The following is a 56,686-nucleotide window of genomic DNA, read 5'->3' as shown; positions in this document are numbered from 1 at the left end:
CACGCGCGAGAAATCGATCAGAACATCCTTTTCCCCCAGGCCGAGGAACCCGCCGACGCCGATCACGGCCCCTTCAACCGATCCGTCCATGTCGACGACGACCTCTTCGATCTCACCGATCCACTCTTGCGAGACGTCATAGACGCGCATGCCGGTCAGATCTTCGGCCGGGATGGTGCCTTGGGCAACGGGGACATAACCTTCGATGTCGATGGTGGTGGGATCGACCGCATCAGCCATCTGTCCGGCTTTTTCGCTGATGTACTGACCGGTTGCTTCGGCTGCCTGGTCGACGTCTTCCGCCGTGTTCTGCGCAGCGTTCTTGATGTCCTGCGCGGTATTCGACAGCGCATCACCGGCTGCCTCGGCTGCCTCTTCCAGGTTCTTGCCGACTTCTTCGACATTCGAGCTTTCTGCGTAGGCCGATGCCGACATCACCAGAACGATCGAAGTTGTGGTCAGAAAACGTTTCATAGCTCACTCCTTTGGTCTGTTCTGACCGCATTACCCGCGGTCTTGTTGAACAAACGAATGACGCCGCGACTTGTTCCCAAAAAATTTCAGAAATATTTGTTTTGAAATAATAAAACCGCGCAACTGCGCGGTTTGACAAGCCGTGTCCAGACCTTCAGACCGGGTGCAGCGGGTCGGAAGACCTGGATAGAACCATGTAGTGTTCGTCGTCGGGAATATTGCGTAACTCAGCGAACGGAACACTCAGGATATCGGGTCGCCCGTCGATCAGAAGAAACCGCAGTGCCTTGGTGTCAGGGTCGAACTCAATCTCCTTGAATCTGCCCAACTCACCAGTCACGTCAAACACTGGGTTGCCCTGCAACTTCGTAAACCATCGGAAGTTGCTACCGGGTGGCGTGGGTTGCGGGCGTTGGCGGAGAGCGTCATTCAGGACCGCCCCCATCACAACCGGCGCAATCGCGTTGCCGAACGGCCCTACGACCAGGGGCGGCAGGCCTTCAATGTCCACTGCAAGGGGATCTTCGCCTCCTTCGCGTTGTCGAAGATGATTCACTTGGTGTTGGGATAACGCGCACACTACCTCGCTTGCACCAAGTTCGAGCGTATCGGCGGTGAAAGCCACCGGGTCATTCCCTCCGGCCACGCTCAAATTGACCAAGACGTACTCCAACTCGGTCTGCCCAGCGCGAATGGCGATATCGGAAATGCGACCAATTGCGTGGTCGGTTCCAGCTGGGACAACGGGCGTGTTGATGAGGGAAGACAGTTTCATGGCGCTCGTGATTACCTGTTGGGGTCGATCTTGGGAGTCTGTGGGGCGCCATTGACTTGATGCCGCCCCGCGCGATGTGCGCATCCACCTTTGGGCTACATGTCCTTCATCAGGCGATCCACGATTTCCCGAACGTCTTCTTTCGAATCTCCGTATTTTTTTTGGATGATGCCTTCCAGTTGCTCGCGATCGCCGCGGGCTTGCTCGATCTCATCATCGGTCAAATCGCCGAAACGCTCGATCAGCTTGCCTTTGAATTCGGTCCAGCGTCCAAGAATTTGGTCCCAGTTCATCGTAAATTCCTTTCGATTGCTTCGTCGCTGTCAGTGAAACGCATCAAACTCGAACTGGTTCCGGGCACCGCCGATATTTCTGCGTTGGCCCGAAAAATGAGGGTTCGGGCAGATACCGAACTGTGTCCTCAGTGGCGTTCGAACTGGTCTTGGGAACAATCTCGCCTTCCATGCGTTGGAGGACCGAGACCTCAACACAGGAGATCGAACCATGCCACGTCGAACCGAGACCACGGAGAAAGCAAAAGCCCATGCCCAGGATCTGGCCGGCAAGGTCAAGGACACCGTGACCGCCGAAGCCTCGGCCCGGGCCGAATCACTGAAGGACAGCGCAGCGCAGGAGGTTGAGAGCGCCGCTCATGCAGCCGACGCAGCTGCCGATGCATTTCCCGACCAATCGGTGCAGCATCAGGTCTTGTCGAGGATTGCGGACAACATGGAAGCTGTGGCTGGGCAAGTCCGCTCTGCCGACTTGGCCAGTATGAGCCGAAAGGTGTCTGATTTCGCCCGCGAAAACCCTCTATTGTTCGTCGGATCGGCTGCCCTGGCCGGGTTTGCCGCGGCCCGTTTCCTGAGCGCGCGCAATACGGGCGCGGCCCAATCCGCATCGTTTGGGGCAGATCCTTGGGACATTGATCCATCGCTGCTGCATGGGACCTCGGTCGATACCTCGGGCCACACCAGCGCGTTGGCGCGAATGAATGGTGGCCGCGATGCATAACCCCAACGATCTGCGATCTGCACCGGGGCTTTTGGCAAACGCGCTCAAACATCTGTCGGGTTTGCTTCAGGCTGAGGTAAAGCTTGCCAAGGAGGAGTTGTCCCGAAACCTGACGCGAGCGGGCTTAGGGCTGGCCTGCCTTGGCATTGCTCTGATCCTTTTGATGATCGCACTGAACCTCATGGCGACATCCCTGGTCGCATATATCGCCGCCAATGGTTTTTCGGTGGGTATGGCCTCGTTGCTCGTTGGCGCGGGCTTGGCACTGGTTGCTGGGTGCCTGGCGCTTTTTGGCCGGTCCCGCCTGTCCGCTACCGCGCTGGTCCCCGAGCAAGCCATGAAAAACCTGCAGCGCGACATCGAAGCGATGAAGGAGTCGACCCATGTCTGACCTGACACCTCTTGAAACGCAGATCGCATACGAACGCAGTGCTCTTGCACGCTCGCTGAATGCTCTGTCGGATACGCTGGCACCGCCGCGCCTGGCAGACGAGGCGAAATCGACGCTCGAAGCCTATGGCGGGCAGATCGGTGCGCAACTCTGGTCCGCGGCTCAAAAAAACCCGGCCGCCTTTGCTCTGCTCGGTGCAGGGGCAGCCCTTTTGGTTGCGGGTCCCGGGTCTGGCGCAAAAAGAACTCAATCCCCGCCCCAGGCCGTACCTCCGCAGCGGGCCTTCGACGGGTTTGACCGGCGTGTTGCCGACGCTGACAGCCGCATGAAACAGGAGATGACCGGAATGACTGAACACAGCCAATCTGCCAGTGTGCTGTCTGCAGCCTTGGATCGTGGTCTGGACAAGCTCTCACCCCAGGCCCGTGCCCGTGTGATCGAAGCGCGCAAGGCCGCAATCGGTGCGCAGCAAGCGGTCGAGAAGCGTGCGCGGAAGGCGGCGAAGGCCTCGCAGACCTTCGTCCATGATCAGCCTCTGGCGGCCGGAGCATTGGCGCTGGGCGTAGGTATTCTGGCTGGCGCTCTGCTGCCCAACACTCGCAAGGAGGACAAGCTGCTGGGCCATCGGCGCGATCAGCTGATGCGTCACGCCCAAAAGGTTTTCAACGAAGAACTGGACAAGCTGCATGCCGCGGCCAATGCACGGCTGGATGACGCGGCTGATCGGGCCTCTGACGCTTTGCGCAGTCAGTGAAGCGCGCCCATGCCAACTGTCTTCAGCTCTCCATCGGCCTTGCGTGCAATGCTGGCGATCCTGACCGGGATCGCCATCATCACCGCTTTGTACCTGGCCCGGTCCATCGTCGCTCCGATCACCTTTGCGTTGGTTTTGGGGGTCGTGGTCGCCCCGCTTGCCGACAAGCTTGAGAAGGTCGGTTGCCCACGTGTGATATCCGCCTCGGCACTGTTGTTCGTGACCAGCACCGTCATTGTCGCGGCGTTCCTTCTGCTCGAACCATTGCTGTCCACGCTGGTCGAACAGTTGCCTGCCATCAAACGCGAGTTGCGCTCTTGGGTCGCCGCGATGTCCGAATTCATTCGGGGTATCGAAACGCTTGGACGCGAGATCGAGGAAACCGTCGGGGCCGATGGGGCAGCGGAAACGGAATCCGCCCTTCCGTCGGTGATGGATGCCTTGTGGCTGGCGCCCAATTTCGGATCAAAGATCCTGATTTTCATCGGCACGCTGTTCTTCTTCGTTTTGACCCGACCCGAACTCTATGCCGCAGCCGGCCCGTTGACGGAGCGGCTGTATCTGGCCGACCGCGCGGTCTATCGCTATTTCGCTGCCGTGACGTTGGTCAATATTGGCCTTGGGACGGTAACGGCCGTGGCCTTGGGACTGATAGGCATCAATGACGCCGTGATCTGGGGGGTGGCCGCCGGCCTTCTGAACTTTGTGCTGTATCTGGGGCCTCTGATGATCATGACCGGCCTTCTGATTGCCGGTTTGACTCAGTTCGGCGGGGCAGCGGCCCTGTTGCCCCCGCTGGTTTTCCTGGCAATCAATTTGTCCGAGGCGCAATTCGTGACACCCGCCTTCGTCGGCCAACGTCTACAGGTGAACCCGCTGGTCGTGTTCATCGCCATCATCTTCGGACTTTGGCTGTGGGGGCCGGTCGGAGCCATCGTCGCGCTGCCGATCCTGTTGTGGTTCGGCGTGTTGATGAACCCCAAGGTCATGAGTTCGATCGAAAACACCTAGACGATGTTTTCAGTAACCCCCGGCAACGGTTGCCGCATGTCGCGCGCAACGTCGGCGTCATGCGGGACGAGGAAGCCGCTGCGCGCTTCGGGGCGCCGCACGCCGTTGGCCTGAACCTCTTGCCCCCACCAGTCGAACATGGCATCGGGCTCGATCGGTTTGCGCAGATCATCCGAGAACCACCAATGGTCCACCAGGGCCTGCCGCAGAACCGCGACCCGCTGCCGGTCGGTGACCCGAAGGGCGACTTCTGTGTCCCACCGCAAAGACCGTCCGTTCAGGTTGGCGGACCCGACCAAAGCATGATGGTCATCCACCACCAGAACTTTGTTGTGAACGTGAATGATCGGAGACCCGCTCAGAACTTCAGCGCTGGCATCGGCCCCACTGGCCGAAATCGGTTGGACCGGGGTCGACACCGAAACCCGGTCTTGGAACCCCTGCTGAATGATCTCCAGGCATTTGGCCTGCAGGTCCAACCCGTATTGCGCGTCCAATCCGTCATGGCCGCCAAAGGCCACTTCCTCGGGCAAGGCTGGTAAAACAAGTACCAGTTTCAGATCCTGCTTGGAATGGCCCGCCTCAGCCAAGGCCTCGGCCAGCCGGGTTGATCTGAAATACTGGGTCTCGATGTGCAGAAGTTGCCGCGCGGCTTGAAAGGCGGCTATGTGCTCATCCTCGATCTCATGCGCGATAGTCTTTGGCGACAGCCGCCAGAATGCAAACCGGCGCGGGCTGGACAGGGTGCGGCGCAGGTGGGTTGCCTGTGGGGCCGTTTGTCCGGTTGCGATTTCATGTTCGAACCGGTCGATATGGCGCGCGGCCTCGGCGGCCTCGGGTCCGCGGACCAGCAATTGAACGTCTGACCAGGTGTTTTTGGCCAGACGATCGTGATCCGGTGTGTCAAAGCGCCTTTCGTTCAAGTCCAATCCGCCGAGGTAGCAGATCTCATTGTCGATCACGGCGACTTTCTGATGGTGCGACACGGTGTGAAGCCTGGGTAACGTGTCCGACCCCAGCCGTACTGCCTGCCGTTCGCGTCGTTCGCGGGACAGCTCCTGAATCCGCTGCGCCTTTTTCCGAAGAACCGCCGGCAACAGCGCGGCCCACGGCAATGCGCCAGCCTGTGCCGGGTGCATGGACACGCGAACGGTCAAGCGCGAGGCGATTTCTGGACCCAGGATTTCCGCCAGCGCAACCGCCTGCCGTTTCGTGCGCCAGCTCAGCTCGTGCAACTCGGTCGCGAAGATCGGGTCGAAATCGCTGATGACCAAATGAAACGTTACACCCTTGCGGATGACATGCTCGATCAGGTCAAACCAGGTATCGCCGATCTGGCGCGCCTCGTCGCTGCGCAGCCGTGTCATGAAATCGAATATCCGAAAACTTGCCTTGATCTGGTGCCGGGCCTCAAGAACCGCTTTTTCCAAGGCGGGCCAGGCTTGCGCGGCCGTAATCAGGACCTCAAAGTCATTCTGCTGCGGCACGGGCATCACCGCCTCTCTCATCCGCAATGGTCTGAGGTTCGCTATCGCCTTCTACTTCGGAGATTTCGAAGGTCACCTCATACACATAATGTGATGACGTCTCGGTTATGGTTTCGGAACCGTCCAATTGGCGGAGGAAGGCCTGCATCAGCCGTTGACCGATCCCGCCGCTGTGGAACAGATCCGCACCGTCGTCCGACTGCCCGCGCGTGTTGGAGATTTTCAGGTGCAGGGTGCTCTCGTCGGGTCGGGTCAATTCCACCGAAATTGTCGGCGGTCCGTCCTGCGGAACGCCTACGTATTTGACCGCGTTCGTTAGTGCCTCGGCCACCAGCATCGACAGCGTGACGGCCTGATCCTGCCCCAGTTCGACCGGCGCGATCCGGCAGTCAACCTCGACCACCTGACCCAGAATTGGCGGTCGATGCGCCAGTTCGGCGACCAAATGCCCGATCAGAGCCTCGGTGTTGATCGTCGTCATCTGCGAGTTCTGGTTCAGGGTCTGGTGCACCATGGCCAAGCCGCGAACCCGACGCTGCAACTGTTCCAGCAAGCGCCGGGCCTCGGGGGTTTCGGCCTTGCGCAAATGCATGTTCATGATCGAAGCGATCAGTTGTAGGTTGTTTTTGACGCGATGGTGCACCTCGCGCAACAGCAGCGTTTTCTCGACAAGGTCCCGGTCGTGTTGCGCCTCCGCCTCGCGGATCAACAAGACCATGCGGTTGAATGCAGTCTGGATCTGCTGAAACTCCTGCGGCGCGTCTTCCAGGCTTTCAATCGGATCGCGCTCACCCAGCGCAAAGCGGCGCACGGCCGAGCGCAGGCTGTCCAGGTGACGGATCACCAACCGGTGCAGGCCCCATAGCGCCACCCCCAGACCCGTTACCCACATCAGGATCGGAAAAGCAATGGTCAGGGCAGTTTGGCCGGCGCCGACCGAGGCGAGCGCCGCCTCGCGTGGCCAACTGCCAATCACGGCGACTTCGCCCGGAATGATGCTGGCAACTGCAAAAACCCGATCCTCTCCGTCGGCCGTTTTAGCCGAAAATGTTTTGCCGGAACTGGACAGAACCAACAGGTTTTCTTTCGCGGGCGGTAGGAATGGTTTGACCTCATCCAATCCTACATTTGATGACAGCACTTCTCCGGTCGCGTCGAAAATGGCAACGACTACGTCACTTCCAGTATTGCCAACACCCAAGGGAGTCCGCGCCAGCGCATGAGGTATCGAGATGGAAACGAACCCCACAAGCTCGGTCCTGTTCAGGACCGGTTGGGTCACGATGATCACCGATTGCCCGGTCGCCGCGCCGGCACGATTGACAGAAAACGTAAGCTGCGGATTTTCCGAGATCTGCCCGAAACCGGGCGCGTCCGACAAATCGATGTCCTTCTCGACGGTTGAGCAAGCCATGACCCCGTTTGGCTGGATAAATCCGGCAAATACAAACTCGGGCTGGCGTTCGACGAACCGGCGCATAAGGCCCGAGCAAGCGGCTTTGTCCATACCTCCAGTCGAAAGCGCGGCGGTAAGTCCCGAACTTGCACCAACAGCTTTTTGCAGTAGCTCCCGCTCCCGACTGGCAGCTTCGATGGTGCGCGCCAGAACCGAGGCCCGCGATCTTTCGTCGGCCTCGGTAATCACGGCGCGTGTCTGCAATACCGCAATCAGCCCCGAAGGCAGAAGCGCCAAGGTGACCAGCGCGGCAAGATAAACGGTCAGGCTGCGCGGCTTCGCATCCATGAATCGTCAGGCCGCCGGTTGCGACTGGACGATTGACGCCGTGACGGCATCGGTCAATTCGATGGGTTCGTCGTCATCCAGATCCATAAGTTCGGCCAGTTGCGCGCGGGCCCGGTTCACCCGGCTTTTGATCGTTCCAAGAGCGACGCCGCACATCTCGGCTGCTTCCTCATAGGAAAACCCTTGTGCACCGACCAGCACCAGGGCTTCGCGCTGTTCATCCGTCAGTTGGTCAAATGCAACAGCAAAATCCTTCAACGCCAGCCGTCCGTCATGGTCGGGCTTTTGCGACAGGCTTTCGGCCATCGCGCCATCCACATCCTCGACTTCACGCTTGCGCTTGCGGTGCAGCGAAAAATAGGTGTTCCGGACGATGGTGAACAACCACGCCCGCATGTTGGTGCCTTCCTGAAACGAGTCGATATTGCTCCATGCCTTGATCAATGCGTCCTGCACGATGTCATCGGCCGTGGCCCCGTTTCGGCAAAGGCTGATCGCAAAGGCACGCATCGCGCCGATATGTTCGACAAGCTCTTCTCTGGGATCAACCATCCGAGCCTCCCGTGTCACCGCTTTTGGGAACACTGGTCTGGTTGCGCAGTTTTTCGAGAAGATCGACGAACCGATCCGGAACCGGTTCGTTGGCTACCTCATCGAAAGCCCGCTTGAGGTTTTCGTCGATCCGCTTTTCTATTTCTTGCCGATGTTCTCGGCTGGGCTGTGGTTTTGTCATGGCATCATCAAAAATTTTTACTTTTGCTGGAACCATAACGCCCCAGTATGCGTTTGGTTCCCGAGTTTAGTGAAAAAAATGAGGAAAACATAGATGACCGAGCTGACCGGAGTTTCCGTCGCAGATCAAATTGGCCCGCTGCTGCCGTTTCTGCGCCGTTATGCCCGTGCCCTCACCGGCTCACAGGACAGTGGCGACGCCTACGCCGCAGCATCGCTTGAGGCGATATTGGCAGATCCCGCCCAGTTCGATGCCGATCTCGCGCCGCGGGTCGCGTTGTTTCGTGTTTTTCACGGCATATGGTCAACGTCGGGAATGCCTGTTGACGCTGATGGCGGCAGTTTTGACATCCAATCGCGCGCTCACGCCCAGCTGGCACGCCTGACGCCGAACACGCGCGAGGCCTTGCTGCTGCGCACGGTCGAAGAGTTCTCGGTCAGCGATATCGCCGCAATCATGCAGATAGAACCCGCCGAGGCTCAGAAGCTGATCGATATCGCCTACGAGGAAATGGCCCGCCACACATCCGGTCGCATTTTGATCATCGAAGACGAAGCAATCATCGCGATGGATCTTGAGACGATGGTGGCCGACCTGGGCCACCAGGTCATCGGGGTCGCACGCACCGAGACCGCCGCCATTGACCTGGCCAAGCGCGAGCCGTTCGACCTGATCCTGTCGGACATTCAGCTGGCGGACAAATCTAGCGGAATCGATGCGGTGAACCGCATCATTGCCCAGCACGGCGATTGCCCCGTCATTTTCATCACCGCATTCCCCGAGCGCCTTCTGACAGGCAAAGGCCCCGAACCCGCCTTTCTGATTTCCAAACCCTACACCGAAGAACAGGTCAAATCGGCCGTCAGCCAGGCCATGTTCTTTGCCTCTAGCGCCGTGATCGAGGTCTGACCCGGCAGGACCGCGCTGCAAGAAAAAACTCAGGCGATGAAACACGAGGAACACCATGGAAAACGAGATTGTACAGACCGCAGAGAACGTGACGAACACCGTTTGGGCCGAACTGTCGCAAGTTCTGAATACCGAGCTGTATGACGGGAAATCGCTGAGCGACCTGCTGACGCTCGAGGCCCTTCTTGGCCTTGTCGCGAACACGATCGCGGCGCTGATCCTGTTGGTGCTTGGGCTTGTGATTTCAAGATATGTCAGCCGGAAGATCCGGGGCGTCGGTGAAAACTCGGAACGCCTGGACGATACGCTGTTCAACTTTCTTGGCAATCTGGCGCGCTATACGATCCTGGCGTTTACCGGGCTGTTCATTCTGAACACGTTCGGGGTGCAGACGACGTCGATCATCGCGCTGATCGGTGCCGCCGGTTTGGCCATTGGTCTTGCGTTGCAAGGCACATTGTCCAACGTTGCAGCCGGCGTGATGATCATCCTGTTCCGGCCGCTCAAGATCGGCGATTTCGTCGACGTGAATGGGGTGCTCGGAACTGTAAAAGATATCACCCTGAACTACACCGAAATTGCGGATATGGGGAACGTCAAGGTTATCGTTCCCAACGCCGAGGTGTGGGGAAACACCATCAAGAACTATTCTGTCTACGAGACCCGTCGTGCCGAGTGGACGTTTGGCGTTGGATACGGCGTCAACTTGGCGGAGGCCGAGCGCGTCATTCGCGAGACGATCATGTCGGACGCCCGTTCGCTGGCTGACCCCGAACCGTTCATCCAGGTGAACAATCTTGGCAGCAGCAGCGTCGATTTTCTTGTCCGCGTGTGGTGCAAGTCTTCGGACTACTTCCAATACCAGGCAGACATGAAGCGCAAAGTCAAAGAGGCGTTGGACGAAGCGGATATCAATATTCCGTTTCCGACCCGCACTCTGTTGATTGAAGGCGAAAAGACTCAGCGAGAAAAAGCGATCGCGGCAGAGTAACCTTGACTGTTGACCCCAGATGCCTGAAGCCAGCACTCTTCAGACAAAATTAGGGGTTTGAGCAACGGAGGTGCGGTCATCGTGCTGAGTCGCTAAAATGATTGCCGCGACTGAAACGCCAAAATGAGTTGGCCTGATCCTCCCCCAATGAAGTGGTCGGCCATTATGCTTGGGAAAACCGAAGATCAGCATGGCAACGAAGAGACACAAGCCAGAGGAGATTGTCACGAATAGTAATCCTTGGGCTAGAACCTGAGCGGCAGTACCTGTCTTGGTAGGCCCAGCGCTGGTCAATATGATCCTAATCAGTCATTTCACGCTCAGACTCCGGCTGGCTCGAAGCTCAAACATGCAATGAAGTCCACTTGGCATCTCAGGGCAGGCAAACGGTCGTGCCAACCTTCTTACCTATCTCGATGCCTGTCTGGTCGAAGCGACGCATGAACTCAGCGCCCGACTCGTCTTGTCTCCGTTGCAAAGTGACAGTTTCCTCTGAATCCGAAACGCTCACTATGGCACGATGAACGTCCTCTTTTAGATTGGGGGGCCAGCCGTTTTCGGTCGAAATCGGGCTCCCGTGCTTGTCAAAGAACTCGCCCTGAGTGACGACGACTTTGAACTGGTTTCCTGCGTCCTTTTCCGGTTTTTCCACCCTGCTTGTGTGACGTCAGCGCCAATGGGACAGTTTAAGTCGATTTGATAAGAGAGGGTTTCTGGCACATCGTACCCACCAAGGAGTGGAGATGAGACAGAAACCCGGAACACGCAAGAGCCACGGCGAGAAGGTTGTCAATGACATCCGCCGTGCCACACGCAAACAGTATTCGGCCGAAGAGAAGACCAGGATCGTGCTGGACGGCCTCAAGGGCGAGGACCACGTCCGAAACCCGTGCCCCCACCGCCACCCGCGGTTTGACATATCTGCAAGGCTGGTTTCCGGACTTGAAAGGGGCTTGCACCCGGTTGCGACACCTTCCCGGGATCCTCGTCCCAGTGGTTGATTGTCGAATCTGACCTTCCTTACCGTTGCGGGGGCAGTGCCGGAATTCCACCGGCTTCCCAATTCTCCGCTGCCTGAGAATCAAACAGCGGCACCTCACGATGGCAGCGTACTTTTTACCCGCTTGGGCGCTGAAATGCTGGCGGCATTTCCGGTTTCAAAACAGACATGGAAACATTCCGGCAAAGTGGACAGCACCGGGATCACGGTCCTTGGCTGAGGGGCGTGGCAGGCCCGCAAGCACGGCGTTCTGCGGGTCCAATGGCCTTGCGGTGTATGCGGCCACGTCTGACATCCGCGCCGTCAAACTGACCCCCAACCGCGACGACGACGGCCTGGTTGCTCTGATCAGAAACGAAACGTTGCGCGTCGCCTGACCTTGGCTGGGAAAGAGAGTGTCAGGCCAAAGGAAAGCGGTTTGCAGCAATGCCCGTTTGGGTGACGTTGATCCGTGCGGGATGGTGCTGGCTTGCCATGAGGCAGGTAAAGACGGCGAATATCCGTCATGCGAGAGTTGCCAGCCCATCCTGTCAACGGATGGTAGAAAACCTCATTTTGTCCATAAAAAATTGTCTTTTTTCGGAAAAACCATTACGTTTTCCGACAATGGTGGAAAACACCGGAGGCAGTAAGAGAGCAGATGCCAAAACCGAAAACAGGTGTTTTGCGGGCAAGGGTTCCTGCGCGCCTCATGGGAAAACGGGATGGTCTGTTTTTCCTCTGGGGGCAGATAGAACGCGCGCGTTTGAAAATCGAATGCGGCGAACGCGCCGAGAGCGCAGCCTCGGACGGGCCAAGGGCGAACACGGCCGGAGAGGTCAAGGGATCGACGACCGCATTGGTGGACGAGTTTATTTTCTACTGACTGTTGTGATGAAACCGGGCCTGGCGGCCCTATTTCTTCTCGAAGAACAGGATGACTTCACCCAGACGGACGCCATAGCGTGAGACATACGCGCGGTTCAGCAGACGGTCGTCATCCAGCAGCCACATCCAGTCGTCGAACTTGACACGCATGGTCCCGTTCTTGATCGGCAGGTCGATCTTGTATTTCCAGTTGAACGTATCCCCGCGTTCAATCCCGCTGGCGGTGCCCAGCACGCCAGGCGCCGTACCGGTCCATGTATCCTCTCCGGTTTTGGTCAATGTCCAGATGCGTTGTTCCGTCGCGCCATCATCGTAGACGAAGTCTTCGATCAGGGTCAGGGTTTCGCCGTCCCATGTCCCGTCGATATCAACTGTGAATCTGCGGGGGATATTTCCCAGAACATCCTGAAACTGACCGTAGGCCACGGTTTTACCGTCGAAGAATTCCTCGAGGTTCAACTGTCGGTCCGACAGAAATGTTTTTGGTACTTTGGGTTTGCTGGAGCAGGCCGCCAGAAGCGCGAGACTCGTGATGGCGACGCAGGCGATGAAAGAGCGAAAGGTGATCATTGCAACGGCTTCCCTTCCGAAGTCGCGTCATACCCGTTCGAACCAATCGCGTGGATCGGTTTTGATTTCGGGTTTGCACGCATCGTGGCGACCAGTTCCGCGACCTTGATGCCGAATTTGCGCATCTCGGACCGGTTCATGATGACGCCGGTTTCTGTCAGGTACATCCAGTCGGTGACATCCAGAGTATGCCCGCCAGCGTCCTCGGGCAGGATGATGCGATAGGTGAGTTTCACGGTTGACCCCGAGATGACACCCCGACCTTCGCCCACGATATCATCCGCCATTGCCGTGAATGTGTCTCCGGTTCCCAGCGTCAGGTACCATTTGCGGGTCATCTGTTTTCCGTTGGAATACGTGAAGTACTCGGTCAGCGTGCCCGCGTTGCCTTGCCATTCGCCGGACATGCGCGCGACAAAGCTGTTCGACATTTTGCCGTTGGGGCCATAGATCAGGCCCTCGGACAAGATCTCTCCGTTCAGGTGTTTTTTCAGCGAAAAACCTGGCCCGGTGCCGCTGTAATCGGACGGCGATTGCGCGCGAAAACTCAGCAGCCTTGCGCGGATGAAGACAGTGGTCAGAAGGACCAGAAGGATGATGGTGAAAGCGTTCATTTTCTTGTGACCTCGGTAGGCAGGGTCAACACCATCCCGAACGCTCCGACTTTCAGGATGCAGGGCAGCACCGCATAGGCAAGATTGAGTGTGGTCAGTGCCTGTGCGGAATTGGTTTGACCGGGGGTGAAACCGCTGCGGTCCAGCAGTGGCAGAGTGAAAAAGGCAGCCAGGGCGAGGCCCAGTTTGCCAGCGAAGGACCAGATGCCAAACGCGGCTGATGCGTTCAGCCCGGCCCGGGTCAGCACGATCGAGAACATGGCGGGCAACACGACCATATCCGCGCCCAGCGCCGCGCCCGAGGCGAGACAGATGAGGGCGAACCCGGTAAGGTTTCCTGCACTCAGTGTGGCCGCGCCGATAAAGCCAGCGATCGAGAGCGGCATGGCGATTATCAGAGTCTGTTTCGGGCCAATTCTGTTGCTGAGCTTTGCCCAGAGCGGGACGCTCGCGCCTGCGCTCAGGAAGAACAGGATCAACAAGGGACCCGCCTTGCCCGGCAGTTGCAGCCGGTCTTCCACAAAAAACAGAAACAGGGTTGAAGTGATAGCAACCGGAAGGCTGTTTACCAAAGCCAGCGCAAGAAGGCGCAAGCCGCCGGCCTGACCCAGTCCAGAAAAAGACAAACCTGTTCCTGTTATCGGGGTCCGTCGCCAGATCGGGACAGTCAGCACCAGGGTCAGAATGGATAGCAGCCCCAGAAACATTCCGAAAGCGGGGTAGCCTTGGGATTTTGCCCCGAAAGCAACCAACAGGGCTGGTGCGCTGGCTGCGATGACCACGCCGGTCAACTGCCCGCCTTCACGATAGGCGGCCAGTGTCATCAGTTCTTTCGGGTCGGTTCGCTTTGCCAAAGTTGCGCTGCGACCATACAGAAGAATGGTTCCCAGGCTGTATGCTGAAAACAGCAAGATCAGGATTGCGACCAGTTCCGGCACGCTGGCACCCTGCGGCAGATTGAAAAGCAGGGGAAACCCGATCGCCAGCCCCAAAGCCGCCATCGCCGCAAATGCAAGCTGGCCGCCGGGCCATCGGTCGATTGCCCAACCAATCAACGGATCCTGCACCAGATCCACCAAACGGATCACCAGCAGAACGGCACCAATGACCCCAAGGCCAATACCCAGGTTCACTGCTGCAAAGCGCGGCAAGTGGATATAAAGAGGAATACCCGCCGCAGCAAGCATCAGCGCATAGAGACTGACCCGGGGATAGAGCATCATCGCCCCTGTAGCCTGCGCGTGAAGGACGCGGACCGCGTGTTGTCCCCCAGGAATACGGACATGAAACTGCGTTTGATGCCCGGATAGGCCATGGTGCAGGTCTTTTGCCCGTTCAGCCAGAAACTGACCTTGTCGGGACCGTCGGAAACCGCCAGATAGCTGTCCCCTTTTGCCACGGCCTTGAAGCACCGGTTCAGTTCGTCGCGAACGGGCGCTGAACGGCCGATGCGGTCCATCTCGTCCAGCGTCGAGTTGACCAGCGCTTTCTTCTTGATGTTCTTGCGATAGGTCAGTTGCAGGGCGATATCTTCGCTCCAACTGAACGGCGCGCCCTTGGGCGTATAAAGTTTGGCGTCATAGATCGGAAAACCCAGATACCGGAACGTCGCGGTTCCGCGCAGTTGGGCATCGTTCAGCTCTTCCGTGACCGGCGATGCGATCAGCCCCTTGGGGATCAGCAAAGAAAGTGCAAGAAACGCCGTGCGCCATATCGCCTTATTCGGCGGCGACAGAAATGGCCGTGTCTTTCCCAGGAATGCCATTGTCAGCTCCGATGGTTTGCGGGGCACCATTTATTCGAGCAACGACATGCATCGCGCTGGCTATCCCGTCTTCGTGAAATCCGTGCCGGTTGTAAGCGCCGGCAAACCAGGTTCGGTTCTGTCCCTGCATCTCGCGGATTTGCCCTTGCGCCTTCAGGGCGGCCTTGTCGAATACCGGATGGGCAAATTCGACCTGATCATAGATTCTATCCGCGGGAATTTCTGTTGAGGCGTTCAGCGTTACAAACAGCGGGTCACTGTCCGGAATGTTCTGAAGCCGGTTCATCCAGTAGGTCACGCCCACATCCCCGGCTTGCGAACGATAGGTCCAGCTTGACCAGCAGGCGCGCCGCTTTGGCATCTGACCTGGGTCGCAATGCAGTATGGCCGTATTCGGCTGGTAGCGGATCGCGCCCAATGCAGCTGCTTCCGCGGGGGTCGCGCCTTCACCCAAAATGGCAAGCGACTGGTCCGAATGGGTGGCCAGGATGATTTCATCGAACTGATCCACGGCCCCTTGGCTGTGGATGGTGACGCCCATCTCGTCACGGGATACATTCTGAACAGGGCTGGCCAGACGTATTTCTGCCCCCCGCGCACGAAGGGCTGCGTCGATTCGGCGAACATACTCTATGCTGCCGCCTTTGACCGTGTACCATTGATGCTGGTTTGCACGACCACTTGCCAGCAAAGCGTGATTGCGGAAGAACTGCACCAAAGAACGTGCGGGGAACTGATCCACGAACTCGACCGGCGTAGACCAGATGGCACCGCACATCGGCATCAGATAATTGTGCCGAAACCAGTGACCCAGCCGCAGTTGGTCCACTAACTCACCAATCGTGGTGTCGTCGTCCTTGGCGGCTTCGGGGGCTTCTTTGCCAAACCGCAGGATATCGGCGATCATTTTATAGTAGGCCGGGCGCGCCAGGTTGCGCTTTTGAGCGGTCAGAGTGCGCAGGTTGTTCAACCCATATTCAATGCGGCCATTGTCGATGGTCGCGCCAAAGCTCATCTCACTTTCGATCACGGGTACGCCCAGCTCATCGAACAGCCGGGTCAGATAGGGGTAGGTCGCATAGTTGAAGACGATGAAGCCCGTATCGACCGGTTGGTCCCCGTTCTTCCCAGCCATCACCGTGCGGGCATGGCCACCAAGTCGCGGTTCGGCCTCATAGACTGTCACGTCGTTGTTTTCTGAAAGATAGTAAGCGGCGGAGAGACCCGAAATGCCTGCGCCTACAATCGCGATCTTTTTCCGTACATCCCGGGTTTCGTCGAACATTCCAGCCTCTTTATGTGACGTTTTACAAGAAGATACGCAGGGTAGGCACAAGTGGATCAATCCGATTGGAAGTTTTTAACAGATGCACTACCTCGTGACTTCTGGTTTGAGCTTCCGTGACTTGCGCCACCGTTTTGATCCAACGCGGATGCGAGGCCGTATTATTGTGACAACAACTGAATCGGCCCACACATGAGCAGCTTTGACGGGAAAACCATTTGGATCATCGGCGCAAGCGAAGGTCTGGGCCGCGCTTTGGCGCAGGCGCTTGGCCGGAAGGGTGCGTCCCTGATCCTGTCGGCGCGCAATTTGGAGCGGTTGTCCGAGATGTGCTCAGAATTGCCGGATGCGCGCGCGATCCGGTGCGATGTAACCGATTTAGACTCTGTTCGTTCGGCTGTTGCCGAGGCGGGGCATGTCGATGGGCTGGTTTACAATGCCGGGGCTTATGACCCCATGCGTTCGGCCGAATGGGACACCGAAGCGTCCCTCAGGATGAGCGATGTGAACTATCTGGGTGCGCTGCGGGTTCTGGGTGAAACCGTTCCGGGCTTTGTTCGGGCAGGCCAGGGAGAGGTTACTTTGATCGGGTCACTGGCCGGGTATCACGGGCTGCCCGCCGCAATCGGGTATGGCGCCAGCAAGGCCGCGCTAATTTCGCTGGCCGAGACAATGCGGCATGATCTGGCGGGTACTGGCGTGACAGTGCGTATCGTCAATCCCGGCTTCATCAAGACCCGACTGACCGAAAAGAACAGCTTCAAGATGCCGATGTTGATGACGCCCGAGGATGCGGCGGATCGCGTGGTCAAGGCAATGTCTCGCCGCCGTTTCCGTACGGATTTTCCGGCACCGTTTTCCTGGTTCATTCGTCTGATTGACTACCTGCCGGACCTGCTGGTTTATCGTGGGAAATAGACTCTAACAAAACTGTCCCTGACAGAACCAGCCTGCGGACATCGTGCCTCCGTGCCCGTAGAACAACCACAGGCGTTCCCCCTGTTCTGTCACCACCACCCAGTAATCGCGCACCCCGCTGCGCCAGTTGGGGTCATCCAGCCACCATTCCGGCGCGATACGTTCCGGGCCGGTGGCCTGCGCCAGTTGCCAGTCGCGCCCACGCCAGCGAAAGGTGCAGGGCACATTCGGGGTTTCCGGCGCCATCACGGGTTCGGGCTGCCACATCTGCAAGGGGCGGGGGCGCGGCGGGGCAGGCCAGTCGCGCGCGGGTTCCGACCAGGCCGCCGCCAGCGTCTGCGCCGTTTTCTCGGGGATATGAGAGGCCGCCGGGTGCCGCCGCGTGATCGCATCCAGCCCCACCCGCGCGCCCAGCTTGGCCGTAAGATCATCCACGGCTGTATTGCCCTCAAGCCGGTTGCGGGCTACGCGGCGCGCTTCGGCATGACCGGCGATGGTGCGGGCATGGATGGGTTCCGTCTGGATCGCCTCAAGCCGCAGCATGTCGATGCCATAGCCAGCGTCAATCTTGTCAATTTTCATCTCTAACAAAGGGCAAATACGATTTTTGTCATAGGTCGGACGGGCCAGGCCGATCTCGATAACCTCAGCGGCCTGATCGGCCCGGTGGGCTTCCAGACGCAGCGTGCGGACCCCGCGCCCTTTCTCTTCCAGCTTGGTGCAGAGCGTTGGCAGAATCCGATCGACGGCAGCCATCACGTCTTCGACCAAGCCAATCGGGTTGGGCAGAGTCATCCGTACCGCAAAGTGATGTGGCGGACGGGCGGGCGAGACCGGCTCGGGCGCGCTGCCCATCGCCTGATCCAGCCGCAGCACCAGCCCGCGCCCGAACCGGCGGGCCAAACTGGCACGCGGCTGGCCCAGCAGGTCGCCGATCCGCCGCAGGCCCAGCCGGTTCAGCTGCGCCACGGTCTGCTCGTCCAGCCGCAGCGCCGCGATGGGCAGGGGGGCGAGCGCGCCATAAGCCTGCCCCGGAGGCGCGATCCGCGCGCCGCCGCCCATGGCCACCACCTGCGGCGCGGCGGCGCCCCTGGTCCAGTGCCGCCGCTTGCCGGCGCGGGCGCGGGTGGCGCGGGCCTCTTGGGAAATGGCGTCGCCATTGCGGTCCGAGGTGGCCTCTTGCCCGGCATAGCGCGCCAGCGCCCAGGCCGCGCCCAGCGTGTCGGCAATGCCCATCTGCACGCTCAGCCCCATGTCGGCGCAGTCGGTCTCGATCACGTCCAGCAGCGCCTCTTCGCCGCCGAACAGATGGGCGCAGCCCGACAGATCGACGATCAGGCCATCGGGCGCCTCTTCGGCCACCCAGGGGCTGAACTTGCCCGCCCAGCGGCGCAGCGCGGTCAGAAAAGCGGCCTCGGCCGGGGCGTTGCGGGGGCGGGTGATCAGGCTGGCGCACATGGCATGGGCATCGCGCACCGGCTGGCCCACGCGCAGACCAGCGGCCTGAGCTTCGGTGTTCAGCGAGGTGATGACCTGCATGTTCGACTGTTCGGCCACAACGGCCAAAGGCCCGCCATGCAGGCCCCGCGCAGCGCGGATCAGCCGTTCGGCCCCCAGACGGGGGAACCACAGCGAGAGTATTCGGCGTTTGGGCATCGGGCAGACATCAAAATGTTCTCATTTTGTTCTTATCCGAGAATCACCTGCCGAGTCCACGCTTACCCGCAGGTCAGACGCTGAATAACACCGGCGCCGTCCACATAGACGTTCAGCCTGTCGATGCGGTAATCCTGTGTGGCGATGTCATCGGGTCCAAGTACGCGCGACCGCTCGGGGAGGTTCGCCTGAATGGTCGAAATCGGCTGGCCAACGGTATCGGCAAACGGCTCACCCTTGCAAAAGGCCAGATCGACCGGTGCATCTTCTGAGACAACGGCAACATCCTGCGGAATGCTTGTGTCTGCGCAGGCCGCCAGAAGGATAAAGATCGGTAAAAAACGGAGCATTGGCGTTCCTCATTCTGGCAATGTCGTTTCTGCAATATCAAATAATTAGCCGACCTGCCAAGAAAGCACAGTTGAAAACACCCTGCAATTGACGCAGGGTCGGGGCAAAAGTGACAGGGAGACAAATACCATGCGTACCCGTGCTGCCGTCGCCGTACAGGCGGGCAAACCTTTGGAAGTGATGGACGTAAACCTCGAAGGCCCCAAGGCGGGCGAGGTTCTGGTTGAAATCAAGGCCACCGGCATCTGTCATACGGATGAATTCACCCTGTCGGGCGCCGACCCCGAAGGCCTGTTCCCGGCCATTCTGGGCCATGAAGGCGCCGGCGTCGTGGTCGAGGTCGGCCCAGGCGTAACGAGCCTGAAGCCGGGCGATCACGTCATCCCGCTCTACACCCCGGAATGCCGCGAATGCGAATACTGCCTGCATCCCAAGACCAACCTGTGCCAGGCCATCCGCGAGACGCAGGGCAAGGGCCTGATGCCCGATGGCACCTCGCGGTTTTCGACGCTGGATGGGGATCCGATCCTGCACTACATGGGCTGCTCGACCTTTTCGAACCACACGGTCCTGCCGGAAATCGCGCTGGCCAAGGTGCGTCAGGACGCGCCGTTCGACAAGATCTGCTATATCGGTTGCGGCGTGACCACGGGCATCGGCGCGGTGATCAACACCGCCAAGGTGGAAATCGGCAGTCGTGCCATCGTGTTCGGTCTGGGCGGTATCGGTCTGAACGTGATCCAGGGCCTGCGTCTGGCCGGGGCCGATCAGATCGTCGGCGTCGACCTGAACCCGGCCAAGGTCGAGATGGCCGAGAAATTCGGCATGACCGATTTCGTCAACCCGTCCGAGGTCGAGGGCGATCTGGTGCCCTATCTGGTGAACCTGACCAAGGGCGGTGCGGATTACACCTTTGACGCCACCGGCAACGTGCAGGTGATGCGCGCCGCGCTGGAATCGGCGCACAAGGGCTGGGGCGAATCGATCATCATCGGCGTGGCGCCCGCGGGGGCCGAGATCTCGACCCGTCCGTTCCAGCTGGTCACAGGCCGGTCTTGGCGCGGCACCGCCTTCGGCGGCGCGCGCGGGCGCACGGACGTGCCCAAGATCGTCGACTGGTACATGGAAGGCAAGATCGAGATCGACCCGATGATCACCCACACCATGGGTCTGGACGATATCAACACCGGCTTCGACCTGATGCACAAGGGCGAAAGCATCCGGTCGGTGGTGATCTACTAATTCCTCAATATGAACGGGCGGGGTTACACCCGCCCGCGTTTGCCCCTATGTTACGGTCAGAATTATACGTCTGAATTGAGAGACCAAGTTGACCAACACCACCACAGAACGCCTTGCCGTTCTGATTGACGCCGAGAATGTTCCGGCAAAACACGTCGCCGAAATCTTCGAAGAAGTCGCCACATTGGGCGAGGCCAGTCTGCGCCGGATCTACGGCGATTTTTCCGGCGGTATCCCGCAGGGCTGGAGTGCCGAGAAACTGGCGGAATACGCCATCGTCCCCCATCAGCAATTCGCCAATACCACCGGCAAGAACGCCGGGGACATCGCCCTGGTGATCGACGCGATGGACATTCTGCATTCGGGCCGCTTCGACGGGTTCGTTCTGGTGTCATCCGACAGCGATTTCACCCGCCTGGCCAGCCGCATCCGCGAACAGGGGCTGAGCGTGTTCGGAATCGGCGAGGAAAAGACGCCCAAAGCCTTTGTCGCGGCTTGCAACCGGTTCATCTACATCGAGAATATAAAAAAGGAGGAGGTGCAGGCGAACGATTCCCCGGAGAAAGCTAAGAAGCCCTCTGCCAAACAAGAACTGAACCATGCTTATCAGTTGATCCGGAATGTCGTGCTCAAATCCGAGGAACCGGACGGGTGGGCGGGCCTTGGCTGGCTAGGCAGTCAGCTCAGCATGAACTATCCGGATTTTGACACGCGAACCTATGGCTTCAAGCGGCTGAGCGACTTGGTACGAGCCATCGGGAAGTTCGAGGAAACAGGCGAAAACGGCGGCCTGAAGATCAGATTGAAAGATCAGTAGCAGACGCCCTACGACCCCAGTCGCGCCGAGGCCCCGGTGTCGGACCGCGGCGAGCGGACGCGCAGAACCGGTTTGTTCGGCGATACATTGGCCCGGCTCTCGCGCCAGACGACGAACACACCGGACGCGATGATGATCGCGGCCCCCACGGCCACCCATTTGTCGGGCCGTTCACCAAAGAACACGGCACCGAATATCGTGGCCCAGATGATCTGGCTGTACTGGCTGGGGGCGACCACGCCGGCGGGCGCAGCCCGATAGGCCAGGATGATCAGGTGCTGGGCGATCACCGAAAACACGCCGACCAGCGCCATCATCGCCAGATGAAGCAGGGACGGCGGCTGGTAGACCGCCGGCTGCGCCAGGCTCATGACCGCGATCGCCAGCAGCATCGGATACAGGATCAGGACGGCCGAGCGTTCCTCGTTCCCGATCTTGCGCACCAGCACCGATGCGAAGGCGCTGCAGAACGCGGCCGTCAGGGCGGCAAGGTGGCCCAGGGTGATCTCGGTCGCGCCGGGGCGCAGGACGATCAGCACCCCGATCAGACCCATGCCAACCGCAGCCCAGCGCTGGGCCCGGACGACTTCGCCCAGTATCGGAATCGACAGGACTGTGACGATCAGCGGGAAAGAAAACAGCAACGAATAGACCTCGGCCAGGGGCAGGGCCGAAAAGGCATAGAACGCACAGGACATGGCCGTGACCATCAGACCTGAGCGCAGCAACACCAACCAGGGGTGATGCGGCCGAAAGTTGCCCGTGGTCCGGTCCGTCAAGATCGTCACGGCCATCGGGACAAAGGAAAACAGCGTGGCAAAAAAGATGATCTGCATCACCGAGTAGGTCCCGCCCAGCGTCTTGATCAGCGCGTCATGGGTCGCAAAGACTGCAAAGCCCGCGAATGCATAGCCAAGACCCCGGAGGGTGGTGTTCTGAGTGCTCATGGGTCGGCCTCGGGTGATGTGTCGATGTGAAGGGGCAGCGCAAAAGGGGCTGTCTTGTCTCTGACTAACGCTATTTTCTCGACCCGCATAGCCCCCAATTTACCGCTAACATCGCAAGGCAGCCATGACGTGGGCTCAACGCAGGATTGGTGGCGCGTCCTTGGGCTGGCGGGCCGATTGCACCCCGGCCTTCATCCCAACACCGATGCGGCGCGCCAGAGCGACCCAGGGTGTGGCGGTTTCCGGGGGCAGGGTCTGGGTGGCGACCTCTTCGAACAGGTCCAGCCAATGGGCGAACATCTCGGGCTTCACGTCCGGTCGTTCGATATGCACCCGCTGCGGATTGCCGTCATAGCTGCGCTCGAACAGGATGGCGTTGCGCCAGAAGGATGCGATCTTTTCCTCATGCGCGGACCAGTCGGTGACATGGTTGGCGAATACGGGTCCAAGTACCGCGTCCTGCCGCACACGGGCGTAAAAGGCGCGAACCTGTGCGTTGATCTGCTCGGGCGTCGCGGGAAAGCGCGGCGGAAGGGTTGGTCTGATCATGGTGGCCTGTTTTCGACTCTGTTTTTTGGCAGATAGGCGGTTCCGGCGTTATGTGACAGAGGTGGTATTGTCGCGCTGCCCCGGCGTCAGCAGGTGCCGCAGCAGGGCCACTGGGTGTGCCCGCAGGCTGAGGCGGGTGGCGACGTAATCCTCGACCACCTGTTCGCCCAGCGACATCCGGGGCAGATGGGCGGCGGGTTCGTCCAGCGCCTCGCCTTCCAGATCCTGCGCGAACAGCGGCAGGGGCCTGGCGGTGGCGATCGCCTTGGCCTGCCACAGCGCCTCGCGCCGGGTCAGGCCGCAGGCGGCAAAGGCATCGGCCTCGGCCAGCCGCTCGATCACCGAGGGGCCAAGGCCCGCGCGGCGCCAGACATCCTCGACCTGGTGGTAGCCATTGCCGCGCGCGGCGGTCAGCCAGCTGGCGTCCTCTTCGCTCAGGCCCTTGATCTGGCGAAAGCCCAGCCGCAGGGCCAGCCCGCCATGGCCGTCGGGCTCCATCACGTTGTCCCAGAAGCTGGCATTGATGCAGACCGGGCGCACCTGCACGCCATGCGCGCGCGCATCGCGCACGATCTGGGCGGGGGCGTAGAAGCCCATCGGCTGCGAGTTCAGCAGGGCGCAGGCGAAGATGCCCGGATGGTGGCACTTGATCCAGGCGCTGGCATAGACCAGCAGCGCAAAGCTGGCCGCGTGGCTTTCGGGGAAGCCGTAGGAGCCGAAGCCCTCGATCTGCGAGAAACAGCGCTCGGCAAATTCGGCGTCATAGCCGTTGCGCTGCATCCCGCGCAGGAACAGGGCGCGGAATTCGCTGACATTGCCATGTTTCTTGAAGGTCGCCAGCGAGCGCCGCAGCCGATCGGCCTGTTCGGGGGTGAAACCCGCGCCGACGATGGCGATCTGCATCGCCTGTTCCTGGAACAACGGCACGCCCAGCGTCTTGCCCAACACCTCGCCCAGTTCGTCCGAGGGAAAGCTGACCTCCTCCTCGCCGTTTCGGCGGCGGATATAGGGGTGGACCATGTCGCCCTGAATGGGGCCGGGGCGGATGATGGCGACCTCGATCACCAGATCATAGAAATTGCGCGGCCGCATCCGGGGCAAGAAGTTCATCTGCGCACGTGATTCCACCTGGAACACGCCGACCGAATCCGCGCGGCACAGCATGTCATAGACCGCCGGGTCCTCGGGCGGCAGGGTGGCGAGCGTATAGCTGGCCTGGTGGTGCTGGCCAATCAGATCAAACGCCTTGCGGATGCAGGTCAGCATGCCAAGGCTCAGGACATCGACCTTGAGGATGCCCAGCGTGTCGATATCGTCCTTGTCCCAGCAGATGACGGTGCGGTCCTCCATCGTGGCGTTCTCGATGGGCACCAGCTCGTCCAGACGGCCCTCGGTGATGATGAATCCGCCCACATGCTGGGACAGGTGGCGGGGGAAGCCGTTGATTTCATAAACCAGCATTAGAGTCTGTTTCAGGCGCCGATCCTCGGGGTCGAGGCCGATCTCGCGCATCCGTTCCGCCTCGAGCCCCGAGGCCGAGAAAAACCCCCACAGCTGCGAGGACAGGGCGGAAATCGTGTCTTCGGTCAGGCCCATGGCGCGGCCCACCTCGCGGATGGCGCGCTTGCCGCGATAGTGGATCACGGTGGCGCAGAGCCCGGCGCGGTGGCGGCCATAGCGTTCATAGATGTGCTGGATCACCTCTTCGCGGCGTTCATGTTCGAAATCCACGTCGATGTCGGGTGGCTCGTCCCGCGCCTCGGAGACGAAGCGTTCAAAGACCATTGTGCCCATCTCGGGGCTGACCTCGGTGATGCCGAGACAGAAACAGACGACGGAGTTCGCCGCCGAGCCGCGCCCCTGGCACAGGATGCCGCGCGAGCGGGCGAAATGGACGATGTCGCGGACGGTCAGAAAGTAGGGCTCGTATTTCAGCTTGCCGATCAGCGTCAGCTCATGCGCCAGCATCTTTTTGGCTTTCTCGGACGCCCCGGCGGGATAGCGCCATTTCAACCCTTCATGTGCCAGCCGATGCAGGCGCTGGGTCGGGGTTTCCTGGTCGCTGCCCTCGCTGGGATATTCATAGCGCAGCTCGTCCAGCGAGAATGTGAGTTCCTGGCTGAGCGCATAAGCGCGGGCCACGGCGTCCTCAAAGCCCTTGAAGATACGCAGCATCTCGGGTTCCGAGCGCAGGCGCTGCTCGCCATTGGCCAGCGCGTGACGGCCCAGATCGTCCACCTTGCGGCGCAGGCGGATGGCGGTCAGCACATCACCCAGCTTGCGGCGCGAACCGTGATGCATCATCGGTGCGGCGCTGGCGATGGTGGGCAGGCCCAGATGGTCGGATTCAGTCTCTAATATTGAGAAAAACGCGGAATCTGCCCCGTCATAGCGGGGGTGCATCAGCAGGTGCATGCGCCCGGCAAAGCGGCGCGTCAGCTGTTGCGCCTGTGTCCGCCATCCGCTCGCGCCGCCGGTCGGACGGCCCGCCTGTGGCCACAGCAGCAGGTGCAGACCGCCGGAAAATTCCAACAGGTCGGACAGGTGCAGGATGCAGTCGCCCTTGGCCGCGCGCAGCCGTCCGGTGGACAGGATGCGGCACAGGTTGGCCCAGCCCTGCCGGTTGAGGGGCAGGGCGGTGACGGGCGGGGCATCGGTAAAGAGCAGCCGCGCCGCCGGGATCAGGCGCGGCACCGCATGCACCGGAAACGAGGGCGGTTTCGGGATGTGATCGGGGCAGGGCGGGCCGATGGGCGTGTTCTGCTCGCCCCATGCGCGGCGTTCACGGACCTTGCGGGCGATCTCGCGCGCCTGGGTGTGGGCGCGGACGATGCCCGCCACCGAGTTGTCATCGGCGATGGCGATGGCGGGCAGGCCCAGGGTGACGGCGCGCTCCATGTACTCCTCGGGGTGCGAGGCCCCGGTGAGGAAGGTGAAGTTCGAGGTGATCGACAGTTCGGCATACATGGCGATTCCACATTATATTCACGTTTTGTTCTTTTTCGAGTCCTTTGCGCAGGAAACGGGTCGCCTGGACCTGAACAGGCGCGCATGGTTGCAGAAAAAGGAGACACGAGATGTTCAAAATCACCGCTCTGCCCACTGACGAAGTCCGCGCCCTTCAGGCAGGTCAGCCTGATGCCTATGGCCACACGCCCGAGCGCGCCGTTTCGTCGGGGGCTGGCAATCCCTGTCGCCACTGCCTGAGGAACATCCCCGAAGGCGCAGAGATGCTGATACTGGCGCATCGCCCCTTTTTAGAGCCACATCCCTACGCTGAAACAGGACCGATCTTTCTGTGCGCAACGCCTTGCAAGCGCTATGAAGGCGACGCCCTGCCCGAGATTTTGACCACTGCACCGGACTATCTGATCAAGGGGTATGGACCAGATGACCGGATCGTTTATGGCACCGGGGCAATCACGCCAAAAGATCAGATCGACGCAAAAGTCAGCGCCATCTTTGCCCGCCCGGACGTGGCCTATATTCACGTAAGATCGGCACGGAACAACTGCTACCAAGCGCGGATAGACCGGGTTTAGAGCTTGACCCGGTGCAAGCCCCGGCGTGGCTGGTCCTGATCGTCGGCCGGGGCATCGTCGGCGCGCGAGGAGGTCAGGGCCAGGAACACGTCCTCGAGATCGGCCTCTTCGGTGCGCACGTCGCGGATGCGGATGCCGGCCGCCCGGACGGATTCCAGAACCTGCTCGGCGCTGGTCCGGGCGCTGCGATATTGCAGTATAAGGCTGCCGTCTTCACGTAAGCTGGCCTCGACGCCTTCGGTCACCGGCAGGTCGACCACCGGGGTGTCGGGAACAATGACCATGGTCCGGCTGTCCATGCGGCCCAGCAGGTTTGCGGTACTGTCCTGAGTGATCTTTTCACCGTGGTTGATGATGGCGATCTCGTCGCACATCTCCTGCGCTTCTTCCAGATAGTGGGTGGTCAGGATGATGGTCATGCCCTGTTCGTTCAGCTTGCGCACATTGGCCCACAGCATCTGGCGCAGCTCGATGTCCACGCCTGCCGTGGGTTCGTCCAACACCAGGATTTTGGGGTGATGGACCAGCGCCTTGGCCAGCAGCAGCCGCCGCCGCATCCCGCCCGACAGCGTGCGGGCATAGGCCTCGGCCTTGTCGCTGAGGCCGACCAGTTCAAGGATTTCATCGCTGCGGCGTTCGGATTTCGGGACGCCGTACAGGCCTGCCTGAACCTCCAATGCACCCCGAGGGGTGAAGAACGGGTCAAGGTTCAGCTCTTGCGGCATGACACCAATCGCGGCGCGGGATTGTCGCGGATTCTGATCCTGATCGAAACCCCAGATCGATACACGGCCCGAGGACTTCACCACCAACCCGGCGAGAATATTGATCAGGGTCGATTTCCCGGCGCCATTCGGGCCCAGCAGCCCAAAAACCGAACCCCTGGGAACAGTCAAATCAATGCCTTTCAGCGCGTGTTTCTCAGGCTGACCCTTGCCGCCACGATAGGTTTTGCGCAGACCTTCTATCCTGATTGCCGCATCGCTCATGTGGCTCTTGCCCCCGGATTGCTCATCGCTCATAAACGCACCTAATGCATGCCCGCGAGGCCGACAACCGAAGAAGGATCGCCAGCCGTGACCATCGAAGCGCCGGAAACCAAGATCGTTGAAACCGCCCGTGTCGCCTGTGACGGCGGCGAAGGCGCATTGGGCCATCCGCGCGTCTGGCTGCAAATCCCCGAGGATACAGGCTGGGTCGAGTGCCCGTATTGCGACTGCAAATATGTGCTGAAAGGCACCGAACAGGGCTGATTGCCCGACCAACCGGGTTTCGCCCAAATCTTGCCCCGGTTTTCATGATAGTGCTTTGGAGCTACCAAAGCAGGGATACGTGATGACCGGAATTTCGACCACTGACAATGCTGACCCGGTTTTCGGATGGGTTGGGTTCGGCATCGCGTCTTTGGCGTTGATTGCCGCGTTGTTCGTATTCTGGGCGGGGCCTTTTGCACCTCAGCAGACTGCGGGTGTGTCGCTGGGTGAACTGGCAGCCGAGATCGGCAAATCGACCCTGAGGGCCGCCGCGGGGATGGAACAACCCGAGCCCGTTGCCCGCGCCCGCGATCTGGATGATTTCCTGCGGATCGGTGTTGCCATGCTGGGCGGGCTTGCGATCGTCATCTCGGCCGTTGGCATCCTGCGTCACGAAAAGCGGCGCCCTGCCATCGCCGGAATGGTTATCGGTACGGGGGCAATCCTTTTCCAGTTCTTTGCCTTTGCGTTTTTTGCGTTGCTTGGGGTTTTGGTGATCATGGCTTTGCTGAACAGTTTCTCTGACGTCTTCTCGGGGCTGTTTGGCGGTTAGGCTGCGTTCTTGGCTGGTCACCCGCGCGACCCTGTGGCAGAACCATCCCTGACCGATAGGGAGCGCGCGCATGAGCAAATTCGGAAAAGGGTGTCACCTGCATCTGATCGACGGATCGGCCTTTATTTTCAGGGCCTATCACGCGCTGCCACCGCTGACCCGCAAGTCGGATGGTTTGCCGATTGGGGCGGTGTCCGGGTTCTGCAACATGCTTCAGAAATATGTCGAAGGGAACGCGGGGCCGGATGCACCGACCCATGTGGCGGTGATTTTCGACAAGGGGTCGCACACATTCCGGAATGATCTGTACGACCTGTACAAGGCCAACCGCGAAGCGATGCCCGAGGACCTGCGCCCGCAAATTCCACTGACCCGCGAGGCGACAAAAGCGTTCAACATCGCCTGCAAGGAACTCGAAGGCTATGAGGCCGACGACATCATCGCCACCCTTGCCGTGCAGGCGCGCGAGGCTGGGGGCCGCGTGACCATCGTAAGCTCCGACAAGGATCTGATGCAGTTGGTCGGTGACGGTGTCGAGATGCTGGATGCGATGAAGAACAAGCGTATTGATCGGGATGGGGTGATCGAGAAGTTTGGAGTTGGCCCCGAGCGCGTTGTGGATGTTCAGGCGCTGGCCGGCGATTCCGTCGACAACGTGCCGGGCGCCCCGGGCATCGGGGTCAAGACGGCTGCCCTTCTGATAAACGAATACGGTGATCTGGAAACACTGCTGGACCGGGCCGAGGAAATCAAACAGCCCAAGCGCCGGCAAACCCTGATCGACAAGCGCGATCAGATCGAACTGTCGAAGAAACTGGTGCAGTTGGACGAGAACACACCGCTGGATTTCACGCTGGATGATCTCGAAGTGCGGGAGCCCGACGCAGAGACCCTGCTGAGTTTTCTGGCGGATATGGAGTTCCGCACACTGACCAAACGGATCGCTGACAAGTTGGGCGTCGAAGCACCGGCCATCGCCGATGCACCGGCGCCTGCGGCCAAGGAAGTTGAGGCCGAGACGATCCCGTTTGACTCGGCGAAGTATGAATGTGTCCGTGATGCAGTGGCTCTGCAAAAGTGGATTGATCAGGCCCATGAGCGAGGCTGGGTTGCGGTGGATACCGAAACCACCGGTCTGAATGAAATGATCGCCGATCTGGTCGGTATTTCGCTGTGTGTCGAGGCTGGCGAAGCCTGTTACATCCCGCTGACCCACCGCGATGGTGCGGCGGATGATCTGTTTGGCTCAGACGCGCTGGCTGAAGGGCAAATGCCGCTGGATGAGGCGCTGACACTGCTGAAGCCGGTGCTAGAGGACCCTTCGATCCTCAAAATCGGGCAGAACATGAAATACGACGCCAAGATATTCAGGCGTCACGGCATCAATGTGACCCCCATCGATGATACGATGCTGATGTCCTACGCCATGCACGGTGGCGAGCATGGGCACGGGATGGACACCTTGTCCGAGAGATACCTGAGCCACACGCCGATCCCGATCAAACCGCTGCTGGGGTCGGGCAAATCGGCGATCACCTTCGACAAGGTGCCGATCGACGAGGCCACCGCCTATGCCGCCGAGGATGCCGACATCACCCTGCGCTTGTGGAAACTGTTCAAGCCGCAGCTTCACCGGGTGCAGGTGACGACTGTCTACGAGACGCTTGAACGCCCTTTGGTGCCGGTTCTGACGGAAATGGAGATGCACGGCATAAAGGTCGACCGCGATGTGCTGAGCCGCATGTCGAACGCCTTTGCCCAGAAAATGGCCGGGTTAGAGGCTGAAATTCACGAGCTGGCCGGCGAAACCTTCAACGTCGGCTCACCCGCGCAGCTGGGCGAGATCCTGTTCGAGAAGATGGGCCTGGAAGGTGGCAAGAAGGGCAAGACCGGCAAGTACTCGACCGGCGCCGATGTGCTGGAAGATCTGGCGACCGAGCATGAATTGCCGCGCCGGGTGCTGGACTGGCGCCAGCTGTCCAAGCTGAAATCGACCTATACCGACGCGCTTCAGACCCATATCAACCCCGACACGGGCCGGGTGCACACGTCTTACGCCATCACCGGGGCGAATACCGGGCGTCTGGCCTCGACCGACCCCAATTTGCAGAACATCCCCGTGCGCACCGAGGAGGGCCGCCGTATCCGCGAGGCCTTTGTCGCCGAGGCGGGCAATGTTCTGGTCAGCCTCGACTACAGCCAGATCGAGCTGCGCATCCTGGCACATATCGCCGACATTCCGACTCTGAAACAGGCCTTTGCCGATGGGCTGGACATTCACGCGATGACGGCATCCGAGATGTTCGACGTGCCGCTGGATGAGATGACGCCGGATATCCGCCGTCAGGCCAAGGCGATCAATTTTGGCGTGATCTATGGCATCTCGGGCTTCGGCCTGGCACGCAACCTGCGCATCCCGCGGGCCGAGGCGCAGGGATTCATCGACCGCTATTTCGAACGCTTTCCGGGCATTCGCCAGTATATGGATGACACGGTGGCATTTGCCAAAGAGCACGGCTATGTCCAAACCCTGTTCGGGCGCAAAATCCACACGCCCGAGATCAACGCCAAGGGGCCACATGCTGGCTTCTCGCGTCGGGCGGCGATCAACGCGCCGATTCAGGGCACGGCAGCGGATGTGATCCGGCGCGCGATGGTGCGGATGCCGGGTGCGATCAACGGGCTGCCCGCCAAGATGCTGTTGCAGGTCCATGACGAACTGTTGTTCGAAGTCGCCGAGGATTCCGTGGATCATACCATCGAGATTGCACGCGACGTTATGGAGAACGCGCCCGACCCGGCGGTGAAGCTGGACGTGAAACTGACGGTGGATGCGGGCAAAGGCGCCAACTGGGCCGAGGCGCATTAGCAAGCGCCATGCCGCTCATCAGGCCCGGCGGGCCATCTTCGCGGCAGGTCAGGCCTCGGGCCTGACCAACAGCGCGACTAACCGGCGGGTCAGCGGGGCCACGAACAGAACCACCGCGAAGGCCACCGGCCAGCTGACGCTCCAGGCACCCATCCAACTGGCGAGTGTCTCGGGGCCCAGCCCGATCTCTTTGACTGTTGCGATGCAGGTCACGATGCAGGACATCAGCCCTGACAGGATGAAGGCAAACAGGACGGGGGCAAAACGGGCGGGAATCATGCGGCTCTTCCTCTGCTGATTTGCCGGTTCATATGCGGCATTCGAAATGTGATTTCCAGTGCGCAGGCGCACAGGCCTATTGCATCCAGTGCAGAGATGCCTCGGTGTGCCGGGTAGAAGGCGCGTATTCGGCGCTGACCCAACCGGTGTAACCAGCATCATCCATTGCCGCGAAAAGCTGCGCGAAATCCGTGGGCCCGCGCCCCGGTTCAGAACGTTCGGGGGCGGCCCCGATCTGGGCGTGGACAACACTTGGGTGAAAACGCTCCCAGACGGCCAGCGCGTCGCCGTGGATCATATGTGCGTGAAAACTGTCATATTGCAGACCGACATTCGGGCGATCCACGCGGCCCAGTACCTCGGCCGCCAGATCATAGTCGTTCAGAAAATAGCCGGGTTGGGACATCGGATTGAGGGGTTCGATCGTGAAAGTCTGCTGCGGTGCGAAATCGGCAGCCCACTGCAAGTTGTGCACGAAGCAGTCCATCGCATCCGTCCCCGCTGCGTATCCGGACATGATATGAATGAAGCCCGGTCGCAGCACCTGAGCGTAGCGCAGAACGCGGCGGATATCAGACTGAAACCGGGACGCACCGCCGGGGATGGCGGCATAACCTGGTGTGCCACCGGTATAATTCGGCGGAGGCGCGTTGATCAGAACCAGTTCGAGCCCGTTGGCCAGCAAGGCCCGCCGGGTTTCTTTTGCCGCAAGTTCATACGGAAACAGGATCTCGACCGCCCGGAACCCGGCGTCTGCCGCTGCCTGAAACCGGTCGAGATACGGAAGTTCGGCAAAGAGCAACGAGATATTCGCGGCGAATTTTGGCATAGGCGGCCCATGGGTTTCAGGTGGCCCGACCTTATCCGCGCGTTGATTTCCGCGAAAGTGACAGAAAACGACAGTTTGTCGAAATTCGACCAGATCGACCCGAGGAAATCGGAAACGTTTCTGGTATCGCGGCGAATCATTTTTCCGGCGCCGTGCCAATAGAAGGTTCGAAACGATGGCGATGAGCCCAGACCCCGTCCGCGGGAACAGCCTTTCTGCGTCCGCGGGGCAGTATTCTGCCTTGTCGGGCAACGGGTTGGCCGTGGCCTCGATGCTGACATGGGCGGCCGGGTTTCCGGCGGCCGAAGTGCTGTTGCAAACATGGCCGCCCGTTGCCCTGTTGGCCGCGCGACTGGCGCTGGCCGTATTGGTGATGGTACCGGTCTGGGTGATCATGGACGGACCGCGCCGGGTTGTTTCGGCCGGCTGGGGTCATGCAATGACCGTCGGCGGCCTTGGAATCGGGTTAGGAATGTTCCTGTTGATCTTGGCGCAAAAGCTGACCGACCCGGTGACGGTGGCGCTCATCGTCTCGTGTGCGCCCTTGGTGGCCACATTGCTTGAATTGGCTGCTGGCACACGCCGGTTGAAGTGGAATTTTGCGCTGGGCGTTCTTGTGTCGGTTGTCGGCGGGCTGATCGCCACCAGCGCCTTGGCCCCGGCACAGTTGGGTCTGGGCGCGGCCTGTGCGGTTGGATCAACGGTGCTGTTTTGCTGGGCCAGCATGGCAACCGCCCGGGACTTCCCCGAGCTCAGCCAGACCGGGCGCACCACGATCACCTTCGTCGGAGGGCTGGGCATGGCGTCGCTGCTGGTTTTCGGATCGGCGCAGTTTGGCCTGGAAGTGATGCCTGCAACTGCATTCGACGTGCAGCAGGCAGGCATGCTGATGATCTATGCGCTTGTTTCCATGGGCCTCAGCCAGGTCCTTTTCATCACCTCCGTCGGCAAGCTGGGCGTTGCGTTGGCCTCTTTTCACATCAATGTTGCCCCGTTCTACGTGATGCTGATCATGCTGATGCTGGGGGACGAGTGGAACTGGACCCGGGCACTGGGTGCGGGCATTGTTGCAATGGCTGTCGTGCTGGCACAGGATCGCGCGCCCCGGTCAGCTCAGGTCGGCTGAGGGGATCAGGCCAAAGAACTGCCCGCCTGACCAAACACCGAACCAGCCGTCATGATGCGTTCCGATCTCGACGAGGCGGTAGAAGCTTTTGCGGTCTATGCGGGCTTCGAGGTTGTCGCGGATCAATATGTAGGGTGAGGGTTCGTCTGTATCAGGGTCGATTACAATGCGGATCGGATGGTCAACTCCGGCCACGGCCCTGTCGCCAACATGGGTTGTGAAGGTCAAGGACTGGTCCTTTCCATCCCCGTCCCGGTCGAAATCCACAGCAACAAACGGCGCGTCTTCGACAGTGATTCCCACCTTCTCGACCGGCGTGACGAGGTAGTATTTGCCGTCTTCCTTCTTAAGAATTGAGGAAAAAAGCTTCACAAGCTCGAAACGGGTGATGGGTGAGCCTAAATAACTCCATGTGCCATCTTTTGCGATCTTTATGTCCAGATCGCCGCAAAACGGAGGATTCCAGAGGTGAACGGGCGGTAAACCGTTGGTTTTGGCCGCCTTGACCGATGCCGCCAGACCGTCAGGCGACGGTTTCACAGGTTTTTGTCCGCTCATTGCTTTTGCCATTTCCTCTCAGCGCGATACACTTCAATCATAATAGTCCACGGAAGGGAAAGTCATGACCGAACCTGCCGACCTCGTAGCCGAGATCGAAGCGCTGGAAAACAAGCTGCAAGAGGCCAAGGCCTCGATCACCCGCCGCTTCATCGGGCAGGAGAGGGTCGTTGACCTGACGCTGACCGCGCTTTTGTGTGGCGGCCATGCCCTTCTGATCGGTTTGCCGGGGCTGGGCAAAACGCGTCTGGTCGAGACCCTGTCAACGGTGATGGGCCTGCATGGCAACCGCATTCAGTTCACGCCCGACCTGATGCCTGCCGATATTCTGGGCTCTGAGGTGTTGGATACTGCCGACGATGGCAGCCGCCATTTCCGGTTCATTCCCGGCCCGATCTTCTGTCAGCTGTTGATGGCGGACGAGATCAACCGGGCAAGTCCGCGGACTCAGTCGGCGCTGTTGCAGGCGATGCAGGAACGCACAGTGACCGTGGCGGGCGAGGATCGTTCATTGGGTACGCCCTTCCACGTGCTGGCAACGCAAAACCCGATTGAACAGGAAGGCACCTATCCGCTGCCCGAAGCGCAGCTTGACCGGTTCCTGGTACAGATCGATGTCGAATACCCCGACCGTCAGACCGAGCGGGATATTCTGCTGGCCACGACAGGGGTTGAAGAAGAGGAAGCGCATCAGATTTTCAGCAAGGAAGAGTTGCTGGCCGCGCAGGTCCTGTTGCGTAGGATGCCGGTCGGAGAATCCGTCGTTGAGCTGATCCTTGATCTGGTGCGGGCCTTCCGCCCCGAAGAATCTGGTGTGTCCGAACGGGTTGCCGAAACCGTGGCCTGGGGCCCGGGCCCTCGTGCAGCGCAGGCGCTGATGATGACGGTGCGGGCGCGTGCCATGTTGCAGGGACGTCTGGCGCCAAATGCCGAGGATGTTCTGGACATGGCGCGCCCGGTGCTCAGCCATCGGATGGCACTGAACTTTGCGGCACGGGCGCGTGGCGACAGCCTTGCTGATCTGATCGACTCGACCGCTGTCGGGCTGATCCGGACCGAGGCCGCGGCGTGAATGCCGCGCTGACCCTTCGCGAAAGATCCGAAGCCGAGGCATCACGGCTGCCGCCCCTGTTGGCGCGGGCCGAGCATTTGGCAGGTACCGTTCTGCTGGGCGACCACGGTCGACGGCGATCCGGCATGGGGGATGATTTCTGGCAATACCGTCCGGCCCAGATCGGCGACAGCCGTCGCATGATCGATCACCGCCGCTCGGCGCGGGGGGATCAGCAGTTTGTACGTGAGCGGGAATGGCAGATCGCGCAATCCGTGATGCTGTGGGTCGATCAGGGGGCTTCAATGCGGTTTGCATCCGACAAGACCCTGCCGACCAAAGCGGATCGCGCCCGGCTGTTGGGGCTGGCGACATCCATCCTTCTGGTGCGCGGTGGTGAACGTGTCGGCCTGACCGGCACCACCTTGCCGCCCCGGCGCGGCAATGCGCAGATCATCCGGCTGGCGCAGGCCTGGTCCGAGGATGATCAAGCGGATTACGCCCCGCCCGAACACCGCGCCATGATCCCTCATGCCCGCGCCGTGTTCATCTCTGATTTTCTGGGCCCCATGGATGAGGTTGAACTGGCCCTGACCAAAGCCGCCGACCGTGGCGTGCGCGGCGTGGTTCTGCAAGTGCTGGATCCGGGTGAGGAGTCGTTTCCCTATCGCGGGCGCACCATCTTCGAAAGCGTCGGAGGGTCCGTCCGACACGAAACGCTCAAGGCTGCTGAGTTGCGGGATCGTTATCTGGAACGCCTCGCACGCCGCAAGGACGCGCTGACGCAGTTATGCCGGGCGACGGGCTGGCAACTGGGCCTGCATCACACGGGCGACAGCGCGCAGGCGGCTCTGTTGTGGCTTTATCGGGCCTTGGACGGGGGAACGCGATGACGGTTCTGGCGGGCATCGGCTTTACCGCGCCCTGGGTGTTGCTGGGTCTTCTGACCCTGCCGATCCTGTGGCTGATCCTGCGCGCTGTTCCGCCCGCACCGATCCGCCGCTTGTTCCCGGCGGTCACGCTGCTGCTGGGCCTGAAGGATGACGAAAGCGTATCCGACCGCACCCCGTGGTGGCTGCTGCTGCTGCGGATGCTGGCGGCGGCTGCGATCATCATCGGGCTGGCAGGGCCGGTCCTGAACCCGTCACGGGATGAAACCGGAACCGGGCCGCTGCTGCTGGTGCTGGATGCCAGTTGGGCCGGTGCCGCGCGCTGGCCGGCGACACTTGACCAAATCGACACCCAGCTGTCCGAAGCCGGGCGCGCGGGCCGCACGGTTGCGATTTTGCGCCTGACAGAGCCGGAAACACCTGTATTTCAGGCTGCGGAAGCGTGGCGCGGGCGTTTGCCGGGGCTGACCCCGAACCCCTGGCAGCCGAATGCGGATCAGATTGCTCAGACCATTGCCGCGTTGAACGCCGTTGACGGCAGGTTTGATACCCATTGGTTCAGTGACCGGCTGGGCTATGCAGACCACGCTGAGCTGGTGTCCAGCCTTCAGGCGCGCGGTGATGTGACGGTCTATCAGGCGGCGTCTCGGCCCGTTGCGATCCGGCCTGCGGCCTATCAGGACGGGCTGATCCAATTGACCGTTCAGCGCGCGGGCCCCGGCCCGGAAGACCGCGTGACGGTATTGGCGCAAGGCCGTGATCCGGCGGGCACGGCCCGGGTGCTGCATTCCGTTGAGCTGACCCTTGAAGCCGGCGAAACCACGGCGCAGGCCGATCTGGCACTGCCGTCGGAATTGCGCGCCCGGATCACGCGGTTTGAAATTCAGGGCCAAAGGTCCGCCGGGGCCGTGACCCTGACCGATGACAGTTTGCGCCGGCGCGAGGTTGCACTGATTGCCGGAACCCTCAACCGTGAAGGGCTGGAGCTGTTGTCGCCTCTGCATTACCTGACACAGGTCCTGAGTCCGACCGCGGATTTTGTGGATGGCGCCCTGCTTGAGGTTCTGCCCGCCAACCCGGATGTGATCGTCCTGTCGGACGTGGCCCAGATGTCTGAACCGGAAAAGGCTGCTTTGATCGAATGGGTCGAACAGGGTGGGCTGCTGCTGCGTTTTGCCGGTCCGCGCATGGCGGCCAGCGATCTGGGCAGGGACACCGAAGACACCCTGTTGCCGGCGCGGCTGCGCAGCGGTGGGCGATCCGTCGGCGGCGCGATGAGCTGGGGCGAAGCGAAGACGCTGGCTCCATTCCCCGAGAACTCTCCTTTTTACGGCCTGGCTATCCCGGATGACGTGGTTGTCTCGACACAAGTCATGGCCCAACCAGACCCTAACTTGGCGGATCGCGTGATTGCTTCGCTGTCCGACGGCACTCCATTGGTGACGCGCAAGGCACTGGGACTTGGGCAGGTGGTGCTGTTTCACGTCACTGCGGATGCCGAATGGTCCAGCCTGCCCTTGTCAGGCCTGTTCGTCGAGATGCTGGACCGTTTGGCCGTGGCTTCGGCAGCCAAGTCGCGGCAAGAGGCGCAGTTGCAGGGCACCACGTGGGAACCGGTTCAGATCATGGACGGGTTTGGGGCCTTGTCGGATGCCGGAACGCTGGCCGGTGTGGATGGGGTTCAGCTGATCTCGGGCCGGATCGGGCCAGAGCTGCGTCCGGGTCTTTATGAAAGCGGTAAACAGAAGCTGGCATTGAACGTGGTCTCGGAAGAAACCGAGCTGCGCCCGGTGACCTGGCCCGCCAATGTGCCGATCAAGGGGCAGGAAATCAGCACCGAAACCCCGCTTGGTGGCCTGTTGCTCAGCCTCGCACTGATCTTGCTGACGGTTGACATAATTGCCTCTCTGGCTTTGTCGGGCAGGCTGGGTCTGGCCCGAACGACGGCTGCGGCGCTGGCGGCTTTTCTGCTGGTGCCGGACGTACAGGCGCAGACTCCCGAAGATACCGAGTTCGCCCTGGCGGCAACGCAAGAACTTGTGCTGGCGCATGTGCTGACGGGTGACGCGCAGGTGGACGACATTGCCGAGGCCGGATTGCGGGGCTTGGCACAAACCCTGTTCTTTCGCACCTCTGTCGAACCGGCGGACCCCATCGGCGTTGATCTGGAACGAGACGAACTGGCATTCTTTCCGCTGCTCTATTGGCCCATAACACCGAACCAGCCGCAACCTTCGGCCGAGGCGTATATCAAACTGAACGCCTATCTGCGTTCGGGGGGGATGATCCTGTTTGACACGCGCGACGCGGATATTGCCGGTTTCGGCGCATCCAGTCCGAATGGCCGCAAGTTGCAGCAACTGGCCGGACCGCTGAATATCCCTGCATTAGAGCCGATACCCCGCGATCACGTCCTGACCAGAACATTCTATTTGCTCCAGGATTTTCCGGGTCGCTATTCCGGCGCAGAAGTTTGGGTCGAAGCTGCGCCCGGGGATGCCGAACAGATCGAGGGGATGCCATTCCGCAACCTCAACGACAATGTGACGCCGGTGGTTATCGGCGGCAATGACTGGGCCGGGGCCTGGGCCGTGGATCGCAACGGGCAGGCCCTGTTGCCTGTCGGTCGTGGCTATGCCGGGGAACGGCAACGCGAACTGGCCAATCGTTTTGGCGTCAATCTGGTGATGCACGTTCTGACCGGGAACTACAAATCCGATCAGGTCCATGTGCCCGCCCTTTTGGACAGGTTGGGACAATGACCGGAACCGTCATATTCGACCCGCTGATCCCGTGGCCGTTTTTGGCTGCTGTGGGGGCGATTGCCGCTGTCGGAGTAGGTCTGGCCTTGTGGCGCGGCTTGTCGGGCTGGGCCCTGCGGGGATTGGCGGCTTTGGTTGTCATCGCGGCACTGTCCGGTCCGGTCTATCAAGTCGAGGACCGCGCGCCGCTGACGGATATCGTTTTGATGATCGAGGATGAAAGCGCCAGCCAGACACTTTCGGACCGGGCCCGTCAAACTGCGCAGGCCGCCGAAGATCTGGCCGCCGAGATCGAGGCGCGGGACAATACGGAACTGCGCCGCATTCGGGTCGGCGACGGTGACGGGGATGAGGGCACGCAGGTCATGGCCGCCCTGAATGAAGCCCTGGCCGAAGAACCGCGCGCGCGCATCGCGGGCATTCTGGTGGTATCGGACGGGATCGTGCATGATGCCGATCAGGCCCCGGAATTGCCGGCGCCGATGCATCTGTTGCAAACCGGGCGTGCAGACGACTGGGATCGCAGGCTTATCGTCCGAAATGCGCCGGCCTTTGCCATCATCGGAGAATCAGTGACTTTGACCCTGCGCGTGGAAGACAGCGGTGCAGCCCCCGCGGGTGCCGCGACAGCGCCGCTGGAGATTTCCGTGGATGGTGGCGAGCCGCAGCAGCTGAGTATTCCAATCGGTCGGGACGTCGAACTGCCTGTCACCCTGCCGCATGGCGGGCGCAACGTGATCCAGTTTTCCGTGCCTCAGGCCGAAGGTGAGTTGACCGACCGCAACAACACCGCGCTGATCCAGATGAACGGCGTTCGGGATCGCCTGCGCGTTCTGCTGGTCTCGGGTGAGCCGCATCCCGGTGGGCGCACATGGCGCAACCTGCTGAAATCCGACAGTTCCGTAGACCTCGTGCACTTCACCATCCTGCGTCCGCCCGAGAAACAGGATGGCGTGCCCGTCGACGAGCTTTCACTCATCGCTTTCCCAACGCGTGAACTGTTTCTGGAAAAGATCAACGATTTCGATCTGATCATCTTCGACCGCTACAAGCGGCGCGGCATCCTGCCTGCGATCTATCTGGACAACGTCACCAGTTATATCAACGATGGCGGCGCCGTTCTGATTGCGGCCGGTCCCGATTTCGCCGGAGCTGACAGCATTTTCCGGTCGCCGCTGGCACCGATCCTGCCGGCTCAACCCTCTGCGCGTGTCTTCGAGGAACGCTATGTTCCGAAGGTCAGCGACTTGGGTCAGCGCCATCCGGTGACAACAAATCTTGGCGATTCCGAGGATTGGGGGGCCTGGTTGCGCCAGATCGATGTGAACCATCGCTCGGGCGAGGTTCTGATGACAGGCATTGACGAACGCCCCCTGCTGGTTCTGGACCGAGTTGGAGAAGGGCGTGTCGCGATGCTGGCTTCGGACCACGCCTGGCTGTGGAGCCGTGGCTTTGAAGGCGGCGGCCCACAACTGGAGCTTTTGCGCAGGCTGGCCCATTGGATGATGAAGGAACCCGAGCTTGAGGAAGAGGCGCTGTGGGCCGAAGCCAACGGGCAGTCCATGCGCATCATTCGACAGACGCTTGGGGATGATGTGGGTCCGGTGACTGTGACGCGTCCGAACGGCGAAACGCTGGAAATCACTTTGCAAGAGGTCTCTCCGGGGCGGTTCGAAGCGCAATATTTTGGGCCTGAGATTGGTCTTTACCGTTTGCAGGAAGGCGACCATACAGCCGTGATTGGCCTTGGTCCCGCCGCGCCGAAGGAATTTGAACGCACCATTGCAACGGGGGATGTTCTTGAACCGGTTCTGGCCGGCATGCGTGGCGGCGTGATCCGTTTGGAAGATGGATTGCCGTCGATCCGCAACGTGCGCGCCGGGCGTCCGGCGGCTGGTCGGGGCTGGATCGGTCTGACCCCGCGCGATGCCTACGAGACACGGGATGTGACCCAGGCGGGTCTGCTGCCACCTTGGCTGGTTTTGCTGTTGGCAGGAGGTTTCCTGTTGGGCGGTTGGCTGCGCGAAGGGCGGCGCTAATCGATCCTGATTGACGCCCTGTCGGACTGACCTTGCGCATCCACCACGACAAGCGAGGTGAAGCCGGTCCCCGGATTGGGGATTTCGAACTCTCGTCGCCGCTGTCCGGTCAGCACCGGCACACCATCTGCCAGCACGGAAAACGGCCCGACGCCGCCACGCAGTTTGACCGTCAGTGGTGCTCCTGACGTCTCTAACACGGCGTTATCTGGCGGGAACAGCAGGTCCGGCGCCGAGGGATCATCCTTGAAAGCTGTCGTGCGGGGGCGAAATCGCTGCAACGGTTGCGGCAATTGGGCCGCGCCGACAAGCAGGGTCGAGGGTGGCGGGGGACGCAGGGGCGTGAGGTCGGGTTTCAACAGGTTGAAAGCCTCGGCCAGAAGCGGCGCGGCAAGATCGCCCCCAAATGCACCGGGAACAGGCGTTCCATCGGCGCGGCCCAGCCAGACCCCGATGACGTGCTGCCCGTCAAAGCCGATGGCCCAGGTATCGCGGTGGCCATAAGACGTGCCGGTCTTGTAGGCAAGCGACCCTGTTGCACCGCCTGCCGGTGGCGCGAGCCCGGCCAGAATGTCCGCAACCTGCCAGGCAGAGGTTTCTGACAGAACGCGCGGGGTGCGCTGAGCGTCTGCCAGAACGTCATGATGCAGGATCGGGCCTGTGCCTCCAGCTGCCAGGGTGGCGTAGACCTGTACCAGATCGTGCAGGCTCAACCCCACGCCGCCCAAAGAAATCGCCAATCCGGGTGTGCCGCCCTTCAGACGCGGTTCCGAGCCGGCCAACCGCAATGCCGTCATCACACGAACGGGCCCCAGCTCATTCGTCAGCCGTACAACGGGGATGTTCAGCGACAATTGCAATGCCTCCCGCACCCGGACATCTCCACGGAATGCGCCGTCAAAATTGCGCGGCGCGTACCGACCGAACATGACGGGGCTGTCGCTGATCAGGGTCTCGGGATGGGCCAGCCCCTGATCGAAGGTCAGCCCGTAGACCAGAGGTTTCAGGGTCGATCCGGGCGACCGTACGGCCCGGGTCATATCCACGAACCCCTGACGCGCATCCTGGTACCCGGCAGATCCGACCGATGCCAGAACCTCGCCGCTGCGATGATCGGCCACGATCAGGGCCCCGGAAACGCGCGGTCCGACACGGGTGGCGGCCTGGGCCACCAAGGTTTCCAGCCGGGCCTGCAATCCGGCATCCAGCGTCAGATCGAAGGCCTGGATTGCGGGTGCTTGCCGCACCACACGGTCAGTCAGATGCGGTGCAAGGCGCGGAAACGAATTCATCCGATCCGGAAGGGGTTCGGTCATGGCCGCGCGCGCCTCAGCACCGGTCAGGACGTTATGGCGTTCAAGCCTGCGCAGCACCCGGTCACGCGCTTCTCGGGCGGCCTGTGGGTTGCGATCCGGACGCCGGGCCTCGGGGGATTGCGGCAGTGCGACCAACAGGGCTGTCTGTGCGGGAGTCAGCCGGGCGGCGTCCTTTCCAAACCACGCGCGGGCACCGGCACGGAGCCCTTCCAGATTGCCGCCATAGGGGGCGTGGGTCAGATAAAGGTTCAGGATTTGCTGTTTGCTCAGACGCCGCTCCAACGCCAATGCGACTCTGATCTGGCGAAATTTCCCGCTCCAGCGCCCGGTCGGGCCATCTTCGATCAACCGCGCCACCTGCATGGTCAGGGTGGACCCGCCCGACACGTTGCGTCCGTTCCACAGGCTTTGCCCGGCGGCCCGCAGCATCGCGATGGGGTCCACTCCGGCGTGGGTCCAGAACCGTTTATCCTCGTACCGGATCAGCATGGCGATGAAATTCGGATCGACGGCACCGGGCCGTAGCCTCCAGATGCCATCCTCGACTGGAAATGCACGCAGAAGGTCGCCGTTCCGGTCTCGCATCTCGACCGAAGCTTCAGCCAGAACGGGAGGCAGGGTTGTGGCGTCGACCCAGCGGTCAACACCATCCCGCGCCAATGCCGTCAAGTAGAGTGCTCCGGCCAGCGCAAACAAAAGCCGCGACCGCCTAGGCATGACAGCCATCCAAGCAGCGGTATGGCGCAAGGCTGATCACTGGATCTCGACCCGTCCGGTAGACGTACGCGCACGGTTCTGCGGGCGGTACATGTCTTCGACCAAGGCCGCAGGATGATGGAACACGCCCGGTGTTACGGCGCGCGCCACGTAGGCCAGCGTTACCGTCTCACGACCGGACAAATCAACGGCGGCCAGGAACCTGTCCGAACGGAACTCGGTATGGGTGGCGTCGGACAGGTCCAGCCAGTCGAGTGCCCGCACATCGCCCGAGCGCAGCAGGCTCGGGTTGTCGATCTCGATCCCGGCGGACAGTGGATCGTCCACCATCAACCGCGCACCGCCGCTTTCGAACGGTGTTACTTGCAGTACAGTGACGAACCGGTCACCCACGGCAAAGCTGTTTGCGTCGATCAAATCGCCATCCATCGAATAGTACCGGCGTTCGATCGCGTAGCCGGTGCCGCCCGCCTCGGGCGGAACCTCCGGAATGCCCGTGATCGTCAAGGTGATATCCGTCGCCTGACCGTCGGCGGCCGTGATGTTGATCTCATCCGCCTGCCCGGATTGCAGAACCTTCACGAACGGACCGGAAACCGGTGCGCCGTTGACCATCAAGCCCGACCCCGTTGGGTCAGACACAAGCGCGTGCGCCGCCAGCAACGACCACGTGGCCTCCTGCGTGGACAGCGGCGTGCGGCCCGTGCTCACCCGTTGGATCAAAGCATCGCGGTCAATCGCCTCGCTGCCCGCGCCCGTGGCAAGGGTCAACAGACCGGCCGCATCCCGCAGGTGGGTGCCGTAGTCAGCGCGCCAGACGTTCTGTTGCTGGTTCTGTTGCCGATCCAGCATCCGCGCGGCACGGTTGAACATCGCATCCGCGCGGGTCTGGTCGCCGTAAGAGGCCAGGGCTGCGCCCAATTGCGCCGCCGCCAGAGGGGTGTCGAAGGCATCCCCTTTGACATCCGCGTAATAGCGCAGATCACCCATCGAGGCCGCGCCTTCCCGCGCCAGAACCATCAGAGCATAGGCAATGTCCTGACCGCCTTCGTCAAAATCAGGCGCGTAATTGATCCTGTTCCGAAGGTTGTCCATTGCCTGAGCGAAAGCCCGGTCCGGCACGGGATGTCCCTGAATGCGGGCACGGGACAGGAAGTCGGTCACATAGGCGTCCAGCCAGAAATCCCCGCTGCCTGCGCGCCACAGACCAAAGGCGCCGTTCGCGGCCTGACGGGTCAGGATGCTGCGGATCGAATCGGCGATGCGTTGATCCACAACCGGACCATCCCCCAGCCCCGAGGCTTGCGCAACGGATGACAGGTACAGCAACGGCAGCGCTTTGCTGGTGATCTGTTCGGTGCAGCCATAGGGATAACGGTTCAGCTGATCCAGCAGTCCGGGTGTGTCGAATTTTGCCAACGCTCCGGCGGACAGGATGGCCTTGGCCGAACCCGGCTGGAACCCGTCAAACACGTCCTGTGAAAACAGGAAGCTGTCGCCTGCGCCCAAGGGAAAACGCCGTGTCAGGGCAATCACCGGATCATTGGCCCGCACGGGCATCCGCAGGGTTTGCGACAGGTCGCGCCCATCAGGAGTGGTGATCGAGACGCTGATTTCAGGATCGCCGACGGCGCTGGCCGTGATCGGGATCTCGAAAACCGCCTTGCCGCCGTCCTCCAGCACAAAGCTGGATGGTGCCGCACCCAGCTCCAAACCGTTGGAGGCGCTCAGGCCAAGTACCATTTCCCCGGGTGTGCCATCCGCATGGACGATCTCAAGACGCATGCGGCTTTGATCGCCTGGGGCAAGGAAGCGCGGAAGGCTGGCGGTGACGACCACAGGGTCGCGGACGATCATTTCGGCTTCGGCCTGGCCGACGGCTTTGTGCGACCATGCGACGGCCATCAGCCGAACGGTTCCGTTGAAAGCGGGAAGGGGAATGTCGATCTCAACCTCACCATCCGCGCCGATCTCGACGGGGCCACTAAACACGGCCATCAGGTCTTGCGTCGGCGGCGGAGACTGGCGACGCATCCCGCTGTCATTGTCGCCGCCCGAGCGCACGGTGCCCATGGCTCCGGTCATGCCGTCGATCAGTCGCCCGTAGACATCCCGCAGATCAACGCCCAGACGGCGCTGCCCGAAATAGTATCCTTGCGGGTCCGGACTTTCGAATCCGGTGAGGTTCAGAATGCCCACGTCGACAGCGGCCAGCGTCAGCCAGACCGGTTCGTCGTCCACGGCGTTTTCGACCCTGATACGGGCTTTTTGCGTCTGACGTGGTGCGGTGACCTCGGGCACATCGACAGTTATGGAGAGTTTGTGTTCCTCTGGATCGATGCTGGCATGGGCCACACCCATTGCCCGCGCCGGGTTCTGACCGGCTGCAACATCCATTGGACGGATCACGGTTGCGGTGACATAAGCCCCTGCGCCCCAATCCTTCGTTACCTCAATGGGGATCAGAGTTTCACCTTCCGGCACTTCCACCATTTGGCGATGGATCAGACGGTTCGAAAGGACTTCGATCTGAGCGACACCGGCCATTCGCGGTACAATCCGCAACTGCGCCGTATCCCCGATGCGATAGCTGTCGCGATCCAATGACATTTCAAGCCGGTCCGGCGTGGTTGACGCATCAGCCGCCTGATACCAGCCCGCATAAAAATCGACGGCGGTTTCGGTATATGTTCCGTCTACGCGTTGCACCACCAGTTCATAGCGCCCCCATTCCACAGGCTGTGTCAGCGTCAGAGGGTCGGAGGAAACGTCCACTTCGCCAGTGGCGACACGGGTGCGGCGCGTTGTCGGTTCCCAATTCCAGTCGCCGTGAAGCTGGTACCATTGATAGCGCGTTTCCATCTTGTTCAGCGTCCAGCGCAGGCGCATCGGAATGGGCGTCAGCTCAGGCGAGAGGCCGACAACCTCAAACGCAGCCTCGGTGCCTTCCGGGATGACTTCGTCGAACAGGGGTTTGACACCAATAACAGGGTGCGGCGGCAGGACGGGCACGGTCAGGCGACGCTCGACCGGGCGGCCCGAGCCATCGGCCAGCCGGGCGATGATTTCGACCTCGATCGGCTTTCCTTCAGTCTCTAATACAGGGACTTCGACGGCCACTGTTGCTTGCCCCGCCGTGTCTGTGCGCATGTCTCCGAAATATGTGCTCTTGATTGAGGTTTCTGCATCATAGCGACCAAAGCGATAGCCTTCATAGCCCGGAACTGTGTCCGCCGGGCGCGCGATGACCTGCCCGTCAATGCTCAGGTCGGACCCCGGCGCTCCGAACAAATAGCGTGCGTCGATCGAAAGCGGTGGACTGTCGCCGGGGCGCAAAGGTGCGTCGGGCAGGGTCAGGTCAAAATCGATACGTTCGGGCAGGAAATCCTCGACCAGCACGGTCTGACGCGCCAGTGCATCGCCCTTGGGATCGGATTTGATTTCAACCCTCCATGCGCCACGCGGTACGTCTGCGGCCACGGGCAGGGCAAAGACATGGCCCCCGGCAACGCCGCCATCCGAGACCGACCGGCGGTATTCCACCCCGTCCGGGCGATACAGGATCGCAGTCAGAGGCAGGCCCTCGATGGCCAGCGCCTTGCCATCGCGGGACAGGGCAGTGACGTGGATCACTTCGCCGGCCCTGTAGGCACCTCGGTCGGTGGTCAGAAAGACATCGACTGGCCCCGCCGGCGCGCGCCCTTCAACGCCGCGATCCGACAGATCAAAGGCAGGATCGGTCAGCGAGAGAAAGCTGAAATCGCTATCATCGAGTGCAGCCGTCACCAGAGCAGGCGCACTGGCCCCTTTGCCGCGTGTCAGGCCCGGATCGAATCTTGCATAGCCGGTTTCATCGGTCTGTGCCGATGCGATGACGGCATTGGCCTCTGAGACCAGCGAAACTTCGACACCTTGGCGCGGTACTGCATCGCTTAGCCCGCGCACGGTCACGTGCAGCCCGTCAGTGCCAAGGGCGGTGCTGATCCCCAGATCAGAAAGAACAAACCATTGCGTTGCGCCAGGATTGTCATAGGGATCGGCCCCCGGAACGCGGGCGGTCAATGCATAGATACCGGCAGGTTGATCCGAGATCGCTTCGGCCATGGGAAGACGTGCCGTCATGGTCTGGTTCAACTGGTTGGAAACCTCGGCAATACCCGTCCAGATGTCCTGGGCAATCTGGTCCGAGAATTCCTCTTCCTGCCATTCGCTGAGCGGGCGGCCGAAAAAACCCTGTTGCACGGCACGCAACAGGTTCCGATCACTGACCCGCCGCAGGGTCAGGTCAAGTTCGGTGACATTGACGGTTTCGACAGGCAAGGCCGCGTCGGCTGATTTCGGAAGGACATAGCTGCGCCCGGGAAACCGAACCGAAGGTGCCCGGTCGCGAACATAATGGGTCAGTTCAATGCTGCGGTTCAGTGCTTCGCCCGAGGCGGCAGGCAAGCCTTCGCGCAATGTCAGGCGATAGCGCTGGCCATGCGCAACCCCATCGACGCAAAGCTGGCTGCCCTCGGCCTGCACGACCAGCGCGTCAGCGTCACGCTGAACGAAGGGATCATAATCAACCCCGGCTTTGACCAGCGATTCCGAGAATTCGATACAAATCCTGGGGGCAGCCGCATCGCTTTCGACCGAGCTGTCGACCACGCGGAAGCCATATTTACCGATGGCGTTGTCCAAGGCGGCCAATACGTCTTCCCGCGGTTGCACCTGCTCGGCCAGTCGAAGAACAGGGATCATGTCGCGCCCGCGCTCAACCTCTTCCAGGGCCTCCGCAAGGGTCATCAGCGCAGCGATCTGGGAGCCGGGACCATCGGCGCGCAGATAGCCATTGATCGCCGCATTCAGCGCGCGGTTGCGCAGGTCGCGCCGCTCGTTCCAACCCGAAGGGTTCATGGCCAGCAGCAGGCGCGCATATTCCACCCAAAGATCCGCGCGGTCGCTTAGCGATACGGCGACGCCGGTCCACTGCATCGCTTGCGTGACACTGCCCGCGTCGCGCGCGGCATCCAGAACGGCTTGCAGATCATATCCTCCTGCCGGGTGCAGGAACCCCAGATCGCGGGCTTGTTTTCTTGCGTGACCCAGATCGTCAGAACTCAGGACGCTGAGTTCTTGCTCGCGCGTTTTCCCCAAGGTTAGGGTCTGTTCAGCGCTTGGCACCTTTTGCGCGGACAATGCGCCTTGATACGCCTCTTGCCGGTTCACGCCACTTTTGGGAAAGCAGGCATCGGACCGGGTGTTGTAGGTGAACGCCGTACATTGCGCGTTTGCCGAGCAGGCCTGAATGCAGGACTTCAGATCGGTGTCGAACAGAGCATCCAGATCCGAGCCATAAAAATCCGTGTCCCGAGAGGTGACATAGCGGAACTCAGGCACCGCGCCCTGCGCCAGAACGGCAGCGGGAAGGATCAGAAGGAAAATTATGTAAGTCATTGAAATAAAAACAAAGCGACGCATAGGTGCCCTCCTATTTGGGCTCAGCCTTGCATGGCGCGCGCCTGTAACGCAACGGCTTAAACAGTTTTTCATTCTCTGTCGCGATGCTGAATTCCGAACGTCCCGGAATCGATCAAAATGAGTCTTGCAAACAAACTGGCACAGGAACGGCGTGCGCGTCTGGCAGCCGAACGAATGCTTGCCTTGAAACAGGCCGAACTATCGGCTGCAAATCGAAAACTGGGCCAACACGCCATGGCGCTAACCCGGCGTATTGGTGAAACTCAGGCCGAAGTTGAAACTGTTCGCGGCGAAAACGAAAAGGTCAAATCCGATCTCACCGTCGCCCATGCCAAGATCGAAATTGCCGAACGCCGCCTTTGGCATTCGATCCAAACCATTCAGGACGGGTTTGCTTTCTTTGACGGCGACAGCAGGCTCATCAGCGCAAACGCTGCATATCTCAGCGTATTTGAAGGGCTGGATGAGGTGGTGCCAGGGATTTCCTACCAGCGCATTCTGCAATTGCTGACCACCGAAGGAATTGTCGATACCGGTGACGAAACTGCCGAGGAATGGCAGACCAGAATGCAGGCACGCTGGAACCGGGCCAATCCACCTCCGATCGTCATGCAGCTGTGGAACGGCCACTACATCCGCCTGATCGACCAGCGTGGCAGCGGCGGTGACGTGGTCAGCCTGGCGCTCAACATCACCGCGTCGGTCCGGCACGAAACAGAACTGAAGGCTGCCCGCGAACGGGCGGAAGCGGCCAACAGGGCCAAATCAGCCTTTCTCGCCAATATGAGCCACGAAATCCGCACGCCGATGAATGGTATCGTGGGTATGGCCGAACTGCTTGGTGAATCTCCGCTGGACGAAGAACAGCGGCTCTATGTCAACACGATCCGCAATTCGGGTGAGGCACTGTTGGTCATCATCAACGACGTGCTTGATTACTCCAAGATCGAGGCGGACAAACTGGTTCTGCACCCTGAACCCTTCGATCTGGAGCGCTGCATTCTTGAAGTCGCGATGCTGTTACAGCCAAGCGTGCGCGACAAGGGGCTCACGTTGCTTGTGGATTACGACCTGTTCCTGCCCACCCTTTTTGTGGGCGATCCCGGCCGAATACGGCAGGTTCTGACCAATCTGGTCGGCAACGCAGTCAAGTTCACCACGGAAGGGCATGTACTGGTCCGTGTGACAGGCGTTCCGCATGCCCAGGCTCAGACATGCGACATCCATGTTGCCATCGAAGATACCGGCATCGGTATCGATGCGGACAAGATCAACCACGTTTTTGGTGAGTTCAATCAGGTCGAAGATGAACGCAATCGCCAATTTGAAGGTACCGGATTGGGTCTTGCCATCAGCAGGCGCCTGATCACCATGATGGGCGGTTCGGTCTGGGTCGAAAGCGAACCGGGTCAGGGGTCCTGTTTCGGGTTCAGGGTGTCGCTGCCCACGGCAGAAGGCCCACAGCCCGAACCTCCGAAACTGGCGGATTGCGTGAAACACGTCATGGTGGTCGAGGATCTGGCCGTAAACCGTGCCATTTTGGCGAAACAACTTGGCCGTTTAGGAGCCGAAGTGACGGTTTGCGCGTCAGGGGCCGAAGCGCTGGCAGAAATGCATGACGCGATTGAACTTGTCCTGTGCGACCATGATCTGCCGGATATGGATGGCTTGGATCTTGCCGTCACCCTCAAAGACCGTGGGTGGGGCGACGCCTCGGTCATCGTGATGTCTGCAAATCCATCCCTGATCCACACGCACCCAGCCCGTGAACTGATCGACGGTGTGTTGCAGAAGCCGATCCCCAGGGCCGAGTTGTATTCCAGGCTCGTGGCTCTCAAGGACACTCCGCCGCCGGAACGTCGCTCGACGCAGCGAAATTCCGCCCCTGACAACAAAGAAACCAAAGTCTTGGAAACAAGGCGCATGAAGGTACTTGCGGCCGAGGACAATCTTACCAACCAGCTGATCCTGAAAAAGATGGTCAAAGACCTGCATATAGACCTGCGATTTGCGTCCAATGGAATTGAAGCCGTTGAGATCTTTCAGGAGTTTGACCCGGACTTGATCTTCATGGATATTTCCATGCCAAAAATGGACGGCAAACAGGCCACTGCTGAAATCCGCAGGCTTGAGGTCGAAACAGGGCGTCATGTCCCGATCGTGGCCTTGACGGCTCATGCAATGGCCGGTGACGATCAGGGTATCCTGTCCGCGGGGTTGGATCACTACATGACGAAACCGCTGCGCAAAAACCATATTCATCAAATGATCCTGCAACACCAACCGGATGGCGTAAGCGAAGTCATGGACAATCACCTCGCCCAGGAACATGCACCCATGAGTGACCACCACCAGAATCCCACTTCATCTGGCTGAAAATATCCCGGGGAGCGCGAGGGGCTGGCCCCTCGCTCGGACCCACGGCCCGAAACCGTGGAAGGAAACATCAATCAGGCTGTCAGCGTCTCAGGCCGAATAAGGTCGAACAAAGACAGGTTTGTCCTTTTCCGACAGGTCAGCACGATACGCGTAACCGCCCGTATCGAAATCCAGCAGGGCATCGGGGTCGGTCAGGCGGTGCTGAATGACATATCGCGCCATTGCGCCACGCGCCTTTTTGGCAAAGAAACTCACGATTTTCGGAGTGCCGTTTTTGTCTTCCATGAAAACCGGCGAGATGACGCGCAATTTCAGAGCGTTCGGGTCCACGGCGCCGAAATACTCCTGACTGGCGCAGTTGATCAGAACGTCGCTGCCGATCACGTTGCCTTGTGCGTTCAGGGCTTTGCTCAGCTGGTCGCGCCAATACTCATACAGGTTCTTGCCGCGCCGTGTTTTCAGCTTGCTGCCCATCTCCAGCCTGTAGGGCTGTATCGCATCGAGTGGCCGCAAGACACCATAGAGACCTGAGAGGATGCGCAGATGATCCTGCGCCCATGCCAGTTCGTCAGGGTCGAGCGAAGCTGCTTCCAGACCCTGATAGGTGTCTCCTGCAAAGGCCAGCGCGGCCGGGCGCGTCGCATCGGCGTCTGGCATGTCGGAAAAAGCACGATAACGATCGCGATTCAGACGCGCCAGATCATTGCTCAGATCCATCAGCTTCTTCAGATCGCCAAGGGTCAGATTGCGTGCGGTTTTGGACAGTCTGATCGCATCATCCTGAAAATCCGGCTGTGTGACTTGAACGTCCCGCTCTGCCCAGTCCAGCCGCTTGGCCGGAGAAATCACTACCAGCATACCTGCCCTCTCTTCTTGCCTGCTCTGACGTATCTAGCCCGCCCCACGCAACACGTCCAGAAAGGCAGTGCCAAACCTTTCGTGACGCCGGTCGCCCAGCACCTGTTCTAGTCCACGCAGGTCGTCAGGGCGCATCTGCGCCACCTTTGCCAGCTGCGAGGCCGAGCAGGTCAGGGGTTTGTCTATCCCGTCGGGACCGCGGGACAATTGAGATTGTACTTCCAGCAAGCGGTCATAGATGTCGCCCTGATCGCGACCGGCCAGCTTGCGGCGCGCCGGGTGCAACGCCTGGACCTCGCCCGCGATCACTTCAAGGAAGGTGTCGCCATAGCGCTCCAGCTTCTTGGCGCCGACGCCGCCGATCCGGGCCATCTCGTCCAGCGTCATGGGGCGCTTTTCCGCCATTTCGATCAGGGTGCGATCCGGGAAAATGACATAGGCCGGGACCCGGGCGGATTCTGCCAAAGCGCGTCTTTTGGCCTTGAGAGCCGACAGCAAGGGCGCATCTTCATCGGACACCATGGCTTTCACGGCGGGGCGACGGGTTGCCTTGCGCAGGGCGTCCTTGCGCAGGTTGATCTTTGCCTCGCCCTTGAGAATTGGTTTGGCGGCCTCGGTCATCCGCAAGGCCCCGTGGCGTTCGGGGTCGGGGCGCACCAGATCGTGCCCCATCATCTGGCGGAATATCGCCTGCCATTGCGCGCGCGACCATTCCTTGCCGATGCCCCAGGTGGACAGACCATCATGACGGCGCGCGCGGATCTTGTCGGTCTCGTTCCCCAGAAGAATGTCGATCAGGTGACCGCTGCCAAACCACTCATCGGTACGAAGAATCGCGGACAAGGCCATTCGGACGGGTGTTGTGCCATCAAACACTTCGGGCGGTGTATCGCACAGGTCGCATTTGCCACAGGGTGCCTCCTGTTCTCCGAAATAGCCCAGCAGGGTCTGGCGGCGGCATTCCAGCGCCTCGGCCAGCCCCAGTAGAGAATTCAACCGGGCATGATCCGCCATGCGGCGCTCGGGCGGAGCAAGACCTTCGTCAATCTGAGAGCGGCGCAGGCGGATATCGTCGGGGCCGAACAGGGTCAGGGTCTCGGCCGGCCCGCCGTCGCGGCCGGCGCGACCGATTTCCTGGTAATAGGCCTCGATCGATTTCGGCAGGTCCGCATGGGCGACCCAACGAATGTCGGGCTTGTCGATGCCCATGCCAAAAGCCACGGTGGCAACCACGATCAGCCCGTCCTCGCGCGCGAAGCGGGTTTCGACGATGCGGCGGTCCTCGGCCTCCATCCCGCCGTGATAGTGGCAGGCGCTATGGCCCTGTTCGCGCAGCGCCTGCGCCAGCACTTCGGTCTTGTTGCGGGTGCCGCAATAGATGATGCCCGACTGGCCTCGGCGGGCGTCGGCGAAATCCAGGATCTGCCTGCGCGGGCTGTCCTTGGCGGCAAAGGCCAGGTGGATGTTCGGCCGGTCGAACCCGCGCAGGAACTTGCGTGGGGGCGTGCCGTCGAACAGTTTCTCGACGATCTCGTCCTGGGTTTCGGCATCCGCCGTGGCGGTGAAGGCGGCCAGGGGAACGTTCAGCGCGCGCCGCAGCTCTCCGATCCGCAGATAGTCGGGGCGGAAATCATGGCCCCATTGGCTGACGCAATGGGCCTCGTCCACCGCGATCAGGCTGACATTGATCCGCCGCAACATGCCCAGCGCCGAGCCCGCCGCCAGCCGTTCGGGCGCCATATACAGCAGTTTCAGCCGCCCGGCCTCAAGCGCCTCCCACACGGCGTCGGTTTCCTCGGGGGTGTTGCCCGAGGTCAGCGCACCGGCCTCGACCCCGGCCTCCTGCAACCCGCGCACCTGGTCGCGCATCAGCGCGATCAGCGGCGAGATCACCACCGTCACCCCGTCACGCAGCAGGGCAGGAAGTTGAAAACACAGGGATTTGCCGCCACCCGTGGGCATGATCGCCAGCACGTTCTGGCTGGCGGTTACGGCATCGACAATCTCTTCCTGCCCGGGGCGGAATTCATCGAATCCAAAGACATCTCGCAGCAAAGGCGCGGCGTCGAACATGTGCGGGGGTGCCCTGTTTCAAGATTTGACTGCTCTTGAACGGACAATCACACAGTCGGAATCGGGGAACAAGAGGTCAGTAGAAATAGACCGCGTTGTTGATCAGGATGATCCGCAGCGCATAGACACCGATCAGCACCACCAGCGGCGTCAGGTCCAGACCGCCCATATTGGGCAGGATGCGCCGGATCGGGCCATAAATTGGCTCTAACAGGCGGTTCAGCCCGTACCAGATTTGCGCGACCAGCTGTTGGTGCAGGTTGAGCACCTGAAAGTTGATCAGCCAGCTCATGATCACATGGGCCAGGATGATGAACCAGACAATGTCCAGGATCAGCAGCAGGATTTGGATCAGCGACAGCATGGGTTCTCCGTATTCTTGTTGGCCGAGACCTAAGCACCATAGCGACAAAGAGCAAGTGCCTGGCACTCAACGCTTGCGATTTGAATTAAAGCCCAGTCATATAATCGCAACGATAAACAGGGGCAGAGATGGCAGAGATTTCCAAGCGCAGGCGCATCTGGGGCTGGTGGTTCTTTGACTGGGCCAGCCAGCCTTATCACACCCTTCTGGTCACCTTTGTCTTTGGCCCCTACTTCGCTGGCGTCGCCGCCGGGTATTTCACCACTGAAGGGCTGGATGCGCAGGCGGCAGCGGCGCGTGCACAGACCGTTTGGGCCAACTGTCTGACGATCACCGGGTTGATCATCGCCTTCGGCGCGCCACTGCTGGGGGCGATGGCGGATGTCTCGGGGCGGCGCATCCCGTGGATATTTGCCTTTTCGGTCATGTATGCGGTCGGGTCTGCGGCGCTTTGGTACACAATGCCCGATGGCTCGAACATGTGGCTGATGCTGTCGGCTTTCGGTTTTGGCTTCGTAGGTGCGGAATATGCGCTGATCTTCATCAACTCGCAGCTACCCGATCTGGGCGATGACAGCGAAGTGGGCGAGATATCGGGCTCGGGCTTTGCCTTTGGTTATTTTGGCGGGCTGATCTCGCTGGCGATCATGCTGGCGCTGTTTGTGGAACAGCCAAACGGCAAAACCCTGATCGGGATGACGCCCGCCTTTGGTCTGGATGCCGCCACACGGGAAGGCACGCGTTTTGTCGGCCCCTTTACGGCAACGTGGTTCATTCTGTTCATGGTGCCGTACTTTCTGTGGGTCCGCGACGATGCGGTGACGGACAAGACGGGAAGCGTGGGTGAGGCGCTGCGCCTGTTGTCGAAATCAGTGTCTAACTTGCGTTATCGCGTCAGTCTGGCCAGTTACCTCGGTTCGTCCATGTTCTATCGCGACGCACTGAACGGGCTGTACAGTTTTGGTGGTGTCTACGCGCGGCTGGTATTGGAATGGGATCTGATCAAGATCGGAGTATTCGGGATCGTCAGCGTTCTCGCCTCGGCCGTTTTTGCGTGGCTTGGGGGCAAGGCAGACAAGAAATACGGCCCGAAACCGGTGATATTGGTGGCGATCTGGGTATTGATTTTCGTCTGCGTCACAGTGGTGTCGATGGACCGGACGCAGATCTACGGCATCGGCCTGCCTGACGGATCCAACCTGCCTGATCTGGTCTTCTTTGGCTGTGGTGTGCTGATCGGTGGCATGGGAGGCATTCTGCAATCGGCCAGCCGTTCGATGATGGTGCGCCACACCGACCCTGAAACTCCGGTCGAAAGCTTTGGTCTTTATGGTCTGTCGGGGCGCGCGACCGCTTTTGCGGCACCGTTGTTGATCGGGATTGCAACAACCGCAACCGGCAGTGCGCGTCTGGGGGTGTCACCAATCATTCTGTTGTTTATTCTGGGTCTATTCCTGATGCGCTGGGTCAGACCTGAAGGGGATCAGAGCAGATGATTTTATTACGTTTTTTTGCACTACTGGTAATAGCCGCGCTGGCACATACGGCATCGGCGCAGCCCTTGGCAAAGCAGTTGTTCGGGGCACAGAAGGTAAGCTCGCAACAAAAAGCAGCGGCGTTCGGCAGTTATTCGCGCGGATGTGCGGCCGGATCGGTACAATTGCCCGAAACCGGGCCCACGTGGCAGGCAATGCGGCTGTCGCGCAATCGCAACTGGGGACATCCCGAGGCAATTGATTACGTGCAGGACCTCAGCCGGTTCGCGGCGAAACAGCCGGGTTGGAACGGTCTCTATATCGGGGATATCAGCCAGCCGCGGGGCGGGCCAATGACTTCGGGGCACCGCTCGCACCAGCTGGGGCTGGATATCGATATCTGGATGCTTCCGGGTGACAACATGCGCCTGTCGCGCAAGGCGCGCGAGAGTATTTCGTCCGTATCGCTGCGCCGCTCGAACGGTGCCTACGTCAACAGCAACTGGACCAAACAGCACCACGCGGTGCTGCGCGAAGCCGCCAAGGACAAGCGCGTGGCACGTATCTTCGTGTTCCCCGGCGCGAAAGTTCAGATGTGCAACGATGAAAAAGGCAACCGGGCCTACCTGCGCAAGATCAGGCCCTGGTGGGGGCATCACTACCACTTTCACGTACGCCTGAAATGCCCAAGAGGATCAAAGGGATGCGTCAACCAGGACGCACCACCCAAGGGCGATGGCTGTGCCGAGGCGCAACAATGGGTGCGTAACATCCTGAACCCGCCGCCGCCCGACCCGAACGCGCCGGCGCCCAAGAAACGCCGGGAATATGTGCTGGCCGATTTGCCGAAACAATGCGCCTCAGTCTTGCAATCCAAGTAGGTGCGGCACTGTTTCTGGCCACGGCGGCCCCTGGAGTGGATGTCAAAACCGCCACACATCAAAGCAGTTTTGCATGGCGCCACAAGGCGGATTGGTTCGGTGGATTCTCGGCGCTGCACATTTCCGACAATGGGCAGCAGATGATGGCGCTGAGCGACCGGGCGCGGTTGGTGACGGCGCGCATTGACCGTCTTGATGGAGAGATCACCGGCCTTCGCATTCTGGGGCAATGGCCGGTTCTGTCCAGCAATGGGCATATCATGTCAGGCGGCGTTGGCGATTCCGAAGGGATTGCGGCGGCTCCTGACGGTGGGTTCTATATCTCATTCGAAGGGGTGCACCGCGTCGCCCATTACCCCGCACCGGGCACGAAGGCGCGTGTATTGCCACGCCCGCAGGCATTTCAGCATCTCGCCGACAACGGGTCCTTTGAAGGTTTGGCCATCGATGGGCGCGGGCGGCTGTATACGCTGCCGGAAACAAACCGCACCTCGGTCGGAGATATTCCCGTCTATCGCTGGAATGGCCAAACCTGGTCGACCCCT

General features: G+C 60.7%; 50 protein-coding genes, 1 pseudogene and 1 riboswitch (2 of these 52 cut by a window edge). Of the genes and pseudogenes, 25 read left to right on the top strand and 26 right to left on the bottom strand.

Annotated elements, in window-relative coordinates:
- From AC2FF8_RS15635 to AC2FF8_RS15625, 3 genes are all read right to left on the bottom strand, one after another.
- Window positions 1–474: the 5' portion of a PRC-barrel domain-containing protein gene (locus AC2FF8_RS15635; protein WP_425079907.1), read on the bottom strand. 96 nt of this gene lie to the left of the window's left edge; the window shows 474 of its 570 coding nt (coding positions 1–474); the start codon lies at window positions 472–474; the stop codon falls past the left edge of the window.
- A 154-nt stretch (window positions 475–628) separates the two neighbouring features.
- Window positions 629–1,249 carry a PRC-barrel domain-containing protein gene (locus AC2FF8_RS15630; protein WP_171725987.1) on the bottom strand — a complete coding sequence of 207 codons (621 nt, stop codon included), beginning with the start codon at window positions 1,247–1,249 and terminating at the stop codon, window positions 629–631.
- 95 nt (window positions 1,250–1,344) lie between these two features.
- A complete protein-coding gene (locus tag AC2FF8_RS15625) occupies window positions 1,345–1,542 on the bottom strand; it encodes a CsbD family protein (protein WP_093961665.1) in 198 nt (65 codons plus the stop codon).
- Between the two features lie 211 nt (window positions 1,543–1,753).
- On the opposite strand from AC2FF8_RS15625, the gene AC2FF8_RS15620 reads away from it, so the two are divergent.
- Genes AC2FF8_RS15620 through AC2FF8_RS15605 form a run of 4 tightly spaced genes read left to right on the top strand, consistent with a single transcriptional unit; the run spans window position 1,754 to window position 4,419 of the window.
- Window positions 1,754–2,263, top strand: coding sequence for a hypothetical protein (locus AC2FF8_RS15620; RefSeq protein WP_480718516.1), 510 nt, complete (start codon window positions 1,754–1,756; stop codon window positions 2,261–2,263).
- Window positions 2,256–2,654: a phage holin family protein gene (locus AC2FF8_RS15615; protein WP_171172682.1), complete on the top strand. Its 399-nt coding sequence runs from the start codon at window positions 2,256–2,258 to the stop codon at window positions 2,652–2,654. The genes AC2FF8_RS15620 and AC2FF8_RS15615 overlap by 8 nt, the downstream gene beginning before the upstream one ends.
- Window positions 2,647–3,408, top strand: a complete 762-nt coding sequence (locus AC2FF8_RS15610) for a hypothetical protein (RefSeq protein WP_496880141.1) — start codon at window positions 2,647–2,649, stop codon at window positions 3,406–3,408. Before AC2FF8_RS15615 ends, AC2FF8_RS15610 begins: the two co-directional genes overlap by 8 nt.
- 9 nt (window positions 3,409–3,417) lie before the next feature.
- Entirely contained in the window at window positions 3,418–4,419 is a 1,002-nt protein-coding gene (locus tag AC2FF8_RS15605) for an AI-2E family transporter (protein ID WP_496880140.1), read from the top strand.
- Here the strand turns inward: AC2FF8_RS15605 and AC2FF8_RS15600 are convergent.
- From AC2FF8_RS15600 to AC2FF8_RS15585, 4 genes are read right to left on the bottom strand one after another with little or no spacing between them, the layout of a single operon-like run.
- Window positions 4,416–5,912, bottom strand: coding sequence for a phospholipase D family protein (locus tag AC2FF8_RS15600; protein ID WP_496880139.1), 1,497 nt, complete (start codon window positions 5,910–5,912; stop codon window positions 4,416–4,418). The genes AC2FF8_RS15605 and AC2FF8_RS15600 overlap by 4 nt on opposite strands.
- Window positions 5,890–7,650, bottom strand: a complete 1,761-nt coding sequence (locus AC2FF8_RS15595; protein ID WP_496873398.1) for a sensor histidine kinase — start codon at window positions 7,648–7,650, stop codon at window positions 5,890–5,892. Before AC2FF8_RS15595 ends, AC2FF8_RS15600 begins: the two co-directional genes overlap by 23 nt.
- A 6-nt stretch (window positions 7,651–7,656) precedes the next feature.
- Window positions 7,657–8,202 carry an RNA polymerase sigma factor gene (locus tag AC2FF8_RS15590; protein WP_171172687.1) on the bottom strand — a complete coding sequence of 182 codons (546 nt, stop codon included), beginning with the start codon at window positions 8,200–8,202 and terminating at the stop codon, window positions 7,657–7,659.
- Window positions 8,195–8,383: a NepR family anti-sigma factor gene (locus AC2FF8_RS15585; RefSeq protein ID WP_425079913.1), complete on the bottom strand. Its 189-nt coding sequence runs from the start codon at window positions 8,381–8,383 to the stop codon at window positions 8,195–8,197. The genes AC2FF8_RS15590 and AC2FF8_RS15585 overlap by 8 nt, the downstream gene beginning before the upstream one ends.
- Window positions 8,384–8,476: 93 nt before the next feature.
- Between AC2FF8_RS15585 and AC2FF8_RS15580 the strand changes: the two genes are divergently transcribed.
- The 5 genes and pseudogenes from AC2FF8_RS15580 to AC2FF8_RS15560 all read left to right on the top strand — a co-directional run bounded on the left by AC2FF8_RS15580 (window position 8,477) and on the right by AC2FF8_RS15560 (window position 12,148).
- Window positions 8,477–9,292 (top strand): response regulator, encoded by an 816-nt coding sequence (locus tag AC2FF8_RS15580; RefSeq protein ID WP_480685778.1) that lies wholly within the window; start codon window positions 8,477–8,479, stop codon window positions 9,290–9,292.
- Window positions 9,293–9,347: 55 nt separating this feature from the next.
- Window positions 9,348–10,283 (top strand): mechanosensitive ion channel family protein, encoded by a 936-nt coding sequence (locus tag AC2FF8_RS15575; protein WP_170346795.1) that lies wholly within the window; start codon window positions 9,348–9,350, stop codon window positions 10,281–10,283.
- A gap of 743 nt (window positions 10,284–11,026) precedes the next feature.
- Window positions 11,027–11,176, top strand: a pseudogene (locus AC2FF8_RS15570) (IS3 family transposase); the annotation flags it as partial.
- A 17-nt stretch (window positions 11,177–11,193) separates the two neighbouring features.
- A riboswitch (cobalamin riboswitch) is annotated at window positions 11,194–11,397 on the bottom strand.
- Window positions 11,398–11,495: 98 nt separating this feature from the next.
- A complete protein-coding gene (locus tag AC2FF8_RS15565) occupies window positions 11,496–11,660 on the top strand; it encodes a hypothetical protein (RefSeq protein ID WP_496880138.1) in 165 nt (54 codons plus the stop codon).
- A 263-nt stretch (window positions 11,661–11,923) separates the two neighbouring features.
- On the top strand, window positions 11,924–12,148 hold the full coding sequence (locus tag AC2FF8_RS15560; RefSeq protein WP_496880137.1) for a hypothetical protein: 225 nt from the start codon (window positions 11,924–11,926) through the stop codon (window positions 12,146–12,148).
- A gap of 29 nt (window positions 12,149–12,177) precedes the next feature.
- Here AC2FF8_RS15560 and AC2FF8_RS15555 read toward each other — a convergent pair whose 3' ends face one another.
- Genes AC2FF8_RS15555 through AC2FF8_RS15535 form a run of 5 tightly spaced genes read right to left on the bottom strand, consistent with a single transcriptional unit; the run spans window position 12,178 to window position 16,384 of the window.
- Window positions 12,178–12,720, bottom strand: coding sequence for a DUF3833 family protein (locus AC2FF8_RS15555; RefSeq protein ID WP_480685779.1), 543 nt, complete (start codon window positions 12,718–12,720; stop codon window positions 12,178–12,180).
- On the bottom strand, window positions 12,717–13,334 hold the full coding sequence (locus tag AC2FF8_RS15550; RefSeq protein ID WP_496880136.1) for a DUF3833 domain-containing protein: 618 nt from the start codon (window positions 13,332–13,334) through the stop codon (window positions 12,717–12,719). The genes AC2FF8_RS15555 and AC2FF8_RS15550 overlap by 4 nt, the downstream gene beginning before the upstream one ends.
- On the bottom strand, window positions 13,331–14,554 hold the full coding sequence (locus AC2FF8_RS15545) for an MFS transporter (protein ID WP_496880135.1): 1,224 nt from the start codon (window positions 14,552–14,554) through the stop codon (window positions 13,331–13,333). Before AC2FF8_RS15545 ends, AC2FF8_RS15550 begins: the two co-directional genes overlap by 4 nt.
- A complete protein-coding gene (locus tag AC2FF8_RS15540; RefSeq protein ID WP_496873401.1) occupies window positions 14,554–15,099 on the bottom strand; it encodes a hypothetical protein in 546 nt (181 codons plus the stop codon). The genes AC2FF8_RS15545 and AC2FF8_RS15540 overlap by 1 nt, the downstream gene beginning before the upstream one ends.
- Complete coding sequence (locus tag AC2FF8_RS15535; RefSeq protein ID WP_425079918.1) at window positions 15,053–16,384, bottom strand: NAD(P)/FAD-dependent oxidoreductase; 1,332 nt, start codon at window positions 16,382–16,384, stop codon at window positions 15,053–15,055. The genes AC2FF8_RS15540 and AC2FF8_RS15535 overlap by 47 nt, the downstream gene beginning before the upstream one ends.
- A 192-nt stretch (window positions 16,385–16,576) precedes the next feature.
- Between AC2FF8_RS15535 and AC2FF8_RS15530 the strand changes: the two genes are divergently transcribed.
- A complete protein-coding gene (locus AC2FF8_RS15530; protein WP_496880134.1) occupies window positions 16,577–17,302 on the top strand; it encodes an SDR family NAD(P)-dependent oxidoreductase in 726 nt (241 codons plus the stop codon).
- A 3-nt stretch (window positions 17,303–17,305) separates the two neighbouring features.
- On the opposite strand, the gene AC2FF8_RS15525 is transcribed toward AC2FF8_RS15530, so the two are convergent.
- The gene (locus AC2FF8_RS15525) at window positions 17,306–18,958 is read right to left on the bottom strand and encodes a Y-family DNA polymerase (protein ID WP_496880133.1); all 1,653 of its coding nucleotides are present in this window, start codon (window positions 18,956–18,958) and stop codon (window positions 17,306–17,308) included.
- 62 nt (window positions 18,959–19,020) lie between these two features.
- Complete coding sequence (locus AC2FF8_RS15520) at window positions 19,021–19,308, bottom strand: I78 family peptidase inhibitor (RefSeq protein WP_257599580.1); 288 nt, start codon at window positions 19,306–19,308, stop codon at window positions 19,021–19,023.
- Window positions 19,309–19,438: 130 nt separating this feature from the next.
- On the opposite strand from AC2FF8_RS15520, the gene AC2FF8_RS15515 reads away from it, so the two are divergent.
- Together AC2FF8_RS15515 and AC2FF8_RS15510 are read left to right on the top strand one after the other, a co-directional pair.
- Window positions 19,439–20,551, top strand: coding sequence for an S-(hydroxymethyl)glutathione dehydrogenase/class III alcohol dehydrogenase (locus AC2FF8_RS15515; protein ID WP_496880132.1), 1,113 nt, complete (start codon window positions 19,439–19,441; stop codon window positions 20,549–20,551).
- A gap of 88 nt (window positions 20,552–20,639) precedes the next feature.
- On the top strand, window positions 20,640–21,368 hold the full coding sequence (locus AC2FF8_RS15510; RefSeq protein WP_257599578.1) for an NYN domain-containing protein: 729 nt from the start codon (window positions 20,640–20,642) through the stop codon (window positions 21,366–21,368).
- Between the two features lie 8 nt (window positions 21,369–21,376).
- Here the strand turns inward: AC2FF8_RS15510 and AC2FF8_RS15505 are convergent, their stop codons facing one another.
- The 3 genes from AC2FF8_RS15505 to AC2FF8_RS15495 all read right to left on the bottom strand — a co-directional run bounded on the left by AC2FF8_RS15505 (window position 21,377) and on the right by AC2FF8_RS15495 (window position 25,831).
- The gene (locus tag AC2FF8_RS15505) at window positions 21,377–22,315 is read right to left on the bottom strand and encodes a DMT family transporter (protein ID WP_257599577.1); all 939 of its coding nucleotides are present in this window, start codon (window positions 22,313–22,315) and stop codon (window positions 21,377–21,379) included.
- 135 nt (window positions 22,316–22,450) lie between these two features.
- The gene (locus AC2FF8_RS15500) at window positions 22,451–22,864 is read right to left on the bottom strand and encodes a group III truncated hemoglobin (RefSeq protein ID WP_170346782.1); all 414 of its coding nucleotides are present in this window, start codon (window positions 22,862–22,864) and stop codon (window positions 22,451–22,453) included.
- Between the two features lie 48 nt (window positions 22,865–22,912).
- On the bottom strand, window positions 22,913–25,831 hold the full coding sequence (locus AC2FF8_RS15495; protein ID WP_496880131.1) for an error-prone DNA polymerase: 2,919 nt from the start codon (window positions 25,829–25,831) through the stop codon (window positions 22,913–22,915).
- A 110-nt stretch (window positions 25,832–25,941) separates the two neighbouring features.
- Here AC2FF8_RS15495 and AC2FF8_RS15490 point away from each other — a divergent pair, with 110 nt between their 5' ends.
- Window positions 25,942–26,406 carry a DUF1203 domain-containing protein gene (locus tag AC2FF8_RS15490; RefSeq protein ID WP_170346780.1) on the top strand — a complete coding sequence of 155 codons (465 nt, stop codon included), beginning with the start codon at window positions 25,942–25,944 and terminating at the stop codon, window positions 26,404–26,406.
- Here AC2FF8_RS15490 and AC2FF8_RS15485 read toward each other — a convergent pair.
- Window positions 26,403–27,395, bottom strand: a complete 993-nt coding sequence (locus tag AC2FF8_RS15485; RefSeq protein WP_496880198.1) for an ABC transporter ATP-binding protein — start codon at window positions 27,393–27,395, stop codon at window positions 26,403–26,405. The genes AC2FF8_RS15490 and AC2FF8_RS15485 overlap by 4 nt on opposite strands.
- 87 nt (window positions 27,396–27,482) lie before the next feature.
- On the opposite strand from AC2FF8_RS15485, the gene AC2FF8_RS15480 reads away from it, so the two are divergent.
- The 3 genes from AC2FF8_RS15480 to polA all read left to right on the top strand — a co-directional run bounded on the left by AC2FF8_RS15480 (window position 27,483) and on the right by polA (window position 31,081).
- Window positions 27,483–27,659: a zinc-finger domain-containing protein gene (locus tag AC2FF8_RS15480; RefSeq protein ID WP_170346779.1), complete on the top strand. Its 177-nt coding sequence runs from the start codon at window positions 27,483–27,485 to the stop codon at window positions 27,657–27,659.
- An 82-nt stretch (window positions 27,660–27,741) separates the two neighbouring features.
- The gene (locus AC2FF8_RS15475; RefSeq protein WP_170346778.1) at window positions 27,742–28,212 is read left to right on the top strand and encodes a hypothetical protein; all 471 of its coding nucleotides are present in this window, start codon (window positions 27,742–27,744) and stop codon (window positions 28,210–28,212) included.
- A gap of 70 nt (window positions 28,213–28,282) precedes the next feature.
- Window positions 28,283–31,081 carry a DNA polymerase I gene (polA, locus tag AC2FF8_RS15470; RefSeq protein ID WP_496880130.1) on the top strand — a complete coding sequence of 933 codons (2,799 nt, stop codon included), beginning with the start codon at window positions 28,283–28,285 and terminating at the stop codon, window positions 31,079–31,081.
- Between the two features lie 48 nt (window positions 31,082–31,129).
- On the opposite strand, the gene AC2FF8_RS15465 is transcribed toward polA, so the two are convergent.
- Both AC2FF8_RS15465 and AC2FF8_RS15460 read right to left on the bottom strand, forming a co-directional pair.
- A complete protein-coding gene (locus AC2FF8_RS15465) occupies window positions 31,130–31,360 on the bottom strand; it encodes a DUF2798 domain-containing protein (protein ID WP_170346776.1) in 231 nt (76 codons plus the stop codon).
- A gap of 76 nt (window positions 31,361–31,436) precedes the next feature.
- The gene (locus AC2FF8_RS15460) at window positions 31,437–32,189 is read right to left on the bottom strand and encodes a hydroxypyruvate isomerase family protein (protein WP_496880129.1); all 753 of its coding nucleotides are present in this window, start codon (window positions 32,187–32,189) and stop codon (window positions 31,437–31,439) included.
- Window positions 32,190–32,364: 175 nt separating this feature from the next.
- On the opposite strand from AC2FF8_RS15460, the gene AC2FF8_RS15455 reads away from it, so the two are divergent.
- Window positions 32,365–33,315, top strand: a complete 951-nt coding sequence (locus AC2FF8_RS15455; RefSeq protein ID WP_496880128.1) for a DMT family transporter — start codon at window positions 32,365–32,367, stop codon at window positions 33,313–33,315.
- Here the strand turns inward: AC2FF8_RS15455 and AC2FF8_RS15450 are convergent.
- Window positions 33,298–33,873: a DUF1285 domain-containing protein gene (locus AC2FF8_RS15450; RefSeq protein ID WP_496880127.1), complete on the bottom strand. Its 576-nt coding sequence runs from the start codon at window positions 33,871–33,873 to the stop codon at window positions 33,298–33,300. The two genes, AC2FF8_RS15455 and AC2FF8_RS15450, sit on opposite strands and share 18 nt — an antisense overlap.
- Window positions 33,874–33,937: 64 nt before the next feature.
- Between AC2FF8_RS15450 and AC2FF8_RS15445 the strand changes: the two genes are divergently transcribed.
- From AC2FF8_RS15445 to AC2FF8_RS15430, 4 genes are read left to right on the top strand one after another with little or no spacing between them, the layout of a single operon-like run.
- Window positions 33,938–34,945, top strand: coding sequence for an AAA family ATPase (locus AC2FF8_RS15445; RefSeq protein WP_425079929.1), 1,008 nt, complete (start codon window positions 33,938–33,940; stop codon window positions 34,943–34,945).
- Window positions 34,942–35,817, top strand: coding sequence for a DUF58 domain-containing protein (locus AC2FF8_RS15440; RefSeq protein WP_170346772.1), 876 nt, complete (start codon window positions 34,942–34,944; stop codon window positions 35,815–35,817). The genes AC2FF8_RS15445 and AC2FF8_RS15440 overlap by 4 nt, the downstream gene beginning before the upstream one ends.
- Window positions 35,814–38,576: a DUF4159 domain-containing protein gene (locus AC2FF8_RS15435; protein WP_496880126.1), complete on the top strand. Its 2,763-nt coding sequence runs from the start codon at window positions 35,814–35,816 to the stop codon at window positions 38,574–38,576. The genes AC2FF8_RS15440 and AC2FF8_RS15435 overlap by 4 nt, the downstream gene beginning before the upstream one ends.
- Entirely contained in the window at window positions 38,573–40,615 is a 2,043-nt protein-coding gene (locus AC2FF8_RS15430) for a hypothetical protein (RefSeq protein WP_425079931.1), read from the top strand. Before AC2FF8_RS15435 ends, AC2FF8_RS15430 begins: the two co-directional genes overlap by 4 nt.
- Here the strand turns inward: AC2FF8_RS15430 and pbpC are convergent.
- Window positions 40,612–42,648 carry a penicillin-binding protein 1C gene (gene pbpC, locus AC2FF8_RS15425; RefSeq protein WP_496880125.1) on the bottom strand — a complete coding sequence of 679 codons (2,037 nt, stop codon included), beginning with the start codon at window positions 42,646–42,648 and terminating at the stop codon, window positions 40,612–40,614. The two genes, AC2FF8_RS15430 and pbpC, sit on opposite strands and share 4 nt — an antisense overlap.
- A 36-nt stretch (window positions 42,649–42,684) precedes the next feature.
- A complete protein-coding gene (locus tag AC2FF8_RS15420) occupies window positions 42,685–48,111 on the bottom strand; it encodes an alpha-2-macroglobulin family protein (protein ID WP_496880124.1) in 5,427 nt (1,808 codons plus the stop codon).
- A gap of 117 nt (window positions 48,112–48,228) precedes the next feature.
- On the opposite strand from AC2FF8_RS15420, the gene AC2FF8_RS15415 reads away from it, so the two are divergent.
- Complete coding sequence (locus tag AC2FF8_RS15415) at window positions 48,229–50,487, top strand: response regulator (protein WP_496880123.1); 2,259 nt, start codon at window positions 48,229–48,231, stop codon at window positions 50,485–50,487.
- Window positions 50,488–50,577: 90 nt separating this feature from the next.
- On the opposite strand, the gene yaaA is transcribed toward AC2FF8_RS15415, so the two are convergent.
- The 3 genes from yaaA to AC2FF8_RS15400 all read right to left on the bottom strand — a co-directional run bounded on the left by yaaA (window position 50,578) and on the right by AC2FF8_RS15400 (window position 53,785).
- The gene (gene yaaA, locus AC2FF8_RS15410) at window positions 50,578–51,348 is read right to left on the bottom strand and encodes a peroxide stress protein YaaA (RefSeq protein ID WP_496880122.1); all 771 of its coding nucleotides are present in this window, start codon (window positions 51,346–51,348) and stop codon (window positions 50,578–50,580) included.
- A gap of 33 nt (window positions 51,349–51,381) precedes the next feature.
- Window positions 51,382–53,421 carry a DNA helicase RecQ gene (gene recQ, locus AC2FF8_RS15405; protein WP_496880121.1) on the bottom strand — a complete coding sequence of 680 codons (2,040 nt, stop codon included), beginning with the start codon at window positions 53,419–53,421 and terminating at the stop codon, window positions 51,382–51,384.
- Window positions 53,422–53,497: 76 nt separating this feature from the next.
- Window positions 53,498–53,785, bottom strand: a complete 288-nt coding sequence (locus tag AC2FF8_RS15400; protein ID WP_005980077.1) for a YggT family protein — start codon at window positions 53,783–53,785, stop codon at window positions 53,498–53,500.
- A gap of 128 nt (window positions 53,786–53,913) precedes the next feature.
- Here AC2FF8_RS15400 and AC2FF8_RS15395 point away from each other — a divergent pair, with 128 nt between their 5' ends.
- The 3 genes in view from AC2FF8_RS15395 to AC2FF8_RS15385 are tightly spaced (each overlapping or abutting the next) and all read left to right on the top strand, a layout consistent with a single transcriptional unit that may run on beyond the window.
- On the top strand, window positions 53,914–55,281 hold the full coding sequence (locus AC2FF8_RS15395; RefSeq protein ID WP_425079936.1) for an MFS transporter: 1,368 nt from the start codon (window positions 53,914–53,916) through the stop codon (window positions 55,279–55,281).
- Window positions 55,278–56,141 carry a penicillin-insensitive murein endopeptidase gene (mepA, locus tag AC2FF8_RS15390; protein WP_496880120.1) on the top strand — a complete coding sequence of 288 codons (864 nt, stop codon included), beginning with the start codon at window positions 55,278–55,280 and terminating at the stop codon, window positions 56,139–56,141. The genes AC2FF8_RS15395 and mepA overlap by 4 nt, the downstream gene beginning before the upstream one ends.
- Window positions 56,114–56,686, top strand: the 5' portion of a protein-coding gene (locus tag AC2FF8_RS15385) for an esterase-like activity of phytase family protein (RefSeq protein WP_496880119.1). The gene runs 312 nt beyond the window's last position; 573 of the gene's 885 nt are visible here — the first part of the coding sequence; the start codon lies at window positions 56,114–56,116; the stop codon falls past the right edge of the window. Before mepA ends, AC2FF8_RS15385 begins: the two co-directional genes overlap by 28 nt.

This window comes from Ruegeria sp. YTSA144 (assembly GCF_059610125.1).
Note: the sequence above shows the minus strand (reverse complement) of the source record. Positions and strands in the feature narration are given on the sequence as shown.

Coding starts and splice junctions, on each gene's coding strand:
- AC2FF8_RS15630 (WP_171725987.1), bottom strand. CDS start 1,249: ATGAAACTGTCTTCCCTCATCAACACGCCCGTTGTCCCAGCTGGAACC.
- AC2FF8_RS15625 (WP_093961665.1), bottom strand. CDS start 1,542: ATGAACTGGGACCAAATTCTTGGACGCTGGACCGAATTCAAAGGCAAG.
- AC2FF8_RS15620 (WP_480718516.1), top strand. CDS start 1,754: ATGCCACGTCGAACCGAGACCACGGAGAAAGCAAAAGCCCATGCCCAG.
- AC2FF8_RS15615 (WP_171172682.1), top strand. CDS start 2,256: ATGCATAACCCCAACGATCTGCGATCTGCACCGGGGCTTTTGGCAAAC.
- AC2FF8_RS15610 (WP_496880141.1), top strand. CDS start 2,647: ATGTCTGACCTGACACCTCTTGAAACGCAGATCGCATACGAACGCAGT.
- AC2FF8_RS15605 (WP_496880140.1), top strand. CDS start 3,418: ATGCCAACTGTCTTCAGCTCTCCATCGGCCTTGCGTGCAATGCTGGCG.
- AC2FF8_RS15600 (WP_496880139.1), bottom strand. CDS start 5,912: ATGCCCGTGCCGCAGCAGAATGACTTTGAGGTCCTGATTACGGCCGCG.
- AC2FF8_RS15595 (WP_496873398.1), bottom strand. CDS start 7,650: ATGGATGCGAAGCCGCGCAGCCTGACCGTTTATCTTGCCGCGCTGGTC.
- AC2FF8_RS15590 (WP_171172687.1), bottom strand. CDS start 8,202: ATGGTTGATCCCAGAGAAGAGCTTGTCGAACATATCGGCGCGATGCGT.
- AC2FF8_RS15585 (WP_425079913.1), bottom strand. CDS start 8,383: ATGACAAAACCACAGCCCAGCCGAGAACATCGGCAAGAAATAGAAAAG.
- AC2FF8_RS15580 (WP_480685778.1), top strand. CDS start 8,477: ATGACCGAGCTGACCGGAGTTTCCGTCGCAGATCAAATTGGCCCGCTG.
- AC2FF8_RS15575 (WP_170346795.1), top strand. CDS start 9,348: ATGGAAAACGAGATTGTACAGACCGCAGAGAACGTGACGAACACCGTT.
- AC2FF8_RS15560 (WP_496880137.1), top strand. CDS start 11,924: ATGCCAAAACCGAAAACAGGTGTTTTGCGGGCAAGGGTTCCTGCGCGC.
- AC2FF8_RS15555 (WP_480685779.1), bottom strand. CDS start 12,720: ATGATCACCTTTCGCTCTTTCATCGCCTGCGTCGCCATCACGAGTCTC.
- AC2FF8_RS15550 (WP_496880136.1), bottom strand. CDS start 13,334: ATGAACGCTTTCACCATCATCCTTCTGGTCCTTCTGACCACTGTCTTC.
- AC2FF8_RS15545 (WP_496880135.1), bottom strand. CDS start 14,554: ATGCTCTATCCCCGGGTCAGTCTCTATGCGCTGATGCTTGCTGCGGCG.
- AC2FF8_RS15540 (WP_496873401.1), bottom strand. CDS start 15,099: ATGGCATTCCTGGGAAAGACACGGCCATTTCTGTCGCCGCCGAATAAG.
- AC2FF8_RS15535 (WP_425079918.1), bottom strand. CDS start 16,384: ATGTTCGACGAAACCCGGGATGTACGGAAAAAGATCGCGATTGTAGGC.
- AC2FF8_RS15530 (WP_496880134.1), top strand. CDS start 16,577: ATGAGCAGCTTTGACGGGAAAACCATTTGGATCATCGGCGCAAGCGAA.
- AC2FF8_RS15525 (WP_496880133.1), bottom strand. CDS start 18,958: ATGCCCAAACGCCGAATACTCTCGCTGTGGTTCCCCCGTCTGGGGGCC.
- AC2FF8_RS15520 (WP_257599580.1), bottom strand. CDS start 19,308: ATGCTCCGTTTTTTACCGATCTTTATCCTTCTGGCGGCCTGCGCAGAC.
- AC2FF8_RS15515 (WP_496880132.1), top strand. CDS start 19,439: ATGCGTACCCGTGCTGCCGTCGCCGTACAGGCGGGCAAACCTTTGGAA.
- AC2FF8_RS15505 (WP_257599577.1), bottom strand. CDS start 22,315: ATGAGCACTCAGAACACCACCCTCCGGGGTCTTGGCTATGCATTCGCG.
- AC2FF8_RS15500 (WP_170346782.1), bottom strand. CDS start 22,864: ATGATCAGACCAACCCTTCCGCCGCGCTTTCCCGCGACGCCCGAGCAG.
- AC2FF8_RS15495 (WP_496880131.1), bottom strand. CDS start 25,831: ATGTATGCCGAACTGTCGATCACCTCGAACTTCACCTTCCTCACCGGG.
- AC2FF8_RS15490 (WP_170346780.1), top strand. CDS start 25,942: ATGTTCAAAATCACCGCTCTGCCCACTGACGAAGTCCGCGCCCTTCAG.
- AC2FF8_RS15485 (WP_496880198.1), bottom strand. CDS start 27,395: ATGAGCGATGCGGCAATCAGGATAGAAGGTCTGCGCAAAACCTATCGT.
- AC2FF8_RS15475 (WP_170346778.1), top strand. CDS start 27,742: ATGACCGGAATTTCGACCACTGACAATGCTGACCCGGTTTTCGGATGG.
- polA (WP_496880130.1), top strand. CDS start 28,283: ATGAGCAAATTCGGAAAAGGGTGTCACCTGCATCTGATCGACGGATCG.
- AC2FF8_RS15465 (WP_170346776.1), bottom strand. CDS start 31,360: ATGATTCCCGCCCGTTTTGCCCCCGTCCTGTTTGCCTTCATCCTGTCA.
- AC2FF8_RS15460 (WP_496880129.1), bottom strand. CDS start 32,189: ATGCCAAAATTCGCCGCGAATATCTCGTTGCTCTTTGCCGAACTTCCG.
- AC2FF8_RS15455 (WP_496880128.1), top strand. CDS start 32,365: ATGGCGATGAGCCCAGACCCCGTCCGCGGGAACAGCCTTTCTGCGTCC.
- AC2FF8_RS15450 (WP_496880127.1), bottom strand. CDS start 33,873: ATGAGCGGACAAAAACCTGTGAAACCGTCGCCTGACGGTCTGGCGGCA.
- AC2FF8_RS15445 (WP_425079929.1), top strand. CDS start 33,938: ATGACCGAACCTGCCGACCTCGTAGCCGAGATCGAAGCGCTGGAAAAC.
- AC2FF8_RS15435 (WP_496880126.1), top strand. CDS start 35,814: ATGACGGTTCTGGCGGGCATCGGCTTTACCGCGCCCTGGGTGTTGCTG.
- AC2FF8_RS15430 (WP_425079931.1), top strand. CDS start 38,573: ATGACCGGAACCGTCATATTCGACCCGCTGATCCCGTGGCCGTTTTTG.
- pbpC (WP_496880125.1), bottom strand. CDS start 42,648: ATGCCTAGGCGGTCGCGGCTTTTGTTTGCGCTGGCCGGAGCACTCTAC.
- AC2FF8_RS15420 (WP_496880124.1), bottom strand. CDS start 48,111: ATGCGTCGCTTTGTTTTTATTTCAATGACTTACATAATTTTCCTTCTG.
- AC2FF8_RS15415 (WP_496880123.1), top strand. CDS start 48,229: ATGAGTCTTGCAAACAAACTGGCACAGGAACGGCGTGCGCGTCTGGCA.
- yaaA (WP_496880122.1), bottom strand. CDS start 51,348: ATGCTGGTAGTGATTTCTCCGGCCAAGCGGCTGGACTGGGCAGAGCGG.
- recQ (WP_496880121.1), bottom strand. CDS start 53,421: ATGTTCGACGCCGCGCCTTTGCTGCGAGATGTCTTTGGATTCGATGAA.
- AC2FF8_RS15400 (WP_005980077.1), bottom strand. CDS start 53,785: ATGCTGTCGCTGATCCAAATCCTGCTGCTGATCCTGGACATTGTCTGG.
- AC2FF8_RS15395 (WP_425079936.1), top strand. CDS start 53,914: ATGGCAGAGATTTCCAAGCGCAGGCGCATCTGGGGCTGGTGGTTCTTT.
- mepA (WP_496880120.1), top strand. CDS start 55,278: ATGATTTTATTACGTTTTTTTGCACTACTGGTAATAGCCGCGCTGGCA.